The organism is Pseudomonas sp. 22189 (genome assembly GCF_052045635.1).
Lineage (GTDB): Bacteria > Pseudomonadota > Gammaproteobacteria > Pseudomonadales > Pseudomonadaceae > Aquipseudomonas > Aquipseudomonas parakoreensis.
The window spans coordinates 1-55,052 of record NZ_JBQEPG010000013.1; the positions used below are offsets into that span (position 1 = coordinate 1).

Here is a 55,052-nt window from a genome sequence, read left to right on the forward strand (position 1 = left end):
TTGATCTACGGAAACACCTGAGTTCTACGTTGTCCCATTAAAAGATCGCAGCCTGCGGCAGCTCCTGCAGTGCCAACCCGATCACAGATTTGCGACGGATGGCTCAAGGCGCCTTTGCCGCAGCCGATAGCCTGCTGACAGGAGACCCTTTATATGCTGCCACCGATGCTCCCCCTGAGCGCTGTGCCGATCACTTCCCAGCAGGATCCGATTCGCCAGCGGCCGGACATTCCTCCGGTGGTGCCGGTGCAGGAAAGCTCCAACGAAAGCACGATCGACCTGCAAAAGCGCGACCCGGAAGAGGACCGTCTGCTGGCGCGCGAAGAACAGCGCCGCCAACAGGAACGCGATCGGCGCCGTCGCGAAGCCGATGAAGACCCTGAGGAGCATCTGGCCGTGCCGGGTACCGAGCTCAATGCCGACAACACCGTGCCGGTGGTGCCGCTGATGGAAGATCAGCCGCGCCAGGGCTTGTGGGTCGATATCGAGATCTGAGTCCGCCGATTTACACGAATTGTTGTCGGGTGCTGGTGTCAGGCTGCATGATTGGCGCAGCCCTGCCGCTGATGCGGCAGTTGTGTTTTCTTCAAGTGATGCGCTGAACGCCATGAGCCAAGATGAAAAACTGATCGACCTCGGCACCGAGCGCGCCAAGCGTGTGCATGATCTCAACGAAAAGCGCCTGAACGAAGTGCGCAAGGCCTTCGAGCAGGCCATGCCGTTGGGAAAAACCCAGAAAAAGCCGAAAAAGAAACCGAAAAAGCGTTGATCTCCCCCTGCATCCTTTGATGTAGGTCAGTTATTTTCCCGCCTTTATCCTCTGTGTTGACCGGACTTGATCCTGGTCAATTTCTGCGCCTGCGCGATTGGTTAACTTAGCTCCATCGCAGCAAAGCAGGGGCCAGGAGGCCACAGTCATGTTTTTCGATAACGTGGTGTTTGCCGGGGTTCTGACCGTAGGTCTCATGGTTCTGTTTTTTGCAGGGTTTGGATTTTTTATCTGGAAGGACGCGCATAAGCGCAAGAAGTAGTCCTTTCTGGATTGAATGAGCACGCAAGGCATTTTGGGCGACTTCGGTTGCCCTTTTTTTTTGTTCTTGGCGGCCTTTGGGCCGACCATGTTGTGGGTTGTTGGGTGTGAATTTCCGTTGCTGCGGGTGTTGCTTATTACGGTTCCGCCCTTACGGCGGGTCACTTTGGCAAACGCCCCAAAGTAACCAAAGGGCTTTACCCTAACGTTCGGCCCTCGCTCAGGCTCGGGTTCCTTCGCTGCGGGATTCATCCGGGGGGCAGCGCCTACGGTTTGCTTCGCTGCACCTCCTCTCGCTGTGTTTGGCTGCGCCAAACGGTCGCTGCGCTCCCACCCCCGGATAAATCCCTCCACTCAGCCTGCCGACGGGCCCTGAGATCAAAAGCTTTACTCGAGCTAACGCTCATCGTGTTGAGTGGGGCGGCTTCGCCGCATGGGGTGTGCACGAATAAAATTGTGGGAGCGAGCCTGCTGGCGAAGGCGGCCTGACAGCCGACCAATTTCTAACTGAAAACACTCAATCCCATGTAGGAACTGCCGAAGGCTGTGATCTTTTGATCTGGCTTTGGCTTTGGCTTTGGCTTTGGCTTTGGCTTTGGCTTTGGCTTTTGATGTGGCTTTTGATCTTCAGCCCCTTCGGCAGGCCGAGCGTAGGTGTCCATCCGGGGGGGAGGCGCGCAGCGCCATGCGGCGAAGCCGCATGCATCGAGAGGAGGTGCAGCGAAGCAAACCGTAGGCGATGCCCCCGGATGGACACCGTAGCGAGGGAACACTGAGCCTAAGCGAAGTGCCGTACGCCGGGGCAAAGCCTTTTGGGTTACCTTTTCGGCGTCTGGAAAAGGTGACTCGCTGTAAGAGCGAAACCGCCAGCAGCAACACCCGCAGCAACGGATATGCCCCCAATCCAACTCTCGACCAAAACAAAAAAGGCGCGATCCTTACGAATCACGCCTTTCTCATGTGCAGCGGTCTATCAGCTACCCAGCGCTTTGGACGCCAACCAGAACAACCCGGCCGACAGCGCCACCGTCGCCGGCAAGGTCAGAACCCACGCCAGCAAAATGGTACGAACAGTCCCGCCTTGCAGGCCGCTTTTGTTGGCGACCATGGTGCCGGCCACGCCCGAGGACAGCACGTGGGTGGTGGATACCGGCAGGCTGAAGATGTTGGCCATGCCGATCAGACTCGCGGTGGTGATCTGCGCCGACATGCCCTGGGAATAGGTCATGCCTTGCTTGCCGATCTTCTCGCCGATGGTCAGTACCACGCGTTTCCAGCCAACCATGGTGCCCAGGCCCAAGGCCAGCGCGACCGCCAGAATCACCCAGAACGGGGCGTATTCGGTGGTGGTGGTCAGGTCTTTGCGCAGTTTGTCCAGGTCAGCCTTTTCACGCGCTTCCAGGCCTGGCAGCTTGCCGACTTTCTTCGCAGTGTCGTCCAGGCACAGCAGGTAGCGGCGCACTTCGATGCGGCTTTCCGAGGACAGCGAATGGTAGTCCGCTACACCTTTGAGCGTATCGAGCAGGGCGTTGATGGTCGGTTCGGTCTGCTGCGGGTTGCAGCGGAATTTCTCCGGCAGGTCGCCTTGAACGCTTTTGCCCAGGGCCAGGAATTCGCCCAGGGAATCAGCATTGCGCTTGTAGAACTGGCTCAGGTGCAGGGTCGCATCACGAGTGCGTTCGATCTGGTAAGTGGTGCTGCTCAGGTCGAGGACGAACTGCGCAGGCACGATACCGATCAACACCAGCATGATCAGGCCGATGCCTTTCTGGCCATCGTTGGAGCCGTGCACGAAGCTCACGGCCATGGCCGAGATCACCAGGACCAGGCGGTTCCAGAACGGCGGATGTTTCTTGTCGTCGATCTTGCGGCGCTGTTCCGGGGTCTTGTGCATCTTCGACAGCGGGCGCCACCACTTCAGGCCGATCAGGATCAGCGCGGCGATCAGGAAGCCGGCCATTGGCGAGAACACCAGCGAGGCGCCGATGTCTATCGCTTTCTGCCAGTTCACACCGTCGGCCAGCGGGATGTTGTTGATCAGGGCGTTGGCCAGGCCAACGCCAAGGATCGAGCCGATCAGGGTGTGGGAACTGGAGGCCGGGATACCGAAGTACCAGGTGCCCAGGTTCCAGGTGATCGCCGCGGCGAGCAACGAGAACACCATTGCCAGGCCATGGCCGGTGTTCACATTGATCAGCAGTTCTACCGGCAGCAGGTGAACAATGGCATACGCCACGCCAACGCCGCCCAGCAACACGCCGAGGAAGTTGAACACACCGGAGAAGAACACCGCCAGGTGAGGCGGCATGGCTTTGGTGTAGATAACAGTGGCTACCGCGTTAGCGGTGTCATGAAATCCATTGATGAACTCGAAGGCGAGGACAAACGTCAGGGCGAGCAAGAGGCTCACAAGCACCCAAGCATCCAGTCCGCTGAATAAATCGATCATGAAGGTTTTCTGACCCGGTCATAAGGGGGCGCGATTATGCCAGAAAAGACTGGAAATCGATCCCCTACCTGCTCATCGGTAGCAATCAATGTCGAATTAAATTGTTGCAAGGTGCAAAGCCCGAGCGTGTTGCAGGGTTTTTCAAGTGTTTGATTCTCCTGAAAAAAACCTTCAGGCAGCAGGCGTTTCGTCGAGTGCGCGAGGGCCTCAAACGCTTGTGTGAAATATCTCTGAAATGAGTCAGACACGCTCCTTTCCCGCGCAACACGGGGGAGGTGGCCGCTGCCCGCGGATAGCGGGCGCGCAAGGCATTGTCGGGTCACCGCGCTTGTAGCCGGTGGCGACGCAGACCCTCGAAAAACTCACAGTCGCCCGTTCATGGCTCTTCGGTTTTGAGTTCTTCTTCCATCTTTTTCAGTTCTTGCTGGAAAACCTGATCCTGAACAGTGGGGCGTTTACGCCATGCTTTGCGTTCCGGTTCCGGTTGAGCGGCGTAGGTGGTGACTTCCCCGCCGTAAACTTCCTTGTAACGTTGTTCCTGGCGCTCAAGTTCCGCGCGCAGTTCGTCTTTCGTCACAGTGCTACCTGTTTGAGTTGAGATGAATGTCTGGTGAAACGCACGGCAACGAGTCGATTGAGCGCGTCCACCGAAAGGTCATGCCCGTAAAAGGCATTGGAGTTATCGGCAGGGCGGTCAAGACTTCCATGTTGCAGGCGGCTGCGACACCAGATTAAAACTGACGCAGCATCAGTTGCCTGTTTCAGCGGGCGCTGTCGTTGCATGAGTCATGCGCGTCAGCGCTGGCCGGAGCTGTCGGCGATTGGCATCGCTTCGGCAGGTGGCGGCTTCGGTGAATAAAACCGGCCCCACTGAGAGGCATTATAGCGGTCGATTCGGGATTGACTATCTTTGCCAAATTAAAAACGGTTCCGGATGTGTGATTGTTTTTGTGACTGACAATTTTTATCGCTAGTTGAAATCCGCTGAAACCTTTATGCGCTCAGTGTTGTGTTTCTGACGCCATTAAGTCGAACAACTAACGCACGATGGAAAGTTGGATTAACCCGCTCCATGGTCGATCAGGCAAACCATGAAGAGCCTGTGCCGCGGATTGCGATAATCGGTCGACGGTTCGATAATCGCCCAATCTTGGCGTCCCGGTCCTTGTGCATTTGCCGGCGAGCCGCTTGTATAGCCATTGATCCGCGCCGCAAAAAAGGACAAGAAATGAACGATCAAATGCGCAACTCCTTCACCTCCGTGGCGCCGCCGATCGTCGCGTCGCCAGCCAAGCGTATCCAGGCGCTTACTGGCGATCCGGATTTCATGACCTCGCTGGCCCGTGGCCTGGCAGTGGTGCAGGCGTTCCAGGAGCGCAAGCGGCACCTGACCATCGCCCAGATCAGCCATCGCACGGAAATTCCCCGCGCCGCCGTGCGCCGTTGTCTGCACACCTTGATCAAACTGGGTTACGCCACCACCGATGGCCGCACGTACTCGTTGTTGCCCAAAGTGTTGACCCTCGGCCACGCATATCTGTCGTCGACGCCGTTGGCGGTCTCGGCCCAGCCGTACCTCGACCGCATGAGCGAGCAACTGCACGAAGCCTGCAACATGGCCACGCTCGAAGGTGACGACATTCTGTACATCGCCCGTTCAGCGACCACACAACGCCTGATTTCGGTGGATTTGTCAGTGGGTGGACGCCTGCCAGCCTACTGCACATCCATGGGCCGCATCCTGTTGGCGGCACTGGACGACACCTCGCTGCGCGAATACCTCGACCATGCCGAACTGGTGGCCAAGACCAGCCGCACCCTGCATACCCCGGAAAGTCTGCTCGCATGCCTGCAGGAAGTGCGGCAACAGGGCTGGTGCATCGTCGATCAGGAGCTGGAGCAGGGCCTGCGCTCGATTGCGGTGCCGGTCTACGATGCATCGGGCCAAGTGGTGGCCGCGCTCAACGTCAGTACCCACGCCGGCCGCGTCAGCCGCACCGAGCTGGAACAACGCTTCCTGCCGGGCCTGCTCAGCGCCAGCCGCGACCTCAGCGCACAACTGTTCGCCTGATGAAGCTGTTCGATAAACGCACAGTGTTGCGTTTATCGAATTGACGCTAAAACCCTCGGATCATTAATGTCGCGGCAGCGTCATCCGGCGCCGATATGAATGAGCCTGCCGGATTGTCGACTCCCATAATAATGACAAGAGGCAACTCACCATGCGCATGCTCCCCGACTGTCTCAGCTCCGTTCCCTGTTGCCGGATTCACCGCAACGCCTGATCCCGACCTTCTATTCTTGTGACCGTGCCGCTCTCTGGCCGGCCGCCGTTCGACTGCGTTTTTTGCGTGGAATAAAAATAATGAACCAGCCCCAGTCCGCTGTAGGTAACTGCCTCGACGTGCAGACCTTCATCAATGCCCAACCGATCTCGCGCTATCAGTGGCGGGTGGTGATCCTGTGTTTCCTGATTGTGTTTCTCGATGGCCTCGACACAGCGGCGATGGGCTTTATTGCCCCTGCGCTGTCTCAGGATTGGGGCATCGACCGCGCCAGCCTCGGCCCGGTAATGAGTGCCGCGTTGATCGGCATGGTCTTTGGCGCTCTGGGTTCGGGCCCTCTGGCTGACCGTTTCGGGCGCAAAGTGGTGCTGGTCGGCGCGGTGCTGCTGTTCGGCGCTTTCAGCCTGGCCTCGGCCTACAGCACCAACGTCGAGCAATTGCTGGTGCTGCGTTTCCTGACCGGTCTCGGCCTGGGCGCCGGCATGCCCAACGCCACCACGCTGCTCTCGGAATACACCCCGGAGCGCAAAAAGTCATTGCTGGTGACCAGCATGTTCTGTGGCTTCAACCTCGGCATGGCCGGCGGCGGTTTCATCTCCGCCAAATTGATCCCGGCGTTCGGCTGGCACAGCCTGCTGCTGATCGGCGGGATCCTGCCGCTGATCCTCGCGGTGGTGCTGCTGTTCTGGCTGCCGGAGTCGGCGCGTTATCTGGTGGTGCGCAATCGCGGCACCGAGAAAGTGCGCAAGACCCTGTCGCCAATCGATCCGGTCGCCGTGGCGCAAGCCTCGAGTTTCAGCGTTCCGGAGCAGAAAACCGTCAAGGCGCGCAACGTCTTCGCGGTGATTTTCTCCGGCACTTACAGTGTCGGCACCTTGTTGCTGTGGCTGACCTACTTCATGGGCCTGGTCATCGTCTATCTGCTGACCAGTTGGCTGCCGACTCTAATGCGTGACAGCGGCGCGAGCATGGAGCAGGCGGCGTTCATTGGCGCGTTGTTCCAGTTTGGCGGGGTGTTGAGTGCGGTCGCTGTGGGTTGGGCGATGGACCGCTTCAATCCGCACAAGGTCATCGGCACGTTCTACCTGCTGGCCGGGGTGTTTGCCTACGCGGTAGGGCAAAGCCTGGGCAACATCACGCTGCTCGCGACCTTGGTGTTGGTGGCGGGTATGTGCGTCAACGGCGCGCAATCGGCGATGCCTTCATTGGCGGCACGCTTTTATCCGACCCAGGGGCGCGCGACCGGAGTCTCGTGGATGCTCGGGATTGGCCGCTTTGGCGCGATTCTCGGGGCGTGGATGGGCGCGACGTTGCTGGGGCTGGGCTGGAACTTCGAGCAGGTGCTGACGGCGTTGGTGATTCCGGCGGCGTTGGCGACCACGGCGGTGGTGATCAAAGGTGTGGTCAGTCATGCGGATGCGACTTGATATTTCGATGTAAAGCGAAAAGATCGCAGCCTTCGGCAGCTCCTACATGTGAACGCGTAACCCTGTAGGAGCTGCCGCAGGCTGCGATCTTTTGGCGGTCAACACGGAACGATAGGGTGATAACAATCCGTTCGATAAACGAACACTCAGTCGATTATCGGATTGTTTGGCGATTTTCAGCGGCTTAATCTGCAGTGACTCCGGCGCTGAACCTCGCGCCTTTTTCTCACTGGCGATTCACTACAAAAAACGGGAGCCCGCTCCATGGCTGAGATCCTTTCGCTGCACGACGCGGTGAAGCAATTCGTCAACGACGGCGACACCGTCGCGCTCGAAGGCTTCACTCACCTGATCCCTACGGCGGCGGGTCATGAAATCATTCGCCAGGGCAAGAAAGATCTGACCCTGGTGCGGATGACGCCTGACCTGATCTACGACCAACTGATCGGTGCCGGTTGTGCACGCAAGCTGATCTTTTCCTGGGGCGGCAACCCCGGTGTGGGTTCGCTGCACCGCCTGCGCGACGCGGTCGAAAAGCAATGGCCGCATGCCCTGGAAATCGAAGAGCACAGCCACGCCGACCTGGCCAACGCCTACGTCGCCGGCGCTTCCGGCCTGCCGTTCGCCGTGCTGCGGGCCTACGCCGGTTCCGACCTGCCGAAGGTCAATCCGCTGATCAAATCCGTGACCTGCCCGTTCACCGATGAAGTGCTGGCCGCGGTGCCGTCGGTGCGTCCGGACGTGACCGTGATCCACGCGCAGAAAGCCGACCGACAAGGCAACGTGCTGTTGTGGGGCATTCTCGGGGTGCAGAAAGAAGCCGCGCTGGCAGCCAAGCGCTGCATCGTCACGGTCGAAGAAATCGTCGACAACCTCAACGCGCCGGTGAACGCTTGCGTGCTGCCGACCTGGGCCTTGAGCGCGGTCTGCCATGTACCCGGCGGCGCGCATCCGTCCTACGCCCACGGTTACACCGAGCGTGACAATCGTTTCTATCAGGCGTGGGATCCGATCGCCCGTGACCGTGAGACGTTTACCGCGTGGATCAACGAATACATCCATGGCTGCGCTGACTTCAGCGCGTTCCAGGCCAAGTTGGCCGCTGCTTCGGAGGCCAAGTAATGACTTACACCACCAATGAAATGATGACCGTCGCGGCGGCCCGTCGCCTGAAGAACGGCTCGGTGTGCTTCGTCGGCATCGGCCTGCCGTCGAAAGCCGCCAACCTCGCGCGCCTGACGTCGTCGCCGGACGTGGTGCTGATCTATGAATCGGGCCCGATTGGCGCCAAGCCAAGCGTGCTGCCGCTGTCGATCGGTGATGGTGAACTGGCGGAAACCGCCGACACCGTCGTGCCGACCGGTGAGATTTTTCGCTACTGGCTGCAGGGCGGGCGCATTGACGTCGGTTTTCTCGGCGCCGCGCAGGTCGACCGTTTCGGCAACATCAACACCACCGTGGTCGGCGACTATCACGCACCGAAAGTACGCCTGCCGGGTGCCGGTGGCGCGCCGGAAATCGCCGGTTCGGCGAAGAGCGTGTTGATCATCCTCAAGCAGTCGGCGCGTTCGTTCGTCGACAAGCTCGACTTCATTACCTCGGTCGGGCATGGCGAGGGCGGCGATTCGCGCAAGCGTCTGGGCCTGCCGGGTGCCGGTCCGGTCGGGATCATCACCGACCTGTGCATCATGGAGCCGGAGCAGGGCACCCACGAATTCGTGGTCACCGCTCTGCATCCGGGCGTGACCCGTGAACAAGTGGTCGCCGCCACCGGTTGGGCCATTCGTTTTGCCGACAACGTGGAAACCACGGCTGCGCCGACCGAGACCGAACTGACCGCGCTGCGCGATCTCGAAGCGCGCACCGCCGCCGCCCACGGCCAGGCACCGGGAGAAGCATGATGCGTGACGTGTATATCTGCGATGCAATCCGTACGCCCATCGGCCGTTTCGGCGGTGGACTGGCCGCCGTCCGTGCCGACGATCTGGCCGCTGTGCCGATCAAGGCGCTGATGGAACGCAATCCGTCGGTGGACTGGAATGCAATCGATGAAGTGTTCCTCGGCTGCGCCAACCAGGCCGGCGAAGACAACCGTAACGTGGCGCGCATGGCGCTGTTGCTGGCCGGTCTGCCGGAGAGCGTGCCGGGGGTGACCCTCAACCGTCTCTGCGCCTCGGGCATGGACGCGATTGGTACTGCGTTCCGCGCCATTGCCAGCGGCGAGATGGAGCTGGCGATTGCCGGCGGCGTCGAGTCGATGTCCCGCGCGCCGTTCGTGATGGGCAAGGCGGACGCAGCGTTCTCGCGCAACATGAAGCTGGAAGACACCACCATCGGCTGGCGTTTCATCAACCCGCTGATGAAAGCCCAGTACGGCGTCGATGCGATGCCGCAGACCGCCGACAACGTCGCCGACGACTATAAGGTGTCGCGTGCCGATCAGGACGCTTTCGCCCTGCGCAGTCAGCAACGCACGGCCGCTGCACAAGCGGCGGGCTACTTCGCCGAGGAAATCGTCGAAGTGCGGATCGCCCACAAGAAGGGCGAAACCGTGGTCAGCCAGGACGAACATCCGCGCGCCGACACCACGCTTGAAGCGTTGGCCAGATTGAAGCCGGTCAACGGCCCGGACAAGACGGTTACCGCTGGCAACGCGTCCGGCGTCAACGACGGTGCTGCTGCGCTGATTCTCGCGTCTGCCGAAGCGGTGAAGAAACACGGCCTGACCGCCCGCGCCAAGGTGCTCGGTATGGCCAGCGCCGGTGTCGCACCTCGGGTGATGGGCATCGGCCCGGTGCCGGCGGTGCGCAAACTGATCGAGCGCCTCGGCGTGGCGGTCAGCGATTTCGATGTGATCGAACTCAACGAAGCCTTCGCCAGCCAGGGTCTGGCGGTGCTGCGTGAACTGGGTCTGGCCGACGATGCTGCACAGGTCAACCCGAACGGTGGCGCGATTGCCTTGGGCCATCCGTTGGGCATGAGCGGCGCGCGACTGGTGCTGACTGCGTTGCATCAGCTGGAAAAGACCGGCGGCCAGAAAGGTCTGGCGACCATGTGCGTCGGCGTCGGGCAGGGTCTGGCCCTGGCCATCGAACGCGTCTGACGCAGCGCGTCGATTGATAAGAACAGAGGAAAGCGAAATGACTGACAAGCCTGGCTACCGTCGTCCGCAGGAAGGCACCCAGCCTGAATACCTGCACCCGACGTATCAATCCACCAACCTGCGCTCGCCGTCCAAGCCGTTGGTGTTTCTGCCGCATTCGTTGTCGGAGATCACCGGCCCGACCATCGGTGCCGAACGTGTCGCCGACAAGGACAACGACCTGACCGCCCAACACGACGGCGAGCCGTTGGGCGAGCGCATCATCATTCACGGCCGTGTGCTCGACGAAAACGGTTTGCCGGTGCCGGGGATTCTGGTGGAGATCTGGCAGGCCAACGCCGCCGGTCGCTACAACCACAAGCGCGACCTGCACGACGCGCCGCTGGACCCGAACTTCACCGGCACTGGCCGAACTGTGACCGATGCCGACGGTTGGTATCAGTTCCAGACCATCAAGCCCGGCGCCTATCCGTGGGGCAACCACCACAACGCGTGGCGTCCGGCGCACATCCATTTCTCGCTGTTCGGGCCGAGCATCCTCACCCGTCTGGTGACGCAGATGTACTTCCCCGGCGACCCGCTGCTGGCCTACGACCCGATCTACAACTGCGTGCCGGACACTTCGGCCAAGGAACGTCTGATCGCCGCTTTCGATCTGGAAAAAACCATTCCGTCCTACGCCCTCGGCTATCGCTGGGACATCGTCTTGCGCGGCCGCGACGCCACGCCGATGGAGAAATAAGATGACGCTGACTGCCACCACGTCCCACACCGTCGGGCCGTACTACCACATCGGCCTGACTTGGCTGAATCGCGAAAACCTCGCGGTCGAACAAACCCTCGGCGAGCGCGTGGCGATCACCGGCCAAGTCGTTGACGGCAACGGTGATGTGGTCAACGACGCGATGCTCGAAGTCTGGCAGGCCAACGCTGCCGGCAAGTACGCACACCCGGAAGACGAGCAGGACAAACCGCTGGACCCGCATTTCGAAGGTTTCGGCCGGGTGCCGGTGGACGCCGAAGGGCGCTTCCGTTTCACCACGATCAAACCAGGCACGGTCGAGGGCCTGAAGGGCACGACCCAGGCGCCGCATCTGGTGGTGCTGGTGTTTGCCCGTGGCTTGGTCAAGCACTTGCTGACGCGCATCTACTTTGAAGGTGAGCCGGCGAACGTCAATGATCCGCTGCTTGAATGTGTGCCGGCTGAGCGCCGCGCTACGTTGCTGGCGAAGCCGGATGCGGCGGGTGTGTATCAGTGGAATGTGATTTTGCAGGGCACTGAGGCGGAGACGGTGTTCTTCGATTATTGATCGCACCTCATTCCAGTGGAGTGAGTTTGTGGTGAGGGGATTTATCCCCGATGGGCTGCGAAGCAGCCCCAAGACCGGAGTTCACGGTGAAACTGACACACCGCGTCTGCCGGATTTGCGAGTGCTGCGCACTCGATCGGGGATGAATCCCCTCGCCACAAAAGCCCTCTTTCAGAAGAGGGGCTGTGTAATGCCTAGTGGATGTATCTGTGGAACGGGACTGTTGCGAAGTGTGTCTAGACTCTCACCTGTCCCTTCAGAGTAAAAAACAATGACAACTACCACCGCTCATTACACCGGCGAGGAGCGCAGCAAGCGCATCTTCGCCATTGTCGGTGCCTCGTCCGGCAACCTCGTCGAATGGTTCGACTTCTACGTCTACGCCTTCTGCGCGATTTATTTCGCCCCGGCGTTTTTCCCCTCCGACAACCCGACGGTGCAACTGGTCAACACGGCCGGGGTGTTCGCTGCCGGGTTCTTGATGCGCCCGATTGGCGGCTGGATCTTCGGGCGGCTGGCGGACAAGAAGGGCCGCAAGACCTCAATGATGATTTCGGTGCTGATGATGTGCTTCGGCTCATTGCTCATCGCCTGCCTGCCGACTTACGCCAGCATCGGCGTCTGGGCACCGCTGCTGTTGCTGTTCGCGCGTCTGCTGCAAGGCCTGTCGGTGGGCGGCGAGTACGGCACCACCGCCACCTACATGAGTGAAGTCGCGCTCAAGGGCCAGCGCGGCTTTTTCGCTTCGTTCCAGTACGTGACACTGATCGGCGGCCAACTGCTGGCGGTGTCGCTGGTGGTGATCCTGCAACAGTTCCTCAGTGAAGATGAGCTGCGTGCCTACGGCTGGCGGATTCCGTTTGTGGTCGGTGCGGTGGCGGCGGTGATTTCACTGTTCCTGCGTCGTTCGCTGAAAGAAACCACCAGCAAGGAAATGCGCGAGAACAAAGACGCCGGCAGCATCCGCGCACTGTTCCGTGATCACAAAGCCGCGTTTATCACCGTGCTGGGTTACACCGCCGGTGGCTCGCTGATTTTCTACACCTTCACCACGTACATGCAGAAGTACCTGGTGAACACCGCCGGCATGCACGCCAAGACCGCCAGTTACATCATGACCGGCGCGCTGTTCCTGTATATGTGCATGCAACCGCTGTTCGGCATGCTCGCCGACAAGATCGGCCGACGTAATTCGATGCTCTGGTTCGGCGCGCTCGGCACGCTGTTCACTGTGCCGATCCTGTTGAGCCTGAAAAGCATCAGCAGCCCGATTCTGGCCTTTGTGCTGATCACCGTGGCGCTGGCGATCGTCAGTTTCTACACCTCGATCAGCGGCCTGGTGAAAGCCGAAATGTTCCCGCCGGAAGTCCGCGCCCTCGGCGTCGGTCTGGCCTACGCGGTGGCGAATGCGATCTTCGGCGGTTCGGCCGAGTACGTGGCCCTGAGCCTGAAAGCCGGGGGCATGGAAAACGCCTTCTACTGGTACGTCACGGTGATGATGGCGGTGGCGTTCCTGTTCAGCCTGCGCCTGCCGAAACAGGCGGCGTACTTGCACCACGATCTGTAAACCGATGTGCGCGGGCCGCATAGGCCCGCGCCGGCAAGGACTGTTTATGACTCAGCGACCGGGCAATCAATTGTTCGATGCCTACTTCACGGCCCGCGATATGCGCGAGGTGTTCTGCGATCAGGGCCGGGTGCAGGCCATGCTCGATTTCGAAGCGGCGCTGGCCCGGGCCGAGGCGCGGGTCGGGGTGATTCCGGCGTCCGCCGTCGCGCCGATTGCCGCCGCTTGCAATGCCGGTCTGTATGACTTCGCGGCGCTGGGCGAGGCGATTGCCACGGCCGGCAACTCGGCGATTCCACTGGTCAAGGCGTTGGGCAAGCAGATCGCCGCGAGCAGTGCCGAGGCCGAGCGCTATGTGCATCTGGGTGCTACCAGTCAGGACGTGATGGATTCCGGGCTGGTCCTGCAATTGCGGCAGGCACTGGAGCTGATTGAAAGCGATCTGGCAGCGCTCGCCGATTCGTTCGTCACTCAGGCCCAACGGCATGCGGCGACGCCATTGGCCGGGCGCACCTGGCTGCAACACGCCACGCCGGTCACCCTCGGGATGAAAATCGCCGGTTGGCTCGGCGCGGTCAGCCGCAGCCGTCAGCGTCTGTGCGAACTCAAACCGCGCCTGCTGGTGCTGCAGTTCGGCGGTGCTTCCGGCACCCTCGCGGCACTCGGCGAGCAAGCATTACCGATCGCCCAGGCGCTGGCCGAAGAGCTGCAATTGGCCTTGCCTGAACAACCGTGGCACACCCAGCGTGATCGCATCGTCGAGTTCGGCGCGGTGCTTGGTTTGATCGCCGGCAGCCTCGGCAAACTCGGGCGTGACGTCAGTCTGTTGATGCAGACCGAAGCGGCGGAAGTGTTCGAACCGTCGGCGCCGGGCAAGGGCGGTTCGTCGACCATGCCGCACAAGCGCAATCCGGTGGGTGCGGCGGTGTTGATCGGCGCGGCGACGCGGGTCCCGGGGCTGGTCTCGACGTTGTTCAGCGCCATGCCTCAGGAGCACGAACGCAGCCTCGGTCTGTGGCATGCCGAATGGGAAACCCTGCCGGAGATCTGCTGCCTGGTGTCCGGTGCGCTGCAACAGGCGCGCCTGCTGGCCGATGGTCTGGAGGTCGATGCCGAGCGCATGGCGCGCAATCTGCAATTGACCCAAGGCCTGGTGCTCGCCGAAGCGGTGAGCATCGTCCTCGCGCAGCGGGTCGGCCGCGACACTGCGCATCACCTGCTCGAACAATGTTGCAAACGCGCGGTGGCCGAACAGCGCCACCTGCGTGCGGTACTCGGCGACGAGCCGCAAGTGACCGCCGAACTGAGCAGCACCGAACTGGATCATCTGCTCGACCCCGCACATTACCTCGGCCAGGCGCAAACCTGGGTCGAGCGCGCGGTGGCCGAACATAACGCATTGTCTGTCTGAAAGGAGAGGGCTGTGGCTTTCGTTCAACTCGCCGATGGCGAACTGCATTACGTCATTGAAGGCTCGGTCGATGCGCCGGTGCTGGTGCTGTCCAACTCGCTGGGCACCGACCTGCACATGTGGGACGCGCAGATGCCGGCGTTCACCAAGCACTTCAGGGTGCTGCGTTTCGACACCCGTGGTCACGGTCAATCCCTGGTGACGCCGGGGCCGTACAGCATCGAGCAATTGGGCCACGATGTGCTCGGCTTGCTCGATGCGCTGCACATCGAGCGCGCACATTTCTGCGGACTGTCGATGGGCGGGTTGATCGGTCAGTGGCTGGGGATCAATGCCGGCCACCGTCTGCACAAACTGATCGTGTGCAACACCGCGGCGAAGATTGGCGATCCGTCGGTGTGGAATCCACGCATTGACACCGTGCTGCGTGATGGCCCGGCAGCGATGGTCGCCCTGCGTGATGCGTCGATTGCCCGTTGGTTCACCCCGGACTTTTCCGCGGCCAATCCGGCTGCAGCGAAGAAGATCACCGACATGCTCGCGGCGACTTCGCCTGAAGGTTATGCGGCCAATTGCGCGGCGGTGCGCGACGCCGATTTCCGCGAGCAGCTGGCGTCGATCAACCTGCCGCTGCTGGTGATTGCCGGCACCGAAGATGCGGTGACGCCACCGTCCGGTGGGCATTTCATTCAGGAGCATGTGCGCGGCGCCGAGTACGCCGAGTTCCATGCCGCGCACCTGTCCAACGTGCAGGCGGGTGCCGCATTCAGTGATCGTGTGTTGGCGTTTCTGAACGCTCAGTGAGGAAGTTTTTGTGGACGAGAAACAACGTTATGACGATGGCATGCAAGTACGCCGTGCGGTGCTGGGCGATGCGCATGTCGATCGCAGCCTGACCACGCTGACCGAGTTCAACTCGGAATTTCAGGAGATGATCACCCGTCACGCCTGGGGCGACATCTGGACCCGCCCGGGCCTGCCGCGGCATACCCGCAGCCTGATCACCATCGCCATGCTGATCGGGATGAACCGCGAAGGCGAACTGAAACTGCATTTGCGCGCAGCGGCGAACAATGGCGTAAGCCGGGGCGAGATCAAGGAAGTGATCATGCAGAGCGCGATTTATTGCGGGATTCCGGCGGCGAACGCGACGTTCCATCTGGCGGAGTCGGTGTGGGATGAGCTTGGGATTGAGTCTCGGAAATAAACATTAGAATCAAAAGATCGCAGCCTCCGGCAGCTCCTACAGGGGAGTGCATTCCAAAGTAGGAGCTGCCGCAGGCTGCGATCTGTTGATCTTCAAACCCTGGCCACAATGAAAATCCGCTTGAACGGAAACAGCGTCTGCCCGTTTTTCTCCGGCGGATAATACTCATGCACGCGCATCAGGAAGTGGTAGATAAACCGCGCCTGCTCCTGTGACGTCAGCGCCTGCATCACTGGCCGCAACGCCGAGACCTTGACCCAGTCGTACACCGGCGACTTGCCGTCTACCACTTGCAGTTGCTCGGTTTCCCAGATGTCCAGCGAAGTGGTCAGCGGCGCCAGCAAGCGATAGTAATCCTCCAATGCCAACAACGGCCGCGCGGCCATTCGCTGGCGCAATTGCGGTGTGCCGATGGGGGTGTGTCCCGGTCCGGCATCGTCGAGGGTGTCGAGCATCAGTCGATACCACAAGGCATCGCGCCAGTCCGGCATGTGTGCTGCCAGACAGCCACCGGGCTTGAGATGACCGAGCAGGCGCGGCAGCCGTTGTTGATGATCGCCAATGAAATGCAGCACCGCCGCCGCGAGCAGCAGGTCGGCGGGTTGCTCGGGGTGCCAGTCGAGCAAGTCGCACTCTTGCCATTGGGCGTTGATCGGCAGACATCGGGCCTGATCCAGCATCTGCCGTGAGCTGTCGACGCCCAGCAACTGCGCTCGCGGCCAGCGCTCGGCCAGCAACTGCGTGGCAATGCCGGTGCCGCAGCCCAGGTCATAAATGTGTTTGGGGTCGTGCAGGTCGACACGGTCGAGCAATTCGTTGACCGGGCGTTGCCTGAGACGGGAAAACTGCTGGTACGCCTTGGCGTCCCAGTGGGTGCAGGCGTTCCCTGCCGTTTCGAGTTTGGCGCTCATGAGGAGGTCCTCTCTGGCGGATTACAGTTGTCGTCCAATGACGTTGAGGGTTTTCAGGACAACGGCCACGCCTTTGCGTGTGTCCTCTTCATTCAGCAGTTTGAGCAACGCCAGAGTGCCCGGCGCCGCTGACTGTGCCGATACTTCGGCTTTGGCCATGCGCAGTGCATTACTGACTGTCCAGGTGGCGGCAGTGCCGCTCTCGAACAATTGCGCGAGTTTTTCCACCATGGCCGCGTCGAGCAGATCGGCGATATCGGAAACCAGGGAAAGCAGGTCGACAATATTCTCCAGGCGTCCGCCATCGATTAACGGCTGCAGTTTCGCCATCAGTGCAGTGAACCCGGGCGTGGCTGACATTTCCTCGGGCATGTTCATGAGCAATCACTCCTCCCTGTGCAGGGTCAAAGCATTCCCCGGGCCACCGCCCAGTAAAGACCGCGATTGAAGCCGTTTCTGAGCAGACCGCCCAATTTGGTCGGGGGTGTCGGCAATACATCGTGGGCGTAGTCGTACCAGAGTGGCATCCCGGCATTCAGGCCCATTTGGGCTACCGCCTGTACCCGACCGTCATATACCGAGTTGGGTGCGCCAAGACGGATCTGGGCCGTGATGTTGTTGGCGATCACCGGCGCCTGGTTATGACAGGCGCCGCCGGCCTTGCTGACCGGCAGGTCGACGGTGTCGCCGATCACGTAGACATTCTCCAGACCGTAGACCTGCAGCGTTTCGTGATTGGTCGGCAGCCATCCTTCATCATTGGCGGCTTGTGAGATGCCGCACTCGCGCACGACCTCGACGGCCTGGATTGGCGGAGTAGCCATCAGGATGTCGAAGGGGTGCGCGTCGCCCTCGGCTGAGTGGGCGATTTTTGCATCAGGATCCACATGGCTCAGGGTGAAGCCGCGCTGAAATTGAATGTTTTTCTGGGCAAAAATGCTCGGCAGGATTTCACCGGTGGGACGCTGCAAGAACAGACAATTGCGCAATAGCTGGGCAACTGTCGGGTAGGTGTAGATGATTTCCACTTGCTCGCGAACGCCCCGGCGACGCAACAAATCATCCAGCATCAATGTCGTTTCCACGGGCGCGATTCCGCATTGGTGCGGGACGTTCGGTGTCTGCGGGAAGGACACGGTAATGAAAATCCGGCCTTTTTCGATGGTGTTCAGGCGTTGCGCCAGTTGCCGGGCAGGAAGGTATTGATAGAAGTGGTCGCCGGCTTCTTGCAGACCCTCGATACGTTCCGGCGCCGGCACGCAGCCGGTGGCGATCACCAGAAAATCATAGGCGAAGCGTTTGCCGGTTCGGGTGTGCAATTGCTGCCCGGAAAAGTCGAAACGGGTGACTTCTTCAACGTGGAAACTGATTTCCGGGCGCAACAGTGAGCGTTCCGGACGTTTGAGTTCCTCTTCGAAGAACTGGCTGAACGCCACATACATGAACGCAGGTTTGTAGTAATGATCGGGGGAACTGGACAGTAATGTGATCGAGACGTCGCCGCGTAGAACTTCCGGATACAGCTTGCCGACCAGTTGATTGGCCAGCATGGTTCCACCTACACCGCCACCGACGATAACTATTCGCTTGCTCATACCTGACCTCCGTGGCCAAGGCAGCTTCGCGTACAGCATCCGGAGATAACGGAAGAAAACTAAGGGCTCCTACAACTGGCTGGAGAATTTACACACCCTTTTGACTGTATCTGCGCCTCGACAAATCGCCAGTCCGGGCTGACCAGTGGTTGATGCCGGCGCCACTCATGCAGCGCCGGCGTGCGGGTTCAGAGCAGGCTGATCGGATAGCTGATGATCAGGCGGTTTTCGTCGAACTCGTTGTTGCTGAAGTCGCGGCGCATGGTCGAGTTGCGCCAGCGCACGTTGAGGTTGCGCAGGGTACCGCTTTGTACGGTGTAGCCCAGTTCCGATTCGCGGCCCCATTCCTTGCCGTCGGTGATGGTGCCGGTGTGTACGTTGTCGCCGCTGATGTAGCGGTTCATCAGGGTCAGGCCGGGGATGCCCAGGGCGGCGAAGTTGTAGTCGTGGCGCACCTGCCAGGAACGTTCCTGGGCATTGTCGTAGCTGGAGTTGTAACTGTCGTTGGCCAGGGTGCCGCCGCTGGTGCCGTTGACGCGCATCCAGGCGCTGCCGCCGGTGAGTTTTTGCAGGCCGACATAGAAGGTGTTGCCGCCGTAGCGGGCCGAGAACATCCCCGACCAGGTCTTGTTGTCGAGTTCGCCGGCGCGGGCGCTGCCGTCGTCCTTGCCGTAGAAGAAGCCCAGGTTGGCGCCCAGCGTCCAGTCGCCGAGTGGCTGGCTGTGAGTCAGGTTGAGGTATTGCTGGCTGTAGATGTCCTTGAGTTCGGCGTTCCACAGGCCGATCTGCGTGCGTTTTTCGTTGAAAACGTACTCGCCGCCCTGAAAGTTGAAGCGATCAGAGGTGAACGCCGCTTTGCCGAACATCGACATGTCGCTCATGCTGCTGTCGTCGCGCGGGCTGTTGGCGCGGAACTGCCCGCCGTAGAGGGTCAGGCCGTTGATCTCCTTCGAGGTGATCTGGCCACCACGGAAGGTTTGCGGCAGCGAACGACCGTCGTCCGAACGCAGGATCGGCAGCACTGGCATCCATTCGCCGACCTTGATTTCGGTCTGCGACAGCTTGGTCTTGAACGCGACGTTAGTGCGGCCGAAGTTGTCCGCCGGACGCCCGTCGTGATCCAGCGGCAGCAGTTGCGTGCCGCCGGTGCCTTTACCGCCATCGAGTTTTACCGAATACAGGCCGAGCACGTCCATGCCGAAACCGACGGTGCCCTGGGTGAAACCGGATTTGGCGTCGAGGATGAAGTTCTGCGTCCATTCTTCAGCCTTGCCCTGCGCCTTGGTCGGGTTGGTGAAGTTACGGTTGATGTAGAAATTGCGCAGATTCAGGTTGGCGCTGGCGCCCTCGATAAAACCGGCTTCTTCGGCTGCGGCGGGCAGGGCGGCGCCGGTCAGGGCCAGGGCGATCAGGCCGGGGAGGGCGTACGGCGCAGTGGGATGAGTCATCGCAGGGTCTCTTGTTATTTTTTTAGGTCGAACGGAGCCGTTGCCGCCATTTTCGGGGCGGGCACGAGCTTGCAGAATCAGGGATGAAGCGGCGGAGATCAGCCGGACGGGACAGGGCGCGGGAGCATGGTGTCGAACCTGTTGTTATTGGTTTTGTGGAGCGAATGGTGCGGGGGGCGGATGTTTTGATTCAATTGGTAAAAGCGGGTTCTGGGCGATTATCGAACGCAAGATTCAGTTGGATTTCAGGGTGCCTGTGAAGGCCTCATCGCTGGCAAGCCAGCTCCCATAAGGATCTTCAGTGAACACATATTTTGCGGACCTCTGAAAACCTGTGGGAGCTGGCTTGCCAGCGATTGGGCCAGTGCAGGCACCTAAACTTTTCCTGAGGCAACAAAAAGCCCACCAATCGGTGGGCTCCTTGTATTCAACCGATGATCAGAACAGCTTCATCTTCGGTGCTTCTTCTTTCAGCGGTTCGTTCTGCGCGGTCTGCGCATTCCAGCCACCCCCAAGGGCCTTGTACAGGTTGACCGCACTGGTCAGCTGCGCGAGGCGGTCGGTGATCAGTGCCTGTTGCGCGCTGAACAACTGACGCTGGGCGTCGAGGAAGGTCAGGTTGCTGTCGACACCGATGCGGTAACGACGCTCGGCCAGGCGGTAGTAATCCTGGTTGGCCGCGACGAAGTCACGCTGCGCTTGCAACTGCTCGGTGTAGGTCTGGCGTGCGGCCAGGCCGTCGGCGACTTCCTGGAAGGCGGTCTGAATCGACTTCTCGTAGTTCGCCACGCCAATGTCCTTCTGGATCTTGGCGTAGTCGAGGCTGGCGCGCAGGCTGCCGGCGTTGAAGATCGGCAGGTTGATCTGCGGCTGGAACAGCCATGTGCCCGAACCACCTTTGAACAGACCGGACAGGTCCGGGCTCAGGCTGCCCGCATTGGCGGTCAGGCTGATGCTCGGGAAGAACGCTGCACGGGCGGCGCCGATGTTGGCGTTGGCCGCTTTCAGGTTGTACTCGGCTTGCAGGATGTCCGGACGACGTTGCAGCAGATCCGAAGGCAGGCCGGCCGGTACGTCACTGAGCAGATCATCCGACAGCGGTTTGGCCGCTTGCAGATTGGCCGGGATGCCGGTGCCGAGCAGCAGGGTCAGGCTGTTCTCGTCCTGAGCCACCTGACGGGTGTACTTGGCCAATTGTGCCCGGGCGTTTTCCACCGAGGTGCGCGACTGCGCCAGGTCCAGCGCCGAGGCCACACCGACTTCGTTGCTGCGGCTGGTCAGCTTGTAGCTTTCTTCGAAGGCACCGAGGGTGTCTTGCGTCAGCTTGAGCAGTTCCTTGTCGGCCTGCCAGGTCATGTAGGCGTTGGCCACACTGGCCACCAGACTGATCTGGGTGCTGCGACGCGCTTCTTCGGTGGCGAAGTATTGTTGCAGCGCTTGTTCGCTCAGGCTGCGCACCCGACCGAACAGGTCGAGTTCGTAGGCGCTGATGCCGACGGTCGCGGTGTAGGAGCTGCTGATGTTCGCTTCACCGGTCTGCGACGCACGGGCCGGAACCCGCTGACGACTGCCGCTGGCATTGGCCGAAACCGCCGGGAACAGATCCGCTCGCTGGATGCGGTATTGAGCCGCATAAGCGTCGATGTTCAGCGCCGCGACACGCAGGTCGCGGTTGTTTTCCAGTGCCACCTGGATCAGCTGCTGCAGGGCCGGATCATGGAAAAACTGCTTCCAGCCCTGCTCGGCAGCGGCTTGCGCCGGCGCCTGGGCCGGCGAATAGGCCGGCCCTTGCGGGTACTGACCTGCGACAGGAGCCTCAGGCTGCTGATAATCGGGGATCAGCGAGCAACCGCTCAGCACGAAGGCGGCGACTGCGATGGAGAGTAGCGACTTGCTCATTGGCCAGCCTCTTTAGGAGTTTCAGTCGTCTCGTCCGGATCGGCGATTTTGCGCTGGCCCATGGACGAAACCGTGACGAAGAACAGTGGGACCCAGAAGATCGCCAGGATCGTGGCCGTGAGCATACCGCCAATCACGCCGGTACCGATCGCATGCTGGCTACCCGAACCTGCACCCGTGGAGATCGCCAACGGTACTACACCGAGAACGAACGCCAGCGAGGTCATGATGATCGGTCGCAGACGCATGCGGCATGCTTCGATCGCCGCCTCGCGCAGACTGCGTCCTTGCTCGTGCAGCTCTTTGGCGAACTCGACGATCAGAATGGCGTTTTTAGCCGCAAGACCGATAGTCGTCAACAGACCCACCTGGAAGTACACGTCGTTGGACAGCCCGCGCAGGCTGGTGGCCATCAGCGCGCCGATGATCCCCAGCGGTACCACGAGCATCACGGCGATCGGAATCGACCAGCTCTCGTACAGCGCCGCCAGACACAGGAACACCATCAGCAGCGACAGGGCATACAGCGCTGGCGCCTGCGAGCCGGACAGCCGTTCCTCATAGGACAGACCGGTCCAGGAGATACCGACACCGGCCGGCAGCTTCTTGGCAATCGCTTCGACTTCGGCCATCGCTTCGCCGGTGGAGTAACCCGGCGCCGGAGAGCCGAGGATCTCCATCGCTTCCACACCGTTGTAGCGCGCCAGTTTCGGCGAACCGTAGATCCACTCGCCCTTGGCGAATGCGGAGAACGGCACCATGGTCCCGGCGCTGTTGCGCACGTACCACTTCTTCAGGTCTTCCGGGCTCATGCGAGCGCCAGCCTGACCTTGCACGTACACCTTTTTCACTCGACCGCGGTCGATGAAGTCGTTGACGTAGCTACTACCGAAGGAGATCGACAGGGTGCTGTTGATGTCGGAAATGCTCACGCCCAGGGCGCGGGCCTTCGCATCGTCGATTTCCAGGTGGTATTGCGGCTCATCGTTCAGACCGTTCGGGCGCACCTGGTAGAGCACCTTGCTCTGTGCAGCCATGCCGAGGAACTGGTTACGCGCTTCCATCAGTTTTTCGTGACCGATACCGGCGCGGTCCTGCAGGAACACGTCGAAACCGGTGGCGTTACCCAGCTCCAGTACCGCTGGCGGGGCGAAGGCAAACACCATCGCGTCGCGGAAGCTGAAGAAGTGCTGCTGGGCGCGCTGGGCCAGGGCAAACACGCTGTTGCTCGAATCACGCTCGTGCCACGGCTTGAGCATGATGAACGCCAGACCCGAGCTCTGCCCACGACCGGCGAAGTTGAAGCCGTTCACGGTGAACACCGAGGACACCGCTCCCGCTTCTTTCTCCAGCAGATACGAACGCATTTCGTCGATCACGACCTGGGTCCGTTCGGCACTGGAACCCGCCGGGGTTTGCACTTGGGCGAACAGTACGCCCTGGTCTTCTTCCGGCAGGAACGCAGTCGGAATGCGGGTGAACAGCCAGATCATGCCGACCACGATCAACAGGTAGGCCAACAGATACGGCGCCTTGCGCTGCAGGATGTTGCCGACGCCGCGCTCGTAGCTGCGCACGCTGCGGTCGAAGTTGCGGTTGAACCAGCCGAAGAAGCCTTTTTTCGGCGTGCCGTGCTCGCCTTTCGGGATGGCCTTGAGCATGGTCGCGCAGAGCGCCGGGGTGAAGATCAGCGCAACCAGCACCGACAGGGCCATGGCCGAGACGATGGTGATCGAGAACTGACGGTAGATCACACCGGTGGAACCGCTGAAGAACGCCATCGGCAGCAATACTGCCGACAGCACCAGGGCGATACCGACCAGAGCGCCCTGGATCTGACCCATGGACTTCTTGGTCGCTTCTTTCGGTGACAGGCCTTCTTCGGCCATCACCCGCTCGACGTTTTCCACCACGACGATGGCGTCGTCCACCAGCAAGCCGATGGCCAATACCATACCGAACATGGTCAGGGTGTTGATGCTGAAACCGGCAGCCGCGAGGATGCCGAAGGTGCCGAGCAATACCACCGGCACGGTCATCGTGGTGATGACGGTGGCGCGGAAGTTCTGCAGGAACAGGAACATCACCAGGAACACCAGCGCGATCGCCTCGACCAGGGTTTCAACCACACCCTTGATCGATTCGGTCACCACTGGCGTGGTGTCGTACGGGAACACCACTTCCATGCCTTGCGGGAAGAACGGCTTGAGTTCGTCAATCGTCTTGCGCAGAGCCTTGGCGGTGTCGAGGGCGTTGGCGCCGTTGGCCAGTTTGACCGCCAGACCGGACGACGGCTTGCCGTTGAACTGCGCCGAGATGGTCGAGTTTTCACCACCCAGGCCGACGTCGGCGACATCGCCAATGTGCACTTGCGAACCGTCCTGGTTGACCTTCAGCAGAATCGCCTTGAACTGCTCGGCAGTCTGCAGACGGGTCTTGCCGATGATCGTGGCGTTCAGTTGCTGGCCAGGCAGCGCCGGCAAGCCGCCGAGCTGACCGGAAGACACCTGAACGTTCTGCGCCGAGATCGCGCTGCTGACATCAGCCGGGGTCAGGTTGTACTTGTTCAACTTGGCCGGATCGAGCCAGATGCGCATCGCGTACTGGGCACCGAAGACCTGGAAGTCACCGACACCGGCAGTCCGCGAGATCGGGTCCTGCATGTTCGACACGATGTAGTTGGACAGGTCGTCCTTGGTCATGCTGCCGTCACGCGATACCACGCCGATCACCAGCAGGAAGTTCTTCACTGCCTTGGTCACGCGGATACCCTGTTGCTGCACTTCCTGCGGCAGCAGCGGGGTCGCCAGGTTCAGCTTGTTCTGAACCTGAACCTGCGCGGTGTCGGAGTTGGTGCCTTGCTCGAAGGTCGCGGTGATGGTCATGCTGCCGTCGGAGTTACTTTCCGAAGACACATAACGCAGGTTGTCGATACCGTTGAGCTGTTGCTCGATCACCTGGACCACGGTGTCCTGAACCGTTTGTGCCGAAGCACCCGGGTAGGTCACGGAGATCGCGATGGCCGGAGGCGCAATGCTCGGGTACTGGTTGATCGGCAATTTGAGGATCGAGAGTGCCCCGACCAACATGATCACCAGGGCAATTACCCAGGCGAAAATCGGACGGTCGATAAAAAATTTCGACATGAGTTACTCCCCTTTGCCGCCAGCGGCTTTGTCAGCTGCTTGAGCGGGGGCCGGGTTCTTGGCTACGTTGGTCGCTTCGGTCGGGTTGACCTGAGCACCTGGGCGAACATATTGCAGGCCTTCGGTGATCAGACGATCGCCGGCTTTCAGGCCATCTTCGATCAGCCACTGGCTGCCGACGGTGCGGCTGGCCTTGAGCTGACGCAGCTCGACCTTGTTGTCCGGGCCGACAACCAGTGCGGTCGGGGTGCCCTTGAGGTCACGGGTCACGCCTTGTTGCGGCGCCAGAATGGCCGCGGCGTTGACGCCGGCCTGCAACTGGGCGCGAACGAACATGCCGGGCAGCAGGGTGTGATCCGGGTTCGGGAACACGGCGCGCAGGGTCACGGAACCGGTCGTCGGATCAACCGACACTTCGGAGAATTCCAGTTTGCCGTCGAGTTTGTACTGGCTGCCGTCCTCAAGGGTCAGCTTGACCGCTGCCGAGTTGTCGCCGGCCTTCTGCAGGCGACCGCTTTCCAGCTCGCGGCGCAGTTCCAGCAGTTCAACCGAGGACTGGGTGACGTCGACATAGATCGGGTCCAGTTGCTGGATCGTCGCCATCGCGTCGGCCTGACCATTGCTGACCAGCGCACCTTCGGTCACCGCAGAACGGCCAATACGACCGGAGATCGGCGCGTAGACCTTGGTGTATTTCACATTGATCTGCGCGCTTTGCAGCGACGCTTCCGATTCCATGCGGTTGGCCACGGCGGTGTCGTATTCCTGACGGCTCACGGCCTGCTCGTCGACCAGTTGCTTGTAGCGGTCGGAGATCGACTTGGTCGAACGCAGATTGGCTTCGGCGCTTTTCAAGGTCGCTTCATAGACTGCCGGATCGATCTGGTACAGCTGCTGACCGGCTTTGACGTCGGCGCCTTCCTTGAACAGGCGCTTGAGAATGATGCCGTTGACCTGTGGCCGGACTTCAGCGATGCGGTACGCACTGGTGCGCCCCGGCAGTTCCGACGTGAGGGTGAACGCTTGTGGTTGCAGGGTGACGACGCCGACCTGAGGAGGCGGAGCGGCCGGGGCCGCTTCTTCCTTTTTACATCCGCTGAGCAGCGATGCCAGGGCGACGGCAGTGACCAGAGCGGTAACAGCTGGCTTGAATTGCATGAAGATCCTCGGGTCAGGCGCGCAAAATGCGCACAAGAAGTGTGGAAGGGTAAAAAAATCGGGTCGAGTGGATAAGTAGCTTGCTAAGGAATATACTTACGTTCATGGTTGTTTGTAAATAGCTTGGCGTCGTACCCACCCTGTTACAAAATGCGTCGCAAGGTTTGAAATTGTAGGCCGGGGAGCCGATTCGTGAGAAATCGGCCCCCTCTTTATTCAGCGGATATTCAGCCATCCCTGAAACATCCTGTTTGAGGTTTTACTGCCATGGTCCGTCGTACCAAAGAGGAAGCTCAGGAAACGCGCAGCCAGATTCTCGAAGCGGCCGAGAAAGCGTTTTATGAAAGGGGCGTGGCCCGCACGACCCTGGCGGATATCGCGACAATGGCCGGCGTTACGCGCGGTGCCATTTACTGGCACTTCAGCAACAAGGCCGATCTGGTGCAGGCGATGCTCGACAGCCTGCACGAACCGCTGGATGAATTGGCCAAGGCCAGCGAGAGCGAGGATGAACTCGATCCGCTGGGGTGCATGCGCAAGCTGTTGATCCATCTGTTCCATCAGGTTGCCCTGGATCCGAAGACCCGTCGCATTAACGAGATTCTGTTTCACAAGTGCGAATTCACCGATGAAATGTGCGATCTGCGCCAGCAGCGCCGCACGGCCAGTCTCGATTGCAATCTGCGCATCGGACTGACCCTGCGTAATGCGGTCAATCGCGGCCAGTTGCCGGAAGATCTCGACACTGCCCGCGCGGCCATCAGCATTCATGCGTATATCGATGGCCTCCTGTATGGATGGCTATTGGCGCCGGACAGCTTTGAGCTGCATGCCGAGGCCGAGCGTTGGGTCGATACAGGGTTGGATATGCTGCGCCTGAGCCCCAGCCTGCGCAAATGAAACAAAATGCGTAATTGACACAGGTTATGTCAATTGGCCTGCTTTTACAGACGCCCGAACCGCGAGTTTAAACGTAGCGAGCTACGGATTTTGTAGGGATTTTGTGTCGTCCCTGTGAACGAATGTTAGCTGCCCCGTACCGGACGCCCAAGAAAAAGCCCCCGGCTCTCACGAGTCGGGGGCTTTTGCGTTTCGGCTGCTTTGTACTGAATAACGTTTACAGCGTCGGGTAGTCGATGTAACCGACCGGGCCCTTGCCGTAGAACAGCTCTGGGCGCGGATCGTTCAGCGGGGCATCGGCCTTCAGGCGCGCCGGCAGGTCCGGGTTGGCAATGAACGGTACGCCGAACGCTACCGCGTCAGCCTTGCCTTCAGCCAGCCACGCATTGGCGCTGTCCTTGGTGAAGCGTTCGTTGGCGATGTACGCGCCGCCGAAAGCTTCTTTCAGCTGTGGGCCGAGGCTGTCGGCGCCTTCTTTCTCGCGGGAGCAGATGAAGGCGATGCCGCGCTTGCCCAGCTCGCGAGCCACATAAGTGAAGGTCTCGGCCAGATTGTCGTCGCCCATGTCATGGGAATCGGCGCGGGGTGCCAAGTGCACGCCGACACGGCCGGCGCCCCAGACGTCGATCGCTGCGTCAGTCACTTCCAGCAGCAGGCGCGCACGGTTCTCCAGAGAGCCGCCGTAGTTGTCGGTACGCTGGTTGGTGCTGCTTTGCAGGAACTGGTCGAGCAGGTAGCCGTTGGCGCCGTGGATTTCCACACCATCGAAACCGGCGGCTTTGGCGTTCTCGGCGCCGGTACGGTAGGCCTCGACAATCTCGGCGATTTCAGCGGTTTCCAGCGCGCGCGGGGTCGGGTAGTCGGCCAGTGGGCGCACCAGACTGACGTGACCTTTGGGCTGGATGGCGCTCGGCGCGACCGGAGCTTCACCGTTGAGGTACGACGGGTGCGAGATGCGGCCGACGTGCCACAGTTGCAGAACGATCTTGCCGCCGGCAGCGTGCACGGCTTTGGTCACGTTGGTCCAGCCGCGTACCTGGTCGTTGGACCAGATGCCCGGGGTGTCCGGGTAGCCAACGCCCATCGGGGTGACCGAGGTGGCTTCGGACAGGATCAGTCCAGCCGACGCGCGCTGTACGTAGTATTCAGCCATCAGCGCGTTCGGCACGCGGCCTTCGTCGGCGCGGCAGCGGGTCAGCGGGGCCATGATGATGCGGTTGGACAGCTCGAGGTCGCCCAGTTTGATCGGATCGAAAATAGTTGCCATGTGTACAACCCTCGTCAGTGAAGTGGTTAATCAGTGGGTAGCAGGGGCCAGGCCGGCATCGCCGTTCTGACGGAAAGTGATCAGGGTCACCAGCAGCGCGAGCACGGCCAGCGCGGCGGCGGCCAGAGGCACGCTGGTCAGGCCGAAACCGTGGGCGATGACGCTGCCGCCGACCCAGGCGCCCAAGGCGTTGCCGATGTTGAAAGCGCCGATGTTCAGAGTCGAGACCAGGTTCGGGGCCGCCTTGCCGAAGGTCACCACGTTGACTTGCAGCGCCGGGACGGCGGCAAACGAAGCGGTGGCCCAGAGGAACAGGGTGATCTCCGTCGGGATCAGCGCGACGCTGGTCCAGCTCAGCACGGTGGAAACCACCGCCATCGCCACGAACACGCCGATCAGGGTGGCGCCGAGACGCTTGTCCGCCAGCTTGCCGCCGATGATGTTGCCCACCGTCAGACCGAGGCCGATCAGCAGCAGGGTCCAGGTCACGCCTTTTGGCGAGACACCGGTGACATCACCGAGCAGCGGCGCGACATAGGTGAAGAGGGTGAACATCGACGCGGCGAACAGCGCGGTCATGCTCAGCGACAGCCAGATGCCGGCGCCTTTGAGGGCGGCGAGTTCGGCGCGCATGTCGAGTTTTTCCTCGTCACGTTTGGCCGGCAGGAAGCGGATCAGACCGATCAGCGCCACGACACCAATCACGGTCACCGCCCAGAAGGTCGAACGCCAGCCGGCTTCCTGACCCAGCGCCGTGCCCAGTGGCACGCCGAGCACGTTGGCCAGGGTCAGGCCGGTGAACATCAGCGCCACCGCGGATGCGCGCTTGTTTGGCGCGACCAGCCCGGCAGCTACCACAGAACCGATACCGAAGAACGCACCGTGGCACAGCGCGGTGACGACACGGGCAAACATCAGCACGTTGTAGTCACTGGCGATGGCACACAGCAGGTTACCGACGATGAAAATCCCCATCAGCGCTACCAGTGCGGCCTTGCGCGGCAGTCTGGCGGTGGCCAGTGCCATGAACGGCGCACCGATGGCCACGCCCAGGGCGTAACCGGTCACCAGCCAGCCGGCGCCGGGAATCGACACACCGAGGTCGGCCGCCACATCGGGCAACAAACCCATGATGACGAACTCGGTGGTGCCGATGGCGAAGGCACTCAAGGCCAGGATGAGTAGCGAGAGGGGCATTTGAATCAATTCCTTGTGGGAGCGCTGAGCTCTTTGACGATGGCGTCGAGGAACGCCTGGATCACGTCCTCGTTGCGTTTGAAGAAGTGCCACTGGCCGGCTTTCTGGCTGCTGATCAGACCTGCGCGTTGCAGGGTCGCCAAGTGGGCGGAGACGGTCGACTGCGACAGGCCGCAGCGTTGATCGATCTGCCCGGCACAGATGCCGTACTCGTGGTTGTGAATCTGCTCAGGAAACTGGGCTTTGGGGTCTTTCAGCCAGATAAGGATGTCTCGCCGTACTGGGTGTGCCAGGGCTTTTATTATTTCGTCGAGGTCGAGGTTCATGGCTTTGTGCTCGTGATGTGTAGCGCTATATCGCGATGAGGCGAACTTTAAATCGGTATTTCGCGATATACCAATATGAATTTGATCTGACGACCGCATAAATCGGTATATCGGGTTATAACGATACGTGTGCTGTAACGATGAAAGCGCGCAGTGCTAAGCTGCGCCCATGAACTATCTCGCACATTTACACCTCGGAGGCCAGCTCCCCGAGCAATTACTCGGCAGTCTGTATGGCGATTTCGTCAAAGGACGCCTGCAAGGGCAATTTGCGCCGCAGATCGAAGCGGCGATTCAGCTGCATCGGCGGATTGATGTGTTCACCGATCGCCATCCGTTGGTGGACATCGCCCTCGGGCGTTTCACCGAGACCCGGCGGCGTTACGCGGGGATTGTCCTCGATGTGTTTTTCGACCATTGCCTGGCCCGCGACTGGACGCTGTACGCCGATCAGCCGCTGGAGCATTTCACCCGCGACGTGTACCGGGTGCTGTCGAATGAACGGCAATTGCCCGAACGCCTGGCGAAGATCGCACCGCACATGGTTGCCAATGACTGGTTGGGTTCGTATCAGGCGTTTGAAGTGCTGGAGCAGGTGCTGCGCGGGATCTCCCGGCGCCTGACCCGGCCGGAGGAACTGGCGATGGCGATGCAGGAGTTGCGGCGTTTGTATGAGCCGCTGAGTGAGGATTTCGCGTTGTTCTACCCGCAATTGCAAGACTTCGCACAATCCTCAACAACACCCTGAATCCCTGTGGGAGCTGGCTTGCCAGCGATGGCGTCGGCACATTCAACATTCGTGTCGGCTGGTCTACCGCTATCGCTGGCAAGCCAGCTCCCACAGGGGCCGAGGGTGATTTTAGCGGTTGTATTTCAGGCGGCGATGGCCGGGCGCATCGGGGATTTTTGCTTTTCCGGAATCGCGCCAAACAACGCCTTCTGCACCGCCTGCTGCGCTTCGAACGCCAGTGCCGCACGCTCGCGGCCCTGACAGGCGATCGGCTTGAGCAGATGCACTTCGACATCGGCGCAATCATTGCTGAACAGACGCATCAGGTGCGACAGCAAATCATCGTCACCAATGAACGGCGCCAGCGCGTCGATGGCGCCATTGCGCAGATAACGGATCGCCACCGGTTGCAGCATCACCTCGGAATCGATGGCCGCCGACAGCAGGCGACCATGAAAAGTGCGCAGCGAACGGCCGTCGGTGGTGGTGCCTTCCGGGAACATCAGCAGCGGATGCTGCGTCTGCAAATGGCGGGTCATCTGTTTGCGGATCAATTGGCTGTCACCCGAGCCGCGACGGATGAACAGGCTGCCTGCCTTGGCCGCCAGCCAGCCGGCCACCGGCCAGGTGCGCACTTCGGCCTTGGACAGAAACGACAGCGGCGTGAGCATGCCCAGCAGTGGAATGTCAGTCCATGACACATGATTGCTGACCCACAGCATCGGCTGCTGCGGCAACTCGCCGTGCACCGTTACGCGAAAGGGCAGGGCATTGCTCAAACGTGCCATGAAGAAACGCGACCAGCGCTGCCGACGTTGCATCGAGTGCGCCAGGCCCAGACGTTCGAATATGCCGAACACGCTGGCCATGGTCAGGCCCAGCGTCACCACCAGCAGCACTCGCGCGATTCGCGCGTACACGCGCAACCGGCTCATCACACGGCCGCCTTGAAGTGCTTGGCGTAACGCGGGCAGAGTTCGTCGCGCTTGAGCAGGATGAACACGTCGGCGACCTGGAAGTCTTCGTCCCAGCACGGCTCGCCGCAGATCTTCGCGCCCAGGCGCATGTAGGCCTTGAGCAGCGGTGGCATTTCGGCGATCACGTTCGACGGAATGTCCAGCGACGGCAACGGATTCTTCGGTTCGGCGCGCAGGTGTTCGGTGCACAGGTAGCGTTCGCGCAGACGCTGCATGATCGCGTGAGCCTGCACGCCGCCGTCCTGCATCGCGATGCTCGCGCAACCCATCAGGTAGCTGTAGCCGCCCTGATTCAGCACTTCGGCCAGTTCACCCCAGAGCACGGCGATGGTGCCGCCGTTGCGGTAGGCCGGATCGACGCAGGTACGGCCGATTTCGAGGATCGGACCTTGCAGGTGCGCCAGGCCATGCAGGCTGAATTCTTCTTCGCTGTAGAACTTGCCCAGGCTGCTGGCGGCGGTGTGATCGAGCAAGCGGGTGGTGGCGACCAGACGCCCGGTGTTCAGGTCACGCACGCCGATGTGGCTGCAGTGAACATCATAGTCATCCATGTCCAGACCCAGTTCCGCGCCTTTCAGCTTGGCGTTGAATTCGCCGCTGAAGACGCTGAAGCGCAAGGCCTGGGCTTGCTGCAAGGCCTCGGCGCCGATCAGGCGTTCGGCTTGCAGGCGGCGTTCATTGCCGGTGTCGCTGATGCGGGCGATCTGAGTCATTTGAATCTCCGTACGGGCCTTGAACCCGTCGTGGGTTGCAGCCGATCGACTTTCTTTATGCAGCCATGTTGTGCAAAGTCAGGCTATGTAGCCCCGGTGTCATCACCGTGAACGTTTGGTGATGCTTGTATGACAGCCCACAAGGAGCCTCTTATGCCCTGGCCCAGCCTGCTCGAAAGCCGTGAACGCCTGCCCGCCGTGACTGATCTGGCGGAAGGTTTCGCCACGTTGTTGCATCAACTGGGCAACGTGACGCCGTTCGAACTGGCGGTGGCCGGAGGGCGGCGCATGGCGACGCCGGGGCTGGCGTTTCTAGTGGGGTATCAGGCGGCGTTGCGCATGCTTTGGCCGAGTGCGCCGCCGAGTCTTGGCGCGTTGTGTGCGACCGAACAGCGCAGCCTGCGCCCGGCGGACATGCAGACCCGTCTCAGCGATTTGCGCCTGAGCGGGCGCAAGGATTTCGTCACCGCCGGGGATGCGGCGGACTGGCTGCTCGTCGCCGCGCGCAGTGAACAACCCGGCGAGGCACCGCGCCTGAGTCTGGCGGTGGTCTATCCCGGCGAGCCCGGCGTGCGCGTGGAAAAACTCCCGGCACTGCCGTTGATGCCGGACATCAGCCACGGTCGGCTGCACCTGGACGGCGCGTTGTGCGAGTTGCTCGCGGGGGACGGCTGGGACGCTTATGTGAAGCCGTTCCGCACCCTGGAAGATGTCTATGTGTTGAGCGCGATGACCGCGTGGCTGTATGGCGTCGGTCAGGACAGTGGCTGGTCGCAGCCGCTGCTGTTGCGTTTGCTGGCGCTGCTGGCCGGCTGTGCGGAAGCGAGTCGCCAGCCGCCGAACAATCCGGCCGGACATGTGTTGCTGGGCGGGTTGTTTGCGCAGTTTGATGCGCTGAAGAACGAGATCGATCAGGCGTTGGCCGAGGGCAACCCGGAGTGGGCGCAGATGTGGCAGCGTGATCAGTCGGTGATGCAATTGGCGGCCGCCGCGCGGGCNTCTTTAAATGCACAATCAAAAGATCGCAGCCTGCGGCAGCTCCTACAGTGATCGGGAGATTGTCATTTTTCTGGGCCATGATCCTTGCACCCGTCCGTTGAGATTTTTCCATGATCAAAGGCCTGTCCCTGTTCCTGCTGCTGATCAGCTTCACGGTCCAGGCCGAGCAATGGCCGGATGAACAATGGCCAACGGGCGCAAAAAACAGTGGCGCAGCAGTCGAGGCATTAGAGGCCTACGCCTTCCCACCCCGCGACGACGACACCCGCCAGGGCATCCGCACCGACGCCTTGCTGGTCATTCGCGACGGTCAGGTTATCTACGAACGCTATGCCGGTCCGACCCGTGCCGAAACCCCGCACCTGACCTGGTCGATCAGCAAGAGTCTGATGGCCACGGTGCTTGGCGTGGCGTATGGCGAAGGCTTGTTCAAACTGGATGATCCCGTTTCAAAATTTTATCCGGCGTTGGAAAAACACCCGGCGATCACCATGGCCGACCTGCTGCACTGGGCTTCCGGTCTGGACTGGCAGGAGGATTACGAATACGCCCCGCTGAAATCCTCGGTGGTGGCGATGCTCTACACCCGTGGGCAGCGCGACATGCCCGCGTTCACCGCCGATCACGACGCCTACGCGCCGCCGGGGCAGGCGTTCCGTTATTCCAGTGGTGACAGCAATCTGCTGGCGGCGGCGCTGAAGAACATGGTCGGCCCCGAGCGTTATCCCGACTATCCGTGGACGGCGCTGTTCGAGCCGTTGGGCATCCGCCATGCCGTGTGGGAAACCGATGCCGGCGGCACGTTTGTCGCGTCCTCTTACGCGTATCTCACCGCCCGTGATCTGGCGCGGGTTGGCCTGTTGATGCTGCGCGACGGACGTTGGCGCGACCGGCAATTACTGCCCAAGGATTGGGTGGCCTTCAACCGAACTGCTTTTACCGGCTACAAGGCGCATCAGGACGAAGCGGTGCCCGGCGGCCAGTGGTGGCTCAATCGACCGGCGGATGGCGCCGCCGCGCCATGGCCCGACGCGCCGCCCGACACCTTCGCCGCCCTCGGTCATTGGGGGCAGGCGCTGTATGTAATCCCCAGCGAGAAACTGCTGATCGTGCGTTACGCCGATGATCGCGACGGCAGCTATCGCCACAACGAATTGCTCAAACGCGTGCTCAAGGCGGTGCAGCCATGAAGCTGTTGAAGCGGGTGTTGCTGCTGGCGCTGATCGTGCTGCTCGGCTGGATCTGGCTCGAACGCGACAATCTGTGGGCGTTCCCCGACATCATCAGTGCGTACACGGCCAAGGAATATTGCTCGTGTCGCTACGTGATGAACAACGAGGCTGAATATTGCCGGGGTTATGTGAAACAGTGGCTGCCGACCAGCGGTTTTACCGATGACAGCGCGAGCAAAATCGTCACCGTCAGTGGCATGGGCCGCAGCAACCGCGCGCAGTGGCTGGGTGAACGACAAGGCTGTCGTTTACAGCCTTGAAAGATCGCAGCCTGCGGCAGCTNTTTGCATTCCTTGTAGGAGCTGCCGCAGGCTGCGATCTTTTGATCTTGATGTTTGCAATAAACCTATGGGCGGTTAAGGTTCGTGCAGGTTTATCGCCCCCACGAGTATTCAATGTTCAACCGCTCCCTCTATAAAGCCTTCGCCAGTCTGCTGCTGGCCGCCGCCGCGCTGCCGGCGCAGGCCAATTGGTATCTGGACGGTGAGTCGTCGCGGCTGTCGTTCGTCAGCACGAAAAACGCCCACATTTCCGAAGTACAGCGCTTTCTGGTGCTGCACGGCAAGGTCGATCCGGATGGCCGCGCTGAAGTCGAAGTCGAGCTGGATTCGATCAACAGCGGCATCCCGTTGCGCGACGAGCGCATGCGCAAGGAGCTGTTCCAGATCGAGCAATTCCCCGAAGCGACCATCAGCACCCGGATCGACCTGCGCCCGATCAACGATCTGGCCCCCGGCGCGCAGCTGGAATTGCGTTTGCCACTGACCGTCAACCTGCACGGCAAGCAACATGAATACCCGGCGCAGTTGCTGGCAACCCGCCTCGATGACCGGCGGTTTCAAGTGGTGACCCTGGAGCCGCTGGTGATCAATGCCGAGGATTTCGATCTGGTGCCGGGCCTGGAAACCCTGCGTAACCTCGCTGGCCTGTCGGCCATCAGTCTGTCGGTGCCGGTGGGTGCGGTGCTGATTTTCACGGCGCGCTGACATGCGCGGCGCGGTGTTCCCGTGGCGGGACGGCAACCGCTTCGAACTGTTGATTGACGGCCCGCAATTCTTCCCGCGCATGCTGGTGGAAATTGCCCGCGCCGAAGAACAGGTCGAACTCGAGTTGTATCTGGTGGAGGCGGGCGCCTGCGCCGAAGCCGTGGTGCAGGCGCTGGTGCAGGCCGCCGAGCGCGGGGTGCGGGTACGCTGCCTGTTCGATGACTACGGCAGCCTCGCGTTTACCCTGCACCTGCGTCAGCGCCTGATCAAGGCCGGGGTCGAACTGCGTTTTTACAATCGACTGAGCTGGCGGCGTTGGGTCGGCAACTTTTATCGCGATCATCGCAAACTGTTGCTGGTCGATCAGCGTCTGGCGGTGGTCGGCGGCACGGGTGTCACCGATGAGTTCTGGACGCCGGGGCAAGACAGCAGCGAATGGCATGAAGTGATGGTGGAAATCAGTGGTCCGCTGGTGCTCGACTGGCAAGTGCTGTTCGACCGCCAATGGATCGCCAACCGCCATCGCCGGGCCTGGAAACCGTCGGCGCATGTCGGCCTGCCACGCTTGCCCAAGGTTCCGGACATGGGCGAGGGCATGGGCCGCGTGGCCTACGCCGATGCCCGCCAGCATCGCGACATTCTGCAGTCGCTGTTTCGCGCCTTGAACAGCGGGCAGAAACGCATCTGGATGGCCACGCCTTACTTCCTGCCGACCTGGAAAATCCGCCGCTCGCTGCGCAAGGCCGCTGCCCGAGGTGTCGACGTCCGATTACTGCTGACCGGGCCGCGCACCGATCACCCGTCGGTGCGTTACGCCGGGCATCGCTACTACCCGCGCCTGCTCAAGGCCGGGGTGCAGATCTTCGAATATCAGCCGTGCTTCCTGCACCTGAAAATGGTGCTGGTGGACGAGTGGGTGAGCATCGGTTCGTGCAACTTCGATCACTGGAACCTGCGCTTCAATCTGGAGGCGAATCTGGAGGCACTGGATCCGTCGTTGACGGCAGCGGTGGTGCAGAGTTTCGAGAAGGACTTCGGCCTGAGTCAGCAGGTCAGTCTGGAGGAGTGGCAGCGCCGGCCGCTGTGGCGGCGGGTGAAGCAGCGGATCTGGGGCTGGGTGGATCGGCTGGTGGTCAATATTCTCGACAGACGCGGATAAGGCAAAAGCAAGATCAAAAGATCGCAGCCTGCGGCAGCTCCTACAGGGTGCACACCCTCCCAATGTAGGAGCTGCCGAAGGCTGCGATCTTTTGCTTTTAACGGTTACAGCAACTCAAAGCTCTGCTGTGTCACATCCTGCGAATCCAGGCCGATCTGCACGTTGAACTTGCCAGGCTCGGCCGCGTACTTGAGCTGGGCGTTGTAGAACTTCAGGTCATCCTCGGTGATGGTGAAGTGCACGACTTTCTGTTCGCCGGCCTTGAGCATGACTTTCTGGAAGTTCTTCAGTTCTTTCACCGGGCGAATCATCGAGCCGGTGACGTCCTGAATGTACAGCTGCACCACGGTTTCGCCGTCACGTTTGCCGGTGTTTTTCAGGGTGACACTGGCGTCGAGCTTGCCGGTGGCGTTCAGCGTGGTTGACGACAGCGCCATGTCGCTCAGGGCGAATTGGGTGTAGCTCAAGCCGTAACCGAACGGGAACAGTGGGCCCGTGGTGTCATCGAAATACTGCGAGGTGTAGTTGCCCGGTTTGCCCGGCGTGAACGGCCGGCCAATGCTCAGGTGGTTGTAGTAGGTCGGGATCTGGCCCACGGAACGCGGGAAGGTCACCGGCAGTTTGCCCGACGGGTTGTAGTCGCCAAACAGCACGTCGGCGATGGCGTTGCCGCCCTCGGTGCCGCTGAACCAGGTTTCCAGAATCGCATCAGCCGACTGGTTCTCTTCGAGAATAGTCAGCGGACGGCCGTTCATCAGCACCAGTACCAGCGGTTTGCCGGTGGCTTTCAGGGCACGGATCAACTCGCGCTGGTTTTCCGGGATGTTCAGGTCGGTGCGGCTGGAGGACTCGTGGGACATGCCACGGGATTCGCCAACGGCGGCGACGATCACGTCAGCGTCCTTGGCCGCTTTCACCGCTTCGTCGATCAACACGTTGGCCGGGCGCGGATCATCGACCACTTCCGGGGCGTCGAAGTTGAGGAAGTTCAGGTAATCCAGAACCTTCTTGTCGCTGGTGATGTTGGCGCCACGGGCGTAGATCAGGTTGGCCTTGTCACCAATCACCGAGCTCATGCCGTCGAACAGGGTCACCGATTGTGCCGGCTTACCGGCCGCCGCCCAACTGCCCATCATGTCGATCGGCGCCTTGGCCAATGGACCGACCAGCATGACTTTTGCGTCTTTCTTCAGCGGCAGGGTGTCGTTCTGGTTCTTCAGCAACACCAGGCTGCGACGTGCCACGTCACGGGCTTCGGCGCGGTGCAGACGGCTTTCGGCGTAGGTGTCGGCCGGATCATCCTCGGCCTTGCCGATGCGCAGGTACGGGTCTTTGAACAGGCCCATGTCGTACTTGGCGGCGAGCACTTCGCGCACCGCGTTGTCGATGTCTTTCTGTTCGATCTCGCCGGACTTGAGCAGCCCCGGCAGCTCTTTGCCGTACAGGGTGTCGTTCATGCTCATGTCGATGCCGGCCTTGATCGCCAGCTTCGCCGCTTCGCGACCGTCGGCGGCCACGCCGTGTTTGATCAGTTCGAAGATCGCGCCGTGGTCGCTGACGGCCAGGCCCTTGAAGCCCCAGTCCTTGCGCAGCAGGTCGTTCATCAGCCAGGTGTTGGCGGTGGCCGGGATGCCGTTGATCGAGTTCAGCGCGACCATCACGCCACCGGCGCCGGCGTCAATCGCGGCGCGGTAGGGCGGCAGGTAGTCCTGGTACATCTTCACCGGGCTCATGTCCACGGTGTTGTAGTCACGACCGCCCTCGACCGCGCCGTACAGGGCAAAGTGCTTGACGCTGGCCATTATGCTGTCGGCGGCGCTCGGGGTATCGCCCTGATAGGCCTTGACCATCACTTTGGCGATGCGCGAAGTCAGATAGGTGTCTTCACCGAAACCCTCGGAGCTGCGGCCCCAGCGCGGATCGCGGGAGATGTCGACCATCGGCGCGAAGGTGATGTCGAGGCTGTCGGCCGCAGCTTCCTTGGCGGCAACGCGCCCGGACTGGCCGATAGCGTCCATGTCCCAGCTCGACGCCAGGGCCAGCGGAATCGGGAAAATCGTACGGTGACCGTGGATCACGTCGTACGCAAAAAACATCGGAATCTTCAGGCGACTGCGCATTGCCGCGTCCTGCATCGGACGGTTTTCCGGGCGGGTGATCGAGTTGAACGTACCGCCGATGTTGCCGGCGGCGATCTCTTTGCGGATCAACTCGCGGGGCATTTCCGGGCCGATGCTGATCAGGCGCAACTGGCCGATCTTTTCATCGAGGGTCATTTGCTTCATCAGATTGCTGATGAACGCGTCCTTGTTTTCCAGGGGTACCGGGGTCGTGGCGGCCAATACTTGATGACTGGCCAGGCTGACGAACAGGCCCAGCAAACACAGCTTCTTCATGAATATTTTTCTCGAGGGCCCAAACGGCAATGCAATGCCGGCCAGCCAAAAGTTAGGGAGCGACTATTGTTGTTCGGGTGCAGGCTCAAAATGACCGAGCCAAAAACGCCCGCCGACCGTCGGCAGCGTTTGCGCAGGGCCTCTTTTTAGCCCATCGGCCCGTTGCAATCCAGTGGCGCGGCCGATTATGCCCCAACCGCCGATGCAGAAGGTTTCACGGTCGGTTTTTTATGAAATACGCCAGGGAGCATCACTTTGATGAATGTCAGTCCAACCTACCGCTCGCGTCTGCAGGTCGCCACGTTGCTGGTGCTTGCCACTTTGTTGACCGCATGTGGCATCAACAATATCCCGACCCTCGACGAACAGGCGAAAGCCGCTTGGGGTCAGGTCCAGAACCAGTATCAGCGCCGTGCCGACCTGATCCCCAACCTGGTGGAAACCGTCAGAGGCTACGCCAAGCATGAGGAAGCGACCCTGACTGCCGTGGTCGAGGCGCGGGCCAAGGCGACGTCGATCCAAGTCGATGCCAGCACCCTCGACAACCCGGAAAAACTCAAGCAGTTCCAGCAGGCACAGGATCAGTTGAGCGGTGCCCTGAGCCGGCTGATGGTGGTGTCCGAGCGTTATCCCGACCTGAAAGCCAACCAGAACTTCCTCGCCTTGCAGTCGAAGCTCGAAGGTACGGAAAACCGGATTGCCGTGGCGCGGCGCGATTTCATTCTGGCGGTGCAGAAATACAACACCGAGATCCGCACGTTTCCCGGGCGCCTCTGGCATAGCGTGATGTACAGCGACCTGCCGATTCGCGAAACCTTCGAAGCCACCACCCCCGGTGCGGAAAAGGCCCCGGAAGTGAAGTTCTGACCCGAGGTTATTCATGCGTGTGTTGAAGATAGGCCTGGTGCTGATGCTGTGGCTGTTCGCCGTCAGCGCCCGGGCCGAGTTGACATTCCCGGCGCTGAGCGGGCGAGTGGTGGACGAGGCGCAGATGCTCGAGCCGTCGGTGCGCGCCCAGTTGAGCCAGCAGTTGCAGGCGCATGAGCAGGCGACCGGCGAGCAACTGGTGGTGGTCACGGTGCCCGATCTGCAGGGCACCACCATCGAAGACTACGGCGTCCAACTGGGCCGGCATTGGGGCATCGGCCAGAAGGACAAGAACAACGGCGCGCTGCTGATCGTCGCCCGGGACGAGCGCAAGCTGCGCATCGAAGTCGGTTACGGGCTGGAAGATCGGCTGACCGATGCACAGAGTTCGGTGATCATTCATCAAGTGATCACCCCGGCGTTCAAGGCCGGCAATTTCAGCAAGGGCATCAGCGATGGCGTCGCGGCGATGCTGGTGGTGCTCGGCGGCAATCCGCTGGACGAACCATCGACGGTGTACGAGTCGAGCGGTGACCCGCAAAACGATTTTGTCTCGCGTCATCCGCTGTTGTTCGTTTTTCTGGTGGTGTTGTTCATCCTGACCGTGTTTGTCTGCCAGATGCTCGGTATCCTTCCCGCCGGCCGTGGCGGCTCCGGAGGCGGGGGCGGTTTCGGCGGTGGTGGATTTGGCGGTGGCGGTGGAGGCGGGGGCTTCAGCGGCGGCGGGGGCAGTTTTGGCGGCGGCGGATCGTCCGGCGGCTGGTGAACACACAACAATAATGATCAGGCACTTTTCGACATGGCATTACTGACCGAACACGAACAACGCAAAGTCGCCGAGGCGATCGCCCGGGTCGAGCGCGACACCGACGCCGAACTGGTAACGGTGCTGGCGGCGCGCGCCGATGACTACGCATACATCCCGTTGCTGTGGGCCAGCCTGCTGGCGTTGCTGGTGCCGGGCATCGTCCATTACCTGACTGGCTGGCTGACCATGCGCAGCCTGTTGCTGGTGCAATGGGGGCTGTTTATCGTCCTGTGCCTGCTGTTTCGTCTGCCGAAAGTCACCACCCACCTGATCCCGCGTCGCGTGCGGCACTGGCGCGCATCGAACCTGGCACGGCGCCAGTTTCTCGAACAGAACCTGCACCACACCGTCGGCAGTACGGGGATGCTGATCTTTGTCTGCGAGGCCGAACGTTACGTGGAGATTCTGGTGGACGAGGGGATTTCCCGGCGGCTGGACAACAAGAGCTGGGACGCGATTGTCGCCGCGTTCACCGAGCAGGTGCGGCAGGGACGCACGCTTGAGGGGTTCATCACCTGCATCGAGGCCTGCGGTGAGTTGCTCAAGGTGCATGTGCCGGTGACGCAGGTGAGGAATGAATTGCCCAATCGTTTGATTGTGTTGGGTTGAGTCAGTCATGTGGCGAGGGGATTTATCCCCGATCGGCTGCGCAGCAGTCGCAAAAAATGTGCATCTGATTTGACTGGCCGGACATAAAGGGCAGCGTCGCGCCCTGTCGGGGATAAATCCCCTCGCCACAAGGTTGGGTGTCATGGATTTTGCCGTTGGGTAAATAAGAACGTGTCCCCAACCGCCATCCCCCCTAAAATACCCGCCATTCCCGTTTCGCCCCGCCCGAGGCTGCTTGTTCATGTCCGTTAACGCCCCATCCGCGCCGTCTGCCAAACCGGTGCCCGATCACCACGCCCAGTTCATCGAGCTGCTGCAAACCAGCCTCGAACAGAACGGCTTCATCAAACTGGTGCTGGCCAAATACGTGGGCGAAGAGGCGGAGCTGCAGCGGATCATCATCAAAGCGGTGACGGTCAAGGCGCAGCCACACCTGTCGTTTGTCTATCGCTACAAGACCCGTGACATCACCAAGAACCTGCCGCTGAGCGAAGGTGTGGCGGTGATTGCCGAGCTGTTGCCGGCGGCGTTCAAGAATGCGCATTTGCTGACTGTGACCGACGAAGCCCAGCTCGAATACAGCAAAAAGGGCAAGAGTTCACTGTTCAAGAGCAAACCTCAGCAATTGCGTGAAGCGCCGTCCGCCGAGCACAACCGCGAGAAAAACCGTTTTCTGGACCTGAGCCGACCGTTCCTCAAGGACCTGGGCGTGACCAACGCGCAGCATGAGCTGATCCCGGCGATGTCGCGCAAGTGGAAGCAGATCAACAAGTTCATCGAAGTCTTCAGCCACGCGCTGACCTCGTCACCGCTGGCGCTGGACAAACCGGTGCGAGTCGCGGATTTCGGTTCGGGCAAGGGCTACCTGACGTTCGCGATTCACGATTACTTGCGCAACACGCTGAAGGCCGAGGGTGACGTCACCGGCGTCGAGCTGCGCGAGGAGATGGTCAACCTGTGCAACGCCGCCGCGGCGAAACTGGAACACCCGGGCCTGGTGTTCAAGTGCGGTGACGTGCGCAGCGTGGCGCCGAGCGAACTGGACGTGATGATTGCCTTGCATGCGTGCGACATCGCCACCGACTACGCGATTCACACCGGCATCCGTTCCGGCGCGTCGATCATCATGTGCTCGCCGTGCTGCCACAAACAGATTCGCCTGCAGATCCAGAGCCCGGCGCTGCTCAAGCCGATGCTGCAATACGGTCTGCACCTGGGCCAACAGGCGGAAATGGTCACCGACAGCCTGCGTGCACTGTTCCTCGAAGCCTGCGGTTACGAGACCAAAGTGTTCGAATTCATCTCGCTGGAACACACCAACAAGAACAAGATGATTCTCGCGGTGAAACGCGCCGAGCCGGCGGACCCGGCCCGGCTGCTGGTGAAGATTCAGGAACTCAAGGACTTCTACTACATCAGCGAACACTGTCTGGAAACCCTGCTGCGCGCCGACGGCTTCCTCGCCTGACACCCGATACTGATCCGACACGAAACCCTGTAGGAGCTGCGGCACGCTGCGATCTTTTGATCTTTANAAGATCGCAGCGTGCCGCAGCTCCTACAGGGGCATGCGCTCGTCATTCGAGGGGCGGTGGTCATGCAGTGGCCGGTTGGGCAGGACGCACAGCGGTCTTGCGCCCGAGCATCACCGTCGCGATGACCCCGCAGGCAAACACCCAGGTAATCGGTTCCACATGTTCCCCAAAGAACAGCGCCGAAAACGCGATGGTGAAGAAGATCTGCAACAACTGGATCTGACTGACTCGCGCAATCCCGCCCATCGCCAGCCCGGCGTACCAGGCGAAAAAGCCGAGAAACTGCGAGAACAGCGCCACGTAGCCGAACGCCCACCAGGTCTTGGCTGACACCGCGCCATGATGCTGCAGCGCCAGGTACAACACCGGGCCGATCAGCAGCGGCGTCGACAGCACCAGCGCCCAGCAGATCACCTGCCAGCCGCCCATTTCCTTGGCCAACCGGCCACCCTCGGCATAGCCCAGACCACCCACGGCAATCGCGCCGAGCATCAGCAAGTCGCCGGCCTGAATGCTGCCGGCCCCGGTGTACAACGCGTAACCGAGCACCAGCGCACTGCCCAGTGCGGCGCAGGCCCAGAAGGCTTTCGACGGGCGTTCATGGGACAGCCACGCCGCATATAGCGCCACACACAGCGGTTGCAAACCGTTGACCAGCGCGCCGTGAGACGCCGGCAAGGTTTGCATGGCCCACGCCGACAGCACCGGGAAGCCGAGAATCACCCCGGCGATCACCAGGCTCAGGCCTTTGATCTGCTGCCAGCTCGGCCACTTCTCGCGTCGCCACAGCAACAGCGCCGCCGCCGGAATCGCCGCGAACAGCGCACGGCCCAAGCCATTGAGCAGCGGATGCAGTTCCTGCACCACGATCCGGGTGAAGGGCAGGGTCAGGCTGAAAATCACAACCCCGAGCAGGCCGAGGGCCATGCCGGTGTTTTCGCGTGAGGACATGTGAGTGACCAGAATTGAAGGTGACAGGGAAGTGACTTCATCTAGCCATAAACCGTGGAGTCCGGGCTGTTACAGCTAGGCACAGAGTTATCCATACAGTTCGCGGTAACCCCTGTAGGAGCTGCCGAAGGCTGCGANCTTTTGATCCTCGCTTTTAACAGCAAGATCAAAAGATCGCAGCCTTCGGCAGCTCCTACAGGGGACAGGTCGTAGTAGCCGGTTGTTACCCGCCCAAACGGATAAGGTCTACCTTGAAGACTCCTGCAAGCCCATTTCCAGAGGAGTCCTCCCCATGGCCGCGAAAAAAATCCTGATGCTGGTCGGCGATTACGTCGAAGACTACGAAGTGATGGTGCCGTTCCAGGCCCTGCAGATGGTCGGCCACACCGTGCACGCCGTGTGCCCGGACAAGGCCGCCGGCAAGACCGTACGCACCGCGATCCATGACTTCGAAGGCGACCAGACCTACAGCGAGAAACCCGGGCACCTGTTCGCCCTCAACTTCGACTTCGCCAAGGTCGCCGAGGCCGATTACGACGCGTTGCTGATCCCCGGCGGACGAGCGCCGGAATACCTGCGCCTGAACGAAAAAGTCCTGGAGCTGGTGCGCGCCTTCGACAAGGCTGGAAAGCCGATTGCCGCGGTCTGCCACGGCGCGCAGCTGTTGGCGGTAGCGGGCGTTCTCGAAGGGCGCGAATGCAGCGCCTATCCGGCCTGCGCCCCGGAAGTACGGCTGGCCGGTGGCACGTTCATCGATATCCCGGTGACCGACGGCCACGTTCAAGGCAATCTGGCCACGGCACCGGCCTGGCCGGCGCATCCGAACTGGCTGGCCGGTTTCCTCGGCCTGCTCGGCACCCAAATCACCCTGTAACGAGGATTCGCCGATGTGCGAGCTCTACGTCAAGGCCGACCCGATTCTCTACGAATCCCGCTCGCGCTCACTGCGTATCTGCGGCGTGGTGACGACGCTGCGCCTGGAAAACCAGTTCTGGGACATCCTCAGCGAAATCGCCGAAGTCGATGGCATGACCACCAACCAGTTGATCGCCAAGCTGTATGAGGAGGTGATGGATTATCGCGGCGAGGTGGTGAATTTTGCTTCGTTCCTGCGGGTGAGTTGTACGCGCTATCTGAGTCAGCGGCGGGTGACGGAGCCGCAGTTGTCGGTAGTGCGAGCAGTGGTGAAATAGCCAACACCGGGGTGACGCCTTCGCGAGCAGGCTCGCTCCCACATTGATTGCCGAGTGCTCACCTATTTTTGTGATCACTGGAGATCTACTGTGGGAGCGAGCTTGCTCGCGAAGAGGCCATTACAGGCGACAGAAATCTTGGGCTGGTCTTTACTCATTGGCGCAAAACCTTTCAACCGCCAAGGAGAATCGAGCATGTCCGGATGGTACGAAGTGAGCAAAAGCAGCAACGGCCAGTTCAGGTTTGTGCTGAAAGCCGCCAACGCCGAAACCATTCTCACCAGCGAGCTCTACACCACTCGTGCGGCAGCCGACAGCGGTATTGCTTCGGTGCAGACCAACAGCCCGCTGGATGAACGCTACGAGAAAAAGACCACCAAGGATGGTCATCCTTACTTCAACCTCAAAGCCGCCAACCACCAGATCATCGGCAGCAGCGAGTCCTACTCCAACGACACCGCGTGCGCCAAAGGCATCGCCAGCGTCAAGGCCAACGGGCCGAGCAAAGTGATCAAGGACAAGACCCTGCCGGTGCTCTGAACCTGGAACATCCCTCTGTAGGAGCTGCGGTACGCTGCGATCTTTTGATCTTGATGGTAAAGAGCAGGATCACAAGATCGCAGCCTCGTTTCACTCGACAGCTCCTACAAGGATTTTTGTTTTGCCTGAGATCAGCGCAGGGTTTTCAGGATGGTTTGCAGCTGCGTTTGTCCCGCCTCGCTCAACGGAAACACCGGCAAGCGCGGATCACCAACCTCCAGCCCCGTCTCCCGCAGTCCGGCCTTGATCGTCGCTGGCAAACCGCCCTTGAGGATGAAATCCAGCAGCGGCAACTGGCGATAGAACAGCTCGCGTGCGCGTTCCAGATCACCGGCCAGCGCAGCCGCATACAGATCCAGATTCAGCTGTGGGATCAGGTTTGGCGCGGCGGTGCACCAGCCTTTGGCCCCGGCGGCAAACGCCTCCAGCGCCAGCGGATTGCAACCGTTGTAGAACGGCACCTGACCTTCACCGAACAATTGCAGCTTGTGCATACGCTGAATGTCGCCAGTGCTCTCCTTGACCATGGTCACGTTTTCCACCGCATTGACGATGCGCAGGATCAGCTCGACCGACATGTCGGTGCCGCTGGTGGCCGGGTTGTTGTAGAGCATGATCGGCACGCCGATGCTGTCGCCGATGGCGCGGTAATGGGCGAGGATTTCCGCTTCTGTGAGCTTCCAGTACGAGGCCGGCAGCACCATCACCACGTCGGCGCCATGCGCTTCGGCGAAGCGCGCGCGGCGTACGGCTTTGGCGGTGGTCAGATCGGACACGCTGACGATGGTCGGCACCCGTTTGGCGACGTGCTGGATGCTGAACTCGGCGACTTGATCCCATTCGGCGTCGCTCAGATAGGCGCCTTCGCCGGTGCTGCCCAGCGGGGCGATGGCGTGAACGCCGCTGTCGATCAGGCGATCGATGGATTGGCCGAGGGCCGGCAGATCGAGGCCTTCGCCGTTGGCGCTGAACGGGGTGATGGTGTAACCGATGATGCCGTGAATATTGGACATGATGAGTCTCCGGGAAAAGCTGAAATCAGTTCAGGCAATCGGCGTGTTGGCGCAGGTTCTGCCGGGCGTAGTAGTTGAAAGCAGCGGCGTGGCGTTTGGGTTTCGACACCCAGTCATGGGCCTCGCGCCCCAGCGCCGGAATGATCGGTTTGATCGTGCCGGCGGCCATCGCCAGCAGCTGCAGTTTGGCGGCGCGCTCGATCAGTTGGGCGATGACACAGGCTTCTTCGATCGTGCTGCCGGTCGACAGTTGGCCGTGGTGCGACAGTAGAATCGCGCGCTTGTCGCCCAGTGCACCGGCGATCAGTTCGCCTTCTTCGTTGCCCACTGGCACGCCTGGCCAGCCTTCGAGAAATGCGCAGTCGTCGTACAGCGGGCACAGGTCCATGTGGGAAATCTGCAGCGGCACTTCCAGCATCGACAATGCAGCAATGTGGGTCGGGTGGGTGTGGATGATGCAGTTCACGTCCGGCCGGGCGCGGTAGACCCAGCTGTGGAAACGATTGGCCGGGTTGGCCATGCCGTGGCCTTCGAGCACTTCCAGGTCTTCGTTGACCAGCAGCAGATTGCTCGCGGTGATTTCATCGAAACCCAGGCCCAGTTGTTGAGTGTAATAGGTCCCCGGTTGCGGGCCGCGAGCGGTGATCTGTCCGGCCAGACCGGAGTCGTGACCGTTCTCGAACAGGATCCGGCAGGTCAGCGCCAGCTTTTGCCGGTCAGTCCACGTATTATCCGCCAGGCTTTTTTGCATTTGGGTCAGCGCTTGCTTGACCAGTTGTTCTTTAGGTAGTGCTAATGTCTTGGCCATGTCTGTGTCCTTTGGGTGATTGCAAATGACACTAAAGAGCCTATATGACACAAAGTGTCATAAGCAAGCATCAATCGTCGTTTCCTTGATGGAATAACTGCTGCGCATGTCTATCCGTTTGAAATTGTTGAGAAAAAAACTTGGCGTGACACTTGAGGCGCTGGCGGAAAAATCCGGCATGACCAAGAGTTATCTGTCGAAGGTCGAGCGCGGGCTGAACACCCCGTCGATTGCGGCCGCGCTGAAACTGGCGAAGGCACTGAACGTGAAGGTCGAGGAATTGTTCTCCGAAGACAACGTCAGCCTCGACAGCTATAGCCTGGTACGCAGCCACGAACGCCAGTCACTGGCAGCCAACGATCAGAGTCCGGGATATGCGGTGCTGGCGCATCAGGTCAGCGAGCGCAACCTGCTGCCATTCATCATCTACCCGCCGCGCGAATTCACCGACAAGACCTTCAAGGAGCACTTGGGCGAGGAGTTTCTGTTCGTCCACGAAGGGCAGGTGGAAGTGGATTTCATGAACGAACGGGTGCTGCTGGAGCGTGGCGATGCGCTGCACTTCAATGCGCAGAAGCCGCACCGGATCAGATCGGTGGGCGAGGTGCAGGCGCAGTTGCTGGTGGTGGTGCACAGCAGCGAAGAATGAACCTTAAAATCAAAAGATCGCAGCCTGCGGCAGCTCCTACGCCGATNCAGGCTGCGATCTTTTGATCTTGCTTTAAACCTCGACCGGCACCGAAAGCTTCGCATTGCCCAACGCATGCGTCTTCGCATCAAAAAACCGCAACTCGATCCCGGTGCCCTCGAACACCTTCACGTAATGGCGCTTCTGATGCTGAATGAACGCCGCACTGCGCGGATAGATCGAGATCGCCACGCTTGCCGGTTTCGCCAGGCGCAGCGCCCGCACGATGTGCGCATTCTGCTCGCCCAAGGCATGACCGAAGATGCACAGGTTATCCGCGTGCCCCAATAACTGTTCATAACAGAACGACAGATAATCCGAACTGCGGATGGTCTTGAGCTTGTCCGCGCTCGGCCCTTCGGTGACGAACAGCGGCACGTCGTCCAGCGTCTTGATCGTATTGTTGATCGCGAAACTGCCGAGCAGGGTGCCCTCGGTCGAGGTCAGTTTGCGCGCGGTGCCGTCCTGGTTGCGCACCAGATGCAGACCGCCGTGCAGGTACAGCAGACGCGGTTTGGTGCTGGCGCTTGCGCTCAGATCGAAACTGGCGTCGGGGCCGTTGAACAGGTCGTCGATGGCCTCGCTGCGGTGCTGGATCGCCCAGTGGTTGAGCAGGTCGTAGTTGGTGGTGAATACCGTGCGGTAGCGCGCCAGTTCCTCATTGAGCGTGACCAGGGTCGAGGCCTGTACCAGCCGCCACGGAATGTGTACGGCGTGCACGGTATTGATCAGTGCTTCCTTGATCGCGTAATAGCGATTGCGCGGTGCCGCCGAGCTGACGGCCAGCGCCTTGTTGACCCGACTGGTGGTTTTCAGTGCACCGAGCACCTGCTCGAAGCTGCGCGTCTGCATCGCATCGAACACGCTCAGCTCCGACGGGCTCAGCGGTTTCTCTTCCACCGTGCGCGCGTTTTCGAACAGCGAGTCGTAGCCGAAGTCGTCCCACACCGCGCGACTGGCGCCATTGCCCACCAACAGACCGTTGAAGTCAGTGGTGGCACGCAGGGCGCTCCAGTCTTCGAGGGTGGCGTCGACATCCAGAAAATCGGTCATTGCGTGGGCAGTCTCAAAACAAAGGGCGGATGGACGGCGACTTTATCACGAGCGGGCGTTGAGCCAGATCAACATCGGCTGTGACCGATCAGTCGATCCTGTGCACATCCGCCGGATCGGAGCAGTCGATTCGGCCCCAGTCAGGAGACGCGCATGAGCAGCACCTTTTTCATTCCAGCCGTAAACATCATGGGCAATGGATGCCTCGACGAGGCCATGGTTGCGATCCGCAACTATGGGTTTCGCAAGGCGCTGATCGTCACCGACGCGGGGCTGGCCAAGGCTGGCGTGGCGACCATGGTCGCCGAGAAGCTGGCGATGCAGGACATCGACTCGGTGATCTTCGATGGCGCCAAACCGAACCCGAGCATCGCCAACGTCGAATCCGGGCTGGCGTTGCTCAAGGACAGTCGTTGCGATTGCGTGGTGTCGCTGGGCGGCGGCTCGCCCCATGACTGCGCCAAGGGCATCGCCCTGTGTGCGACCAACGGCGGGCAGATCCGCGACTACGAAGGCGTCGATCAATCGAGCAAGCCGCAGTTGCCACTGATCGCCATCAACACCACCGCCGGCACCGCCAGCGAGATGACCCGTTTCTGCATCATCACCGACGAATCGCGTCATGTGAAAATGGCCATTGTCGATCGCAACGTGACGCCGTTGCTGTCAGTCAACGACCCGGCGCTGATGGTCGCCATGCCGAAAAGCCTGACTGCCGCCACCGGCATGGACGCGCTGACCCACGCCATCGAAGCTTACGTTTCGACCGCCGCCAACCCGATCACCGATGCCTGTGCGCTGAAGGCCATGACCCTGATCAGCAACAACCTGCGCCTGGCCGTGCGGGACGGCAGCGACCTCGCGGCGCGGGAGAACATGGCTTACGCGCAGTTCCTCGCCGGGATGGCGTTCAACAACGCATCGCTCGGCTACGTGCATGCGATGGCGCACCAGTTGGGCGGTTTCTACGATCTGCCTCACGGCGTGTGCAACGCGGTGTTGTTGCCGCATGTGCAGACGTTCAACGCACTGGTCTGTGCCGAGCGCCTGACTGACGTCGCCCACGCCATGGGCGCGGACATTCGTGGTTTCAGCGCGGAGGAGGGCGCTCAGGCGGCGATCAATGCGATCCGCTGTTTGGCCAGGGATGTCGATATTCCTGGCGGCCTGCGCGAACTCGGCGCCAAGCTCAGCGACATCCCGGTGCTTGCCACCAACGCACTGAAAGACGCGTGCGGCCTGACCAACCCACGGGCGGCGGATCAGCGGCAGATCGAGGAGATTTTCCGTAACGCGTTTTGAGAGGCGCCGTCCTGATATGTTCAGCAGAGCTCACTGGCCCCTTCGCGAGCAGGCTCGCTCCCACAGTTGAAATGCGATCACTGTGGGAGCGAGCCTGCTCGCCAAGACTGACTCGTCAACACCACAAAACCATGAGCTCTCAGATCAGCCAACCGCTGCCACATTCCGCTCAAACACCCCACCAAACTGAATCAACACCACCCCGCCGATCAGCAGCAACGCGCCCAACACCCGCGACGCCGTCAGCTGTTTCTCCACCAGCCCAAACAACCCGAAGTGATCCAGCACCATCGACGCAATCACCTGCCCGGCCAACGCCAGCGCAACAAACCCCGACGCGCCGAGCTTCGGTAACAACATCACCGCCAGCGCCACAAAGCACACGCCGAACGCACCGCCAGCCCACATCCACAACGGCGCCTTGCTGATAAAACCCAGCGACGGCAGCGGCAGGCGCAACGCCAGAATCACCGGCAACAACACCAACACACTGACCAGCAACGAGGCCAGGGTTGCCCACAGCGGATGGCCGAGGCTCCGCGCCAGATTGCTGTTGATCGCACTTTGAAACGGCACCACCGCCCCGGCAAACGCGGCCAGCAGCAACAGGCCGGCCCACTGCAACGTACTCATGATCACACTCCAACAGGTTTTGCTGGACTCTAGAGTATTCGTCGCGCAGATTTAAATTCCGTTTTGTCATCCAGAGCATGCACAAGATGAATGATCTGCGCCGTATCGATCTCAACCTGCTGGTGATCCTCGATGCCTTGCTCAGCGAGCAACACGTCACCCGCGCCGCCGAGCGGCTACACCTGAGTCAACCGGCGGTCAGCCATGCGCTGGCGCGTCTGCGCGACGTGCTGGGCGATCCGCTGCTGGTGCGCGCCGGTTCGACGCTGGTGCCCACGGCGCGGGCGCTGGAACTGGTCGCGCCACTGGCCGAAGCGCTGGCCCAGGTGCAATCACTGCTGGCGCCGAACACGTTCGATCCGGCCACTGCGCGGCGGACCTTTCGCGTGGCGATGTCCGACTACGGCGCGGCCATCATCCTGCCTGGACTGATCCGCACCTTGCGCCGCGAGGCACCGGGCATCGACCTGCAGATCAGCCACGCCAGCCGCGAAGGCATGCTCGACGGTGTGCTCAACGGCGACATCGACGTGGCCGCCGGGGTGTTCCCGGAAATGCCCAACGAATTGCGCAGCAGCGTGCTGTTTGAAGAACGCTACGTCTGCCTGCTGGATCGCCGCCGCTTGCCGGCCGACGGCGTACTGGATTTGCCGACCTATCTGTCGCGCCCGCACGTCTTGCTGGAAATGCGTGGCAGCGGTACCCCGGAAATCGAACGGGCCCTGACGGCATTGCGCGAACGCCGCCGCGTCGCCATCAGCCTGCCGCACTGGAGCGTCGCGCCGCAGGTGATCAGCGGCACGGATTTGATTCTCACGGTGTCGTCACGCAGCGTGCGCGACATTGATCAACAGCAATTGATTGTGCTGCCGCCACCGTTCGAGATTGCGCCGTTCACCTTTGTGCTGGCGTGGCATAAGCGCCGGGGTGGGGATCAGGCGTTGAACTGGTTGAATCGCCGGATTGAGGAGGGGATAGATCGATCCGGGATCTGCGATTGAGAATGTGCTACCAAGTGCGGGGAGGAAGCCTGCGAGTATGGAAAACGCGCAGAACCTGAAGCCGGCCCTGACGAACGCGGTAAGGAATCAAATAGGGGCGATCAGGGAGCGCCCATTCTCTGGTTCCGGGCAAACGTCCCTCGCGTCCGGAGGCGGGAAAGCGAGCAAGCTGATCGACGGAGTCGAGAATGGCTTGAACAAACTCAGAGGCCGCCTGCGGATTTTCAATCGCGATGTAGGCGGCTTCGTCATCGAGATTCCTTAGTGCAGTACGCAGCCACTCAACGCGCATTGGCATTCCATTTGTTGGCGATCGCCCTGACATCATCGGCAGAAGCGAAATCACCGGCATCGGCTTCGTCCAGCGCTTTTTGAATTTCTTCAATTTGCCAGGCTTCACGGGCCAGGTACTCGCGCAATGCATCGACTGCCAGATAGGACTTGCTGCGCCCGGTCGCTTTGGCGAGGTTAGCCAGCGTATCGGCAATTTCGTCGGGAAGCCGCAAAGACATGACGGACATGGTGGTCTCGGTGTAGTGGTTTGTAGTGCAACATACTACAGCGTCATACTTGCCCCGGCCCGCCATTCGTCTAACGGTTGCGCACAAGACTTTATCAAGGAAGAAAAATGATCTGCAGAAACACCTTCATCCTGGCTTTTGCATTCCTGGCCATCACCCCCCACGCCCACGCAGCCTGCACCACCAAGAGTTTCGACGGCAAATCCATGTCGCGTTGCAACGTCTGGCCGGCATTTCCGAGTCAGGCGATTTCGGTCAAATCCACCTACCTCGCCGACTCCGGTGGCGACGATGCCGGGGTGTTCGATCTGGAGCTGGCGCTCCTCAATGCGAGCAACGCCAAACCCATTGCCACTTACCATAAACCGGGCGCGTACAACTCCGATGCCGTGCGTCTGGAGGATGTACGCATCGATACGGCGCGCTACCGTTTGACCCCGGACGTCCGGGCTTTTGGGCTGCGGGCGAAATTCGCGCACAGTTCCCACGCCATCCCCTACGAAAAAACCGATCTGGCGCTGTATGTGCGTGAGGGGGACGAACTGCGTCCGGTGCTCGAAGGGCTGGTGGTGTACAAGAACCACGGTGAATTCACCAGCAAGTGTGAGGGCTATAACCGAAAAATCCGCCGCACCGTCGAGACCGGGCCTGCGATTCACCATGGTTTTGCCGATCTGATCGTCACCACCAGTGGCAGCAAAATGAAAAACACCCAATCTGGCAATCAGTGCGTATCGAAAACCACCGAGTTGAAGAAAAAGCAGGTCACCCTGACGTACGATGGCCAGCAGTACGCCGTCCCCGAAGACCTCAGAGGTTACTGATCCCGATGCTCACTGGCCTCAATCACCTGACCCTTGCCGTCAGCGACTTGCCGCGCAGTCTGGCGTTCTACCGTGACGTGCTGAATCTGCGTGTAGAAGCCACGTGGGACGCCGGCGCCTATCTGTCGCTGCCGGGGCTGTGGTTGTGCCTGGCGCTGGATGCGCAGCGCCGCGGCGAGCCGTCCGTCGACTACACGCATTACGCGTTCAGCCTGGCTGAGGCGAATTTTTCGTTGTTCGTGCAAACGCTAAAAGCGGCTAACGTGCGAGAGTGGCGTGACAACCGCAGCGAAGGTGCTTCGTTCTACTTCCTTGATCCTGATGGCCACAAGCTCGAAGCGCACGTCGGCAATTTGGCCTCGCGACTGGCAGCCTGTCGCTTGAAACCGTACTCGGGGATGCGTTTTTACGACGAGTCATGATCAGGCGTCGCAGGCTGATATAGACTGGCCATCATTTGTACTGGCGACAGCAGGTTTTTCATGACTCCATCGCTGCTAATGGCCGTTCTGGCCTCTGGTTTCATTTACGGCATCACACCCGGGCCGGGCGTTCTGGCGGTGTTCGGCATCGGCGCGGCACATGGCCGTCGGGCCGGGGCGGGGTTTCTTTGCGGGCATTTGCTTGGTGATGTGGTCTGGTGCAGTACCGCGCTGATCGCCATCGTCGGCGCCCGGGAAATCGGCAGCACGGCTTTTGACGTGCTCGGCGTACTCAGCGGCGTGTACCTGTTCTGGCTTGGCTGGCGCGCAGTGCGCGCCCAGCGGCGCAGCGATGATCAGCCGCAGGGCGCTGCGCGTCAGCCGTTCTGGCACGGAATCCTGTTTGGTTTGACCAATCCCAAGGCCTACCCGGTGGCGGTGGCGACGTTTACCGCGTTGCTGTCGAGTCGTGCCGAACTGCTCAACTGGTCGATGCTGCCGGCGCTGATCGCCCTGAGCTTCCTTGGCGGTTTGCTGGCCTACGCTATTCTGATCGGCGTGGTTGGCGCCCGCCGCGTACGCACGCTGTATCAGCGCCACGAGCTGATGATCACGCGTTTATGTGGCGTGATGTTCATCGGTTTTGCCATAAACGCACTGGTGCACGCACTACCGGGATTGCTGCCGAACAAGGCTTGAAATTGTGTGCAGGGATGCTTGATCAAGGGCAAGGATGGTTGAACAGTGCTGCATTGTCCGGACACCCACGCTGAACCATGGAAAGCCGAAACTCCGCGCCGTTGGCGAGTTATATGGACCTGTTGCTGGATGCCGTCTGTGCGGTGGACAGGCAGGGCCGTTTCGTTTTTGTCAGTGCCGCCTGCGAGCGCATTTTCGGTTATACGCCTGACGAGTTGATCGGCCGGCCGATGATCGAGCTGGTGCATCCGGCGGACCGCCAGCGCACGTTGGCAGCGGCCAGTGACATCATGGGCGGTGAACCGAAACATAACTTTGAAAACCGCTACGTGCGCAAGGACGGACGCATCGCGAACATACTGTGGTCGGCGCGCTGGTCGGAGGTCGATCAGCTGCGCATCGCCGTGGCCCGCGACATCACCGAGCGCAAGCAGGCGGAATCGCGTCAGGCTGCGCTGTATGCGATTTCTGAAGCGGCGCATGTCGCCGAAGACTTGCTGGCGCTGTTCAAACGCATTCACTTGATCATCGGCGAATGGCTGCCGGCGCTGAATTTTTCCGTGGCGCTGTACGACGAGCACTGTGCGCAGCTGAATTTCCCCTATCACGTTGATGACCACGAATCGCAGCCCGAGCAACCGGGCACCGTCACCGGGCGTTTGTGCGCGCAAGTCATCCGCAGCGGTCAGCCGATTCTGCTGACGCCCGACAACCCCGACGCCTCATCCGATTTCGCGGCGCTGGTGGCAGGGCAGGA

General features: G+C 60.9%; 58 protein-coding genes (1 of these 58 running past the window's edge). 35 read left to right on the forward strand and 23 right to left on the reverse strand.

Going from position 1 to position 55,052, the window contains the following annotated elements; genetic code table 11:
• The first annotated feature begins 153 nt into the window (after nt 1-153).
• The 3 genes from ACTJKS_RS15595 (at nt 154) to ccoM (ending at nt 1,031) form a co-directional block, all read left to right on the forward strand.
• Nucleotides 154-495 (forward strand): hypothetical protein, encoded by a 342-nt coding sequence (locus ACTJKS_RS15595; RefSeq protein ID WP_003222394.1) that lies wholly within the window; start codon nt 154-156, stop codon nt 493-495.
• A gap of 112 nt (nt 496-607) precedes the next feature.
• Nucleotides 608-769, forward strand: coding sequence for a hypothetical protein (locus ACTJKS_RS15600; protein ID WP_086792081.1), 162 nt, complete (start codon nt 608-610; stop codon nt 767-769).
• Nucleotides 770-917: 148 nt separating this feature from the next.
• On the forward strand, nt 918-1,031 hold the full coding sequence (ccoM, locus tag ACTJKS_RS15605; RefSeq protein WP_041070550.1) for a cytochrome c oxidase subunit CcoM: 114 nt from the start codon (nt 918-920) through the stop codon (nt 1,029-1,031).
• 972 nt (nt 1,032-2,003) lie between these two features.
• Here ccoM and ACTJKS_RS15610 read toward each other — a convergent pair.
• The 3 genes from ACTJKS_RS15610 to ACTJKS_RS15620 all read right to left on the reverse strand — a co-directional run bounded on the left by ACTJKS_RS15610 (nt 2,004) and on the right by ACTJKS_RS15620 (nt 4,056).
• Nucleotides 2,004-3,479: an inorganic phosphate transporter gene (locus ACTJKS_RS15610; protein ID WP_108181902.1), complete on the reverse strand. Its 1,476-nt coding sequence runs from the start codon at nt 3,477-3,479 to the stop codon at nt 2,004-2,006.
• Nucleotides 3,476-3,727, reverse strand: coding sequence for a hypothetical protein (locus tag ACTJKS_RS15615; RefSeq protein WP_140395992.1), 252 nt, complete (start codon nt 3,725-3,727; stop codon nt 3,476-3,478). The genes ACTJKS_RS15610 and ACTJKS_RS15615 overlap by 4 nt, the downstream gene beginning before the upstream one ends.
• Before the next feature lie 128 nt (nt 3,728-3,855).
• On the reverse strand, nt 3,856-4,056 hold the full coding sequence (locus tag ACTJKS_RS15620; protein WP_003222398.1) for a hypothetical protein: 201 nt from the start codon (nt 4,054-4,056) through the stop codon (nt 3,856-3,858).
• A 651-nt stretch (nt 4,057-4,707) separates the two neighbouring features.
• Between ACTJKS_RS15620 and pcaR the strand changes: the two genes are divergently transcribed.
• From pcaR to pcaC, 11 genes are all read left to right on the forward strand, one after another.
• Nucleotides 4,708-5,550, forward strand: coding sequence for a pca regulon transcriptional regulator PcaR (gene pcaR / locus ACTJKS_RS15625; protein WP_041070522.1), 843 nt, complete (start codon nt 4,708-4,710; stop codon nt 5,548-5,550).
• 294 nt (nt 5,551-5,844) lie between these two features.
• Nucleotides 5,845-7,191 carry an MFS transporter gene (locus tag ACTJKS_RS15630; protein WP_145593400.1) on the forward strand — a complete coding sequence of 449 codons (1,347 nt, stop codon included), beginning with the start codon at nt 5,845-5,847 and terminating at the stop codon, nt 7,189-7,191.
• Nucleotides 7,192-7,455: 264 nt separating this feature from the next.
• Nucleotides 7,456-8,313, forward strand: a complete 858-nt coding sequence (locus ACTJKS_RS15635) for a CoA transferase subunit A (protein WP_262948959.1) — start codon at nt 7,456-7,458, stop codon at nt 8,311-8,313.
• Complete coding sequence (locus ACTJKS_RS15640; RefSeq protein ID WP_041070516.1) at nt 8,313-9,092, forward strand: CoA-transferase subunit beta; 780 nt, start codon at nt 8,313-8,315, stop codon at nt 9,090-9,092. Before ACTJKS_RS15635 ends, ACTJKS_RS15640 begins: the two co-directional genes overlap by 1 nt.
• Nucleotides 9,089-10,294, forward strand: coding sequence for a 3-oxoadipyl-CoA thiolase (pcaF, locus tag ACTJKS_RS15645; RefSeq protein WP_262948957.1), 1,206 nt, complete (start codon nt 9,089-9,091; stop codon nt 10,292-10,294). Before ACTJKS_RS15640 ends, pcaF begins: the two co-directional genes overlap by 4 nt.
• Nucleotides 10,295-10,331: 37 nt before the next feature.
• Nucleotides 10,332-11,036, forward strand: a complete 705-nt coding sequence (gene pcaH, locus ACTJKS_RS15650; RefSeq protein WP_041070512.1) for a protocatechuate 3,4-dioxygenase subunit beta — start codon at nt 10,332-10,334, stop codon at nt 11,034-11,036.
• Nucleotide 11,037: 1 nt separating this feature from the next.
• Complete coding sequence (gene pcaG / locus ACTJKS_RS15655) at nt 11,038-11,604, forward strand: protocatechuate 3,4-dioxygenase subunit alpha (RefSeq protein ID WP_047292153.1); 567 nt, start codon at nt 11,038-11,040, stop codon at nt 11,602-11,604.
• 271 nt (nt 11,605-11,875) lie between these two features.
• Nucleotides 11,876-13,171 (forward strand): MFS family transporter, encoded by a 1,296-nt coding sequence (locus ACTJKS_RS15660; RefSeq protein WP_041070509.1) that lies wholly within the window; start codon nt 11,876-11,878, stop codon nt 13,169-13,171.
• Nucleotides 13,172-13,217: 46 nt separating this feature from the next.
• Complete coding sequence (locus ACTJKS_RS15665) at nt 13,218-14,582, forward strand: 3-carboxy-cis,cis-muconate cycloisomerase (RefSeq protein WP_262948954.1); 1,365 nt, start codon at nt 13,218-13,220, stop codon at nt 14,580-14,582.
• A gap of 12 nt (nt 14,583-14,594) precedes the next feature.
• Nucleotides 14,595-15,386: a 3-oxoadipate enol-lactonase gene (gene pcaD, locus ACTJKS_RS15670; protein ID WP_440828893.1), complete on the forward strand. Its 792-nt coding sequence runs from the start codon at nt 14,595-14,597 to the stop codon at nt 15,384-15,386.
• Between the two features lie 10 nt (nt 15,387-15,396).
• A complete protein-coding gene (pcaC, locus tag ACTJKS_RS15675; protein ID WP_198759511.1) occupies nt 15,397-15,789 on the forward strand; it encodes a 4-carboxymuconolactone decarboxylase in 393 nt (130 codons plus the stop codon).
• A gap of 92 nt (nt 15,790-15,881) precedes the next feature.
• On the opposite strand, the gene ACTJKS_RS15680 is transcribed toward pcaC, so the two are convergent.
• The 7 genes from ACTJKS_RS15680 to emhA form a co-directional block, all read right to left on the reverse strand.
• On the reverse strand, nt 15,882-16,700 hold the full coding sequence (locus ACTJKS_RS15680) for a methyltransferase domain-containing protein (protein WP_262948950.1): 819 nt from the start codon (nt 16,698-16,700) through the stop codon (nt 15,882-15,884).
• Nucleotides 16,701-16,721: 21 nt separating this feature from the next.
• Nucleotides 16,722-17,078 (reverse strand): DUF1641 domain-containing protein, encoded by a 357-nt coding sequence (locus ACTJKS_RS15685; RefSeq protein WP_108181908.1) that lies wholly within the window; start codon nt 17,076-17,078, stop codon nt 16,722-16,724.
• A gap of 26 nt (nt 17,079-17,104) precedes the next feature.
• Nucleotides 17,105-18,295, reverse strand: coding sequence for an NAD(P)/FAD-dependent oxidoreductase (locus ACTJKS_RS15690; RefSeq protein ID WP_262948948.1), 1,191 nt, complete (start codon nt 18,293-18,295; stop codon nt 17,105-17,107).
• Between the two features lie 188 nt (nt 18,296-18,483).
• Complete coding sequence (locus tag ACTJKS_RS15695; protein ID WP_262948946.1) at nt 18,484-19,743, reverse strand: OprD family porin; 1,260 nt, start codon at nt 19,741-19,743, stop codon at nt 18,484-18,486.
• A gap of 438 nt (nt 19,744-20,181) precedes the next feature.
• Entirely contained in the window at nt 20,182-21,642 is a 1,461-nt protein-coding gene (gene emhC, locus ACTJKS_RS15700) for an efflux RND transporter outer membrane subunit EmhC (protein ID WP_108181911.1), read from the reverse strand.
• Nucleotides 21,639-24,788: an efflux RND transporter permease subunit EmhB gene (gene emhB, locus ACTJKS_RS15705; RefSeq protein WP_108181912.1), complete on the reverse strand. Its 3,150-nt coding sequence runs from the start codon at nt 24,786-24,788 to the stop codon at nt 21,639-21,641. Before emhB ends, emhC begins: the two co-directional genes overlap by 4 nt.
• Before the next feature lie 3 nt (nt 24,789-24,791).
• On the reverse strand, nt 24,792-25,946 hold the full coding sequence (gene emhA, locus ACTJKS_RS15710) for an efflux RND transporter periplasmic adaptor subunit EmhA (protein ID WP_041070493.1): 1,155 nt from the start codon (nt 25,944-25,946) through the stop codon (nt 24,792-24,794).
• A gap of 267 nt (nt 25,947-26,213) precedes the next feature.
• Here emhA and emhR point away from each other — a divergent pair, with 267 nt between their 5' ends.
• A complete protein-coding gene (gene emhR / locus ACTJKS_RS15715) occupies nt 26,214-26,846 on the forward strand; it encodes an efflux system transcriptional repressor EmhR (protein WP_008080104.1) in 633 nt (210 codons plus the stop codon).
• A gap of 217 nt (nt 26,847-27,063) precedes the next feature.
• Here emhR and ACTJKS_RS15720 read toward each other — a convergent pair whose 3' ends face one another.
• From ACTJKS_RS15720 to ACTJKS_RS15730, 3 genes are read right to left on the reverse strand one after another with little or no spacing between them, the layout of a single operon-like run.
• Nucleotides 27,064-28,113 carry an alkene reductase gene (locus ACTJKS_RS15720; protein ID WP_047292174.1) on the reverse strand — a complete coding sequence of 350 codons (1,050 nt, stop codon included), beginning with the start codon at nt 28,111-28,113 and terminating at the stop codon, nt 27,064-27,066.
• A gap of 30 nt (nt 28,114-28,143) precedes the next feature.
• Nucleotides 28,144-29,310 (reverse strand): MFS transporter, encoded by a 1,167-nt coding sequence (locus ACTJKS_RS15725; protein ID WP_003222434.1) that lies wholly within the window; start codon nt 29,308-29,310, stop codon nt 28,144-28,146.
• Nucleotides 29,311-29,315: 5 nt separating this feature from the next.
• Nucleotides 29,316-29,636 (reverse strand): ArsR/SmtB family transcription factor, encoded by a 321-nt coding sequence (locus ACTJKS_RS15730; RefSeq protein ID WP_003222436.1) that lies wholly within the window; start codon nt 29,634-29,636, stop codon nt 29,316-29,318.
• 169 nt (nt 29,637-29,805) lie between these two features.
• Here ACTJKS_RS15730 and ACTJKS_RS15735 point away from each other — a divergent pair, with 169 nt between their 5' ends.
• Nucleotides 29,806-30,384 carry an ACP phosphodiesterase gene (locus tag ACTJKS_RS15735; RefSeq protein ID WP_108181914.1) on the forward strand — a complete coding sequence of 193 codons (579 nt, stop codon included), beginning with the start codon at nt 29,806-29,808 and terminating at the stop codon, nt 30,382-30,384.
• A 125-nt stretch (nt 30,385-30,509) separates the two neighbouring features.
• Here the strand turns inward: ACTJKS_RS15735 and ACTJKS_RS15740 are convergent, their stop codons facing one another.
• Together ACTJKS_RS15740 and olsB are read right to left on the reverse strand one after the other, a co-directional pair.
• A complete protein-coding gene (locus ACTJKS_RS15740) occupies nt 30,510-31,301 on the reverse strand; it encodes a lysophospholipid acyltransferase family protein (protein ID WP_262948939.1) in 792 nt (263 codons plus the stop codon).
• Nucleotides 31,301-32,056, reverse strand: coding sequence for an L-ornithine N(alpha)-acyltransferase (olsB, locus tag ACTJKS_RS15745; protein WP_262948937.1), 756 nt, complete (start codon nt 32,054-32,056; stop codon nt 31,301-31,303). The genes ACTJKS_RS15740 and olsB overlap by 1 nt, the downstream gene beginning before the upstream one ends.
• A 153-nt stretch (nt 32,057-32,209) precedes the next feature.
• Between olsB and ACTJKS_RS15750 the strand changes: the two genes are divergently transcribed.
• From ACTJKS_RS15750 to ACTJKS_RS15770, 5 genes are all read left to right on the forward strand, one after another.
• On the forward strand, nt 32,210-33,106 hold the full coding sequence (locus ACTJKS_RS15750; RefSeq protein WP_440828894.1) for an acyl-CoA dehydrogenase: 897 nt from the start codon (nt 32,210-32,212) through the stop codon (nt 33,104-33,106).
• Nucleotides 33,107-33,165: 59 nt separating this feature from the next.
• Entirely contained in the window at nt 33,166-34,245 is a 1,080-nt protein-coding gene (locus ACTJKS_RS15755) for a serine hydrolase domain-containing protein (protein WP_262948933.1), read from the forward strand.
• On the forward strand, nt 34,242-34,547 hold the full coding sequence (locus ACTJKS_RS15760; protein ID WP_108181918.1) for an amidase: 306 nt from the start codon (nt 34,242-34,244) through the stop codon (nt 34,545-34,547). The genes ACTJKS_RS15755 and ACTJKS_RS15760 overlap by 4 nt, the downstream gene beginning before the upstream one ends.
• Before the next feature lie 135 nt (nt 34,548-34,682).
• The gene (locus ACTJKS_RS15765) at nt 34,683-35,273 is read left to right on the forward strand and encodes a YceI family protein (RefSeq protein WP_041070474.1); all 591 of its coding nucleotides are present in this window, start codon (nt 34,683-34,685) and stop codon (nt 35,271-35,273) included.
• A gap of 1 nt (nt 35,274) precedes the next feature.
• Entirely contained in the window at nt 35,275-36,432 is a 1,158-nt protein-coding gene (locus ACTJKS_RS15770) for a phospholipase D-like domain-containing protein (protein ID WP_041070472.1), read from the forward strand.
• A 104-nt stretch (nt 36,433-36,536) separates the two neighbouring features.
• Here ACTJKS_RS15770 and bglX read toward each other — a convergent pair whose 3' ends face one another.
• A complete protein-coding gene (gene bglX, locus ACTJKS_RS15775; protein WP_198760322.1) occupies nt 36,537-38,828 on the reverse strand; it encodes a beta-glucosidase BglX in 2,292 nt (763 codons plus the stop codon).
• Nucleotides 38,829-39,086: 258 nt separating this feature from the next.
• Between bglX and ACTJKS_RS15780 the strand changes: the two genes are divergently transcribed.
• From ACTJKS_RS15780 to ACTJKS_RS15795, 4 genes are all read left to right on the forward strand, one after another.
• Nucleotides 39,087-39,695 (forward strand): LemA family protein, encoded by a 609-nt coding sequence (locus ACTJKS_RS15780; RefSeq protein WP_440828895.1) that lies wholly within the window; start codon nt 39,087-39,089, stop codon nt 39,693-39,695.
• A 13-nt stretch (nt 39,696-39,708) separates the two neighbouring features.
• Nucleotides 39,709-40,461 (forward strand): TPM domain-containing protein, encoded by a 753-nt coding sequence (locus ACTJKS_RS15785; protein ID WP_041070468.1) that lies wholly within the window; start codon nt 39,709-39,711, stop codon nt 40,459-40,461.
• 33 nt (nt 40,462-40,494) lie between these two features.
• Entirely contained in the window at nt 40,495-41,112 is a 618-nt protein-coding gene (locus tag ACTJKS_RS15790) for a TPM domain-containing protein (RefSeq protein WP_095667319.1), read from the forward strand.
• 241 nt (nt 41,113-41,353) lie between these two features.
• On the forward strand, nt 41,354-42,580 hold the full coding sequence (locus ACTJKS_RS15795) for a class I SAM-dependent methyltransferase (RefSeq protein ID WP_108181920.1): 1,227 nt from the start codon (nt 41,354-41,356) through the stop codon (nt 42,578-42,580).
• 127 nt (nt 42,581-42,707) lie between these two features.
• On the opposite strand, the gene ACTJKS_RS15800 is transcribed toward ACTJKS_RS15795, so the two are convergent.
• A complete protein-coding gene (locus tag ACTJKS_RS15800) occupies nt 42,708-43,598 on the reverse strand; it encodes a DMT family transporter (protein ID WP_131669928.1) in 891 nt (296 codons plus the stop codon).
• Nucleotides 43,599-43,890: 292 nt separating this feature from the next.
• Here ACTJKS_RS15800 and ACTJKS_RS15805 point away from each other — a divergent pair, with 292 nt between their 5' ends.
• The 3 genes from ACTJKS_RS15805 (at nt 43,891) to ACTJKS_RS15815 (ending at nt 45,331) form a co-directional block, all read left to right on the forward strand.
• On the forward strand, nt 43,891-44,472 hold the full coding sequence (locus tag ACTJKS_RS15805) for a DJ-1/PfpI family protein (protein WP_108181922.1): 582 nt from the start codon (nt 43,891-43,893) through the stop codon (nt 44,470-44,472).
• 13 nt (nt 44,473-44,485) lie between these two features.
• Nucleotides 44,486-44,791 (forward strand): ribbon-helix-helix domain-containing protein, encoded by a 306-nt coding sequence (locus ACTJKS_RS15810; protein ID WP_003222468.1) that lies wholly within the window; start codon nt 44,486-44,488, stop codon nt 44,789-44,791.
• A 195-nt stretch (nt 44,792-44,986) separates the two neighbouring features.
• Nucleotides 44,987-45,331 carry a YegP family protein gene (locus ACTJKS_RS15815; protein WP_108181923.1) on the forward strand — a complete coding sequence of 115 codons (345 nt, stop codon included), beginning with the start codon at nt 44,987-44,989 and terminating at the stop codon, nt 45,329-45,331.
• A gap of 131 nt (nt 45,332-45,462) precedes the next feature.
• Here ACTJKS_RS15815 and ACTJKS_RS15820 read toward each other — a convergent pair whose 3' ends face one another.
• Nucleotides 45,463-46,347 carry a dihydrodipicolinate synthase family protein gene (locus ACTJKS_RS15820; protein ID WP_262948962.1) on the reverse strand — a complete coding sequence of 295 codons (885 nt, stop codon included), beginning with the start codon at nt 46,345-46,347 and terminating at the stop codon, nt 45,463-45,465.
• 22 nt (nt 46,348-46,369) lie between these two features.
• On the reverse strand, nt 46,370-47,152 hold the full coding sequence (locus tag ACTJKS_RS15825; RefSeq protein WP_041070452.1) for an aldolase: 783 nt from the start codon (nt 47,150-47,152) through the stop codon (nt 46,370-46,372).
• Nucleotides 47,153-47,258: 106 nt separating this feature from the next.
• On the opposite strand from ACTJKS_RS15825, the gene ACTJKS_RS15830 reads away from it, so the two are divergent.
• Nucleotides 47,259-47,801, forward strand: a complete 543-nt coding sequence (locus ACTJKS_RS15830; protein ID WP_027614428.1) for a helix-turn-helix domain-containing protein — start codon at nt 47,259-47,261, stop codon at nt 47,799-47,801.
• Between the two features lie 72 nt (nt 47,802-47,873).
• Here ACTJKS_RS15830 and ACTJKS_RS15835 read toward each other — a convergent pair whose 3' ends face one another.
• On the reverse strand, nt 47,874-48,893 hold the full coding sequence (locus ACTJKS_RS15835; protein ID WP_440828896.1) for a DUF4917 family protein: 1,020 nt from the start codon (nt 48,891-48,893) through the stop codon (nt 47,874-47,876).
• 153 nt (nt 48,894-49,046) lie between these two features.
• On the opposite strand from ACTJKS_RS15835, the gene yiaY reads away from it, so the two are divergent.
• Entirely contained in the window at nt 49,047-50,195 is a 1,149-nt protein-coding gene (gene yiaY / locus ACTJKS_RS15840; protein WP_108181926.1) for an L-threonine dehydrogenase, read from the forward strand.
• A gap of 144 nt (nt 50,196-50,339) precedes the next feature.
• Here yiaY and ACTJKS_RS15845 read toward each other — a convergent pair whose 3' ends face one another.
• Nucleotides 50,340-50,828, reverse strand: a complete 489-nt coding sequence (locus ACTJKS_RS15845; RefSeq protein WP_041070444.1) for a DMT family transporter — start codon at nt 50,826-50,828, stop codon at nt 50,340-50,342.
• 77 nt (nt 50,829-50,905) lie between these two features.
• On the opposite strand from ACTJKS_RS15845, the gene ACTJKS_RS15850 reads away from it, so the two are divergent.
• On the forward strand, nt 50,906-51,829 hold the full coding sequence (locus ACTJKS_RS15850; RefSeq protein ID WP_262948924.1) for a LysR family transcriptional regulator: 924 nt from the start codon (nt 50,906-50,908) through the stop codon (nt 51,827-51,829).
• 7 nt (nt 51,830-51,836) lie between these two features.
• On the opposite strand, the gene ACTJKS_RS15855 is transcribed toward ACTJKS_RS15850, so the two are convergent.
• Nucleotides 51,837-52,121, reverse strand: a complete 285-nt coding sequence (locus ACTJKS_RS15855) for a type II toxin-antitoxin system RelE/ParE family toxin (RefSeq protein WP_198758601.1) — start codon at nt 52,119-52,121, stop codon at nt 51,837-51,839.
• The gene (gene relB, locus ACTJKS_RS15860) at nt 52,111-52,350 is read right to left on the reverse strand and encodes a type II toxin-antitoxin system RelB family antitoxin (RefSeq protein WP_041070438.1); all 240 of its coding nucleotides are present in this window, start codon (nt 52,348-52,350) and stop codon (nt 52,111-52,113) included. Before relB ends, ACTJKS_RS15855 begins: the two co-directional genes overlap by 11 nt.
• 107 nt (nt 52,351-52,457) lie before the next feature.
• Here relB and ACTJKS_RS15865 point away from each other — a divergent pair, with 107 nt between their 5' ends.
• The 4 genes from ACTJKS_RS15865 to ACTJKS_RS15880 all read left to right on the forward strand — a co-directional run.
• Complete coding sequence (locus tag ACTJKS_RS15865; protein ID WP_262948922.1) at nt 52,458-53,174, forward strand: hypothetical protein; 717 nt, start codon at nt 52,458-52,460, stop codon at nt 53,172-53,174.
• Between the two features lie 5 nt (nt 53,175-53,179).
• A complete protein-coding gene (gene fos, locus ACTJKS_RS15870) occupies nt 53,180-53,596 on the forward strand; it encodes a fosfomycin resistance glutathione transferase (protein ID WP_041070434.1) in 417 nt (138 codons plus the stop codon).
• A 60-nt stretch (nt 53,597-53,656) separates the two neighbouring features.
• Nucleotides 53,657-54,295: a LysE family translocator gene (locus ACTJKS_RS15875; protein WP_064586399.1), complete on the forward strand. Its 639-nt coding sequence runs from the start codon at nt 53,657-53,659 to the stop codon at nt 54,293-54,295.
• 77 nt (nt 54,296-54,372) lie between these two features.
• Nucleotides 54,373-55,052: the 5' portion of a sensor domain-containing protein gene (locus tag ACTJKS_RS15880; RefSeq protein WP_108181930.1), read on the forward strand. The gene runs 670 nt beyond the window's last position; the window shows 680 of its 1,350 coding nt (coding positions 1-680); the start codon lies at nt 54,373-54,375; its stop codon lies beyond the right edge, outside the window.

Excerpts from the sequence above, each read along its gene's own strand:
- emhR (WP_008080104.1), top strand. The coding sequence starts at position 26,214 with ATGGTCCGTCGTACCAAAGAGGAAGCTCAGGAAACGCGCAGCCAGATT.
- ACTJKS_RS15730 (WP_003222436.1), bottom strand. The coding sequence starts at position 29,636 with ATGAACCTCGACCTCGACGAAATAATAAAAGCCCTGGCACACCCAGTA.
- yiaY (WP_108181926.1), top strand. The coding sequence starts at position 49,047 with ATGAGCAGCACCTTTTTCATTCCAGCCGTAAACATCATGGGCAATGGA.
- ACTJKS_RS15770 (WP_041070472.1), top strand. The coding sequence starts at position 35,275 with ATGCGCGGCGCGGTGTTCCCGTGGCGGGACGGCAACCGCTTCGAACTG.
- ACTJKS_RS15790 (WP_095667319.1), top strand. The coding sequence starts at position 40,495 with ATGGCATTACTGACCGAACACGAACAACGCAAAGTCGCCGAGGCGATC.
- emhB (WP_108181912.1), bottom strand. The coding sequence starts at position 24,788 with ATGTCGAAATTTTTTATCGACCGTCCGATTTTCGCCTGGGTAATTGCC.
- pcaR (WP_041070522.1), top strand. The coding sequence starts at position 4,708 with ATGAACGATCAAATGCGCAACTCCTTCACCTCCGTGGCGCCGCCGATC.
- ACTJKS_RS15875 (WP_064586399.1), top strand. The coding sequence starts at position 53,657 with ATGACTCCATCGCTGCTAATGGCCGTTCTGGCCTCTGGTTTCATTTAC.
- ACTJKS_RS15805 (WP_108181922.1), top strand. The coding sequence starts at position 43,891 with ATGGCCGCGAAAAAAATCCTGATGCTGGTCGGCGATTACGTCGAAGAC.
- ACTJKS_RS15855 (WP_198758601.1), bottom strand. The coding sequence starts at position 52,121 with ATGCGCGTTGAGTGGCTGCGTACTGCACTAAGGAATCTCGATGACGAA.
- ACTJKS_RS15635 (WP_262948959.1), top strand. The coding sequence starts at position 7,456 with ATGGCTGAGATCCTTTCGCTGCACGACGCGGTGAAGCAATTCGTCAAC.
- ACTJKS_RS15795 (WP_108181920.1), top strand. The coding sequence starts at position 41,354 with ATGTCCGTTAACGCCCCATCCGCGCCGTCTGCCAAACCGGTGCCCGAT.
- ACTJKS_RS15610 (WP_108181902.1), bottom strand. The coding sequence starts at position 3,479 with ATGATCGATTTATTCAGCGGACTGGATGCTTGGGTGCTTGTGAGCCTC.
- ACTJKS_RS15630 (WP_145593400.1), top strand. The coding sequence starts at position 5,845 with ATGAACCAGCCCCAGTCCGCTGTAGGTAACTGCCTCGACGTGCAGACC.
- ACTJKS_RS15720 (WP_047292174.1), bottom strand. The coding sequence starts at position 28,113 with ATGGCAACTATTTTCGATCCGATCAAACTGGGCGACCTCGAGCTGTCC.
- ACTJKS_RS15735 (WP_108181914.1), top strand. The coding sequence starts at position 29,806 with ATGAACTATCTCGCACATTTACACCTCGGAGGCCAGCTCCCCGAGCAA.
- pcaH (WP_041070512.1), top strand. The coding sequence starts at position 10,332 with ATGACTGACAAGCCTGGCTACCGTCGTCCGCAGGAAGGCACCCAGCCT.
- ACTJKS_RS15780 (WP_440828895.1), top strand. The coding sequence starts at position 39,087 with ATGAATGTCAGTCCAACCTACCGCTCGCGTCTGCAGGTCGCCACGTTG.
- ACTJKS_RS15785 (WP_041070468.1), top strand. The coding sequence starts at position 39,709 with ATGCGTGTGTTGAAGATAGGCCTGGTGCTGATGCTGTGGCTGTTCGCC.
- ACTJKS_RS15850 (WP_262948924.1), top strand. The coding sequence starts at position 50,906 with ATGCACAAGATGAATGATCTGCGCCGTATCGATCTCAACCTGCTGGTG.
- ACTJKS_RS15755 (WP_262948933.1), top strand. The coding sequence starts at position 33,166 with ATGATCAAAGGCCTGTCCCTGTTCCTGCTGCTGATCAGCTTCACGGTC.
- ACTJKS_RS15825 (WP_041070452.1), bottom strand. The coding sequence starts at position 47,152 with ATGGCCAAGACATTAGCACTACCTAAAGAACAACTGGTCAAGCAAGCG.
- pcaG (WP_047292153.1), top strand. The coding sequence starts at position 11,038 with ATGACGCTGACTGCCACCACGTCCCACACCGTCGGGCCGTACTACCAC.
- ACTJKS_RS15725 (WP_003222434.1), bottom strand. The coding sequence starts at position 29,310 with ATGCCCCTCTCGCTACTCATCCTGGCCTTGAGTGCCTTCGCCATCGGC.
- ACTJKS_RS15690 (WP_262948948.1), bottom strand. The coding sequence starts at position 18,295 with ATGAGCAAGCGAATAGTTATCGTCGGTGGCGGTGTAGGTGGAACCATG.
- pcaF (WP_262948957.1), top strand. The coding sequence starts at position 9,089 with ATGATGCGTGACGTGTATATCTGCGATGCAATCCGTACGCCCATCGGC.
- ACTJKS_RS15665 (WP_262948954.1), top strand. The coding sequence starts at position 13,218 with ATGACTCAGCGACCGGGCAATCAATTGTTCGATGCCTACTTCACGGCC.
- ccoM (WP_041070550.1), top strand. The coding sequence starts at position 918 with ATGTTTTTCGATAACGTGGTGTTTGCCGGGGTTCTGACCGTAGGTCTC.
- ACTJKS_RS15810 (WP_003222468.1), top strand. The coding sequence starts at position 44,486 with ATGTGCGAGCTCTACGTCAAGGCCGACCCGATTCTCTACGAATCCCGC.
- ACTJKS_RS15815 (WP_108181923.1), top strand. The coding sequence starts at position 44,987 with ATGTCCGGATGGTACGAAGTGAGCAAAAGCAGCAACGGCCAGTTCAGG.
- relB (WP_041070438.1), bottom strand. The coding sequence starts at position 52,350 with ATGTCCGTCATGTCTTTGCGGCTTCCCGACGAAATTGCCGATACGCTG.
- bglX (WP_198760322.1), bottom strand. The coding sequence starts at position 38,828 with ATGAAGAAGCTGTGTTTGCTGGGCCTGTTCGTCAGCCTGGCCAGTCAT.
- fos (WP_041070434.1), top strand. The coding sequence starts at position 53,180 with ATGCTCACTGGCCTCAATCACCTGACCCTTGCCGTCAGCGACTTGCCG.
- emhC (WP_108181911.1), bottom strand. The coding sequence starts at position 21,642 with ATGAGCAAGTCGCTACTCTCCATCGCAGTCGCCGCCTTCGTGCTGAGC.
- ACTJKS_RS15835 (WP_440828896.1), bottom strand. The coding sequence starts at position 48,893 with ATGACCGATTTTCTGGATGTCGACGCCACCCTCGAAGACTGGAGCGCC.
- ACTJKS_RS15595 (WP_003222394.1), top strand. The coding sequence starts at position 154 with ATGCTGCCACCGATGCTCCCCCTGAGCGCTGTGCCGATCACTTCCCAG.
- ACTJKS_RS15845 (WP_041070444.1), bottom strand. The coding sequence starts at position 50,828 with ATGAGTACGTTGCAGTGGGCCGGCCTGTTGCTGCTGGCCGCGTTTGCC.
- ACTJKS_RS15680 (WP_262948950.1), bottom strand. The coding sequence starts at position 16,700 with ATGAGCGCCAAACTCGAAACGGCAGGGAACGCCTGCACCCACTGGGAC.
- ACTJKS_RS15760 (WP_108181918.1), top strand. The coding sequence starts at position 34,242 with ATGAAGCTGTTGAAGCGGGTGTTGCTGCTGGCGCTGATCGTGCTGCTC.
- ACTJKS_RS15740 (WP_262948939.1), bottom strand. The coding sequence starts at position 31,301 with ATGAGCCGGTTGCGCGTGTACGCGCGAATCGCGCGAGTGCTGCTGGTG.
- ACTJKS_RS15765 (WP_041070474.1), top strand. The coding sequence starts at position 34,683 with ATGTTCAACCGCTCCCTCTATAAAGCCTTCGCCAGTCTGCTGCTGGCC.
- ACTJKS_RS15600 (WP_086792081.1), top strand. The coding sequence starts at position 608 with ATGAGCCAAGATGAAAAACTGATCGACCTCGGCACCGAGCGCGCCAAG.
- ACTJKS_RS15800 (WP_131669928.1), bottom strand. The coding sequence starts at position 43,598 with ATGTCCTCACGCGAAAACACCGGCATGGCCCTCGGCCTGCTCGGGGTT.
- olsB (WP_262948937.1), bottom strand. The coding sequence starts at position 32,056 with ATGACTCAGATCGCCCGCATCAGCGACACCGGCAATGAACGCCGCCTG.
- ACTJKS_RS15865 (WP_262948922.1), top strand. The coding sequence starts at position 52,458 with ATGATCTGCAGAAACACCTTCATCCTGGCTTTTGCATTCCTGGCCATC.
- ACTJKS_RS15830 (WP_027614428.1), top strand. The coding sequence starts at position 47,259 with ATGTCTATCCGTTTGAAATTGTTGAGAAAAAAACTTGGCGTGACACTT.
- ACTJKS_RS15660 (WP_041070509.1), top strand. The coding sequence starts at position 11,876 with ATGACAACTACCACCGCTCATTACACCGGCGAGGAGCGCAGCAAGCGC.
- emhA (WP_041070493.1), bottom strand. The coding sequence starts at position 25,946 with ATGCAATTCAAGCCAGCTGTTACCGCTCTGGTCACTGCCGTCGCCCTG.
- ACTJKS_RS15695 (WP_262948946.1), bottom strand. The coding sequence starts at position 19,743 with ATGACTCATCCCACTGCGCCGTACGCCCTCCCCGGCCTGATCGCCCTG.
- ACTJKS_RS15640 (WP_041070516.1), top strand. The coding sequence starts at position 8,313 with ATGACTTACACCACCAATGAAATGATGACCGTCGCGGCGGCCCGTCGC.
- ACTJKS_RS15685 (WP_108181908.1), bottom strand. The coding sequence starts at position 17,078 with ATGAACATGCCCGAGGAAATGTCAGCCACGCCCGGGTTCACTGCACTG.